Origin of the sequence: Kutzneria sp. 744 (assembly GCF_000568255.1) — a bacterium.
GTDB lineage: Bacteria > Actinomycetota > Actinomycetes > Mycobacteriales > Pseudonocardiaceae > Kutzneria.
The window spans coordinates 1,043,184-1,087,080 of sequence record NZ_KK037166.1 but is presented as its reverse complement, the minus strand read 5'-3'; the positions used below and the strand labels follow the sequence as shown (position 1 = coordinate 1,087,080).

At 69.4% G+C, this 43,897-nt stretch carries 43 protein-coding genes and 2 pseudogenes; 20 read left to right on the top strand and 25 right to left on the bottom strand.

Annotated features, from left to right (window positions below):
* Window positions 1-61: 61 nt before the first annotated feature.
* Both KUTG_RS04755 and KUTG_RS04750 read right to left on the bottom strand, forming a co-directional pair.
* Window positions 62-823, bottom strand: a complete 762-nt coding sequence (locus tag KUTG_RS04755; protein ID WP_043715172.1) for an ABC transporter permease — start codon at window positions 821-823, stop codon at window positions 62-64.
* Window positions 820-1,755, bottom strand: a complete 936-nt coding sequence (locus KUTG_RS04750) for a daunorubicin resistance protein DrrA family ABC transporter ATP-binding protein (RefSeq protein WP_043715170.1) — start codon at window positions 1,753-1,755, stop codon at window positions 820-822. Before KUTG_RS04750 ends, KUTG_RS04755 begins: the two co-directional genes overlap by 4 nt.
* 151 nt (window positions 1,756-1,906) lie before the next feature.
* On the opposite strand from KUTG_RS04750, the gene KUTG_RS04745 reads away from it, so the two are divergent.
* Window positions 1,907-2,890: a clavaminate synthase family protein gene (locus KUTG_RS04745; RefSeq protein ID WP_043715167.1), complete on the top strand. Its 984-nt coding sequence runs from the start codon at window positions 1,907-1,909 to the stop codon at window positions 2,888-2,890.
* Here the strand turns inward: KUTG_RS04745 and KUTG_RS04740 are convergent.
* From KUTG_RS04740 to KUTG_RS04715, 6 genes and pseudogenes are all read right to left on the bottom strand, one after another.
* Window positions 2,875-3,834 (bottom strand): hypothetical protein, encoded by a 960-nt coding sequence (locus KUTG_RS04740; protein WP_052393955.1) that lies wholly within the window; start codon window positions 3,832-3,834, stop codon window positions 2,875-2,877. The genes KUTG_RS04745 and KUTG_RS04740 overlap by 16 nt on opposite strands.
* Window positions 3,835-3,902: 68 nt before the next feature.
* Window positions 3,903-4,849 (bottom strand): annotated as a pseudogene (sbnA, locus tag KUTG_RS04735) (2,3-diaminopropionate biosynthesis protein SbnA).
* Window positions 4,850-4,866: 17 nt separating this feature from the next.
* On the bottom strand, window positions 4,867-5,904 hold the full coding sequence (gene sbnB / locus KUTG_RS04730) for a 2,3-diaminopropionate biosynthesis protein SbnB (RefSeq protein ID WP_043728313.1): 1,038 nt from the start codon (window positions 5,902-5,904) through the stop codon (window positions 4,867-4,869).
* A complete protein-coding gene (locus KUTG_RS04725) occupies window positions 5,901-6,881 on the bottom strand; it encodes a TauD/TfdA family dioxygenase (RefSeq protein WP_043715166.1) in 981 nt (326 codons plus the stop codon). The genes sbnB and KUTG_RS04725 overlap by 4 nt, the downstream gene beginning before the upstream one ends.
* Before the next feature lie 13 nt (window positions 6,882-6,894).
* A complete protein-coding gene (locus KUTG_RS04720; RefSeq protein ID WP_052393953.1) occupies window positions 6,895-8,934 on the bottom strand; it encodes a non-ribosomal peptide synthetase in 2,040 nt (679 codons plus the stop codon).
* Window positions 8,935-8,989: 55 nt separating this feature from the next.
* Window positions 8,990-9,925 (bottom strand): LysR family transcriptional regulator, encoded by a 936-nt coding sequence (locus KUTG_RS04715; protein ID WP_198047011.1) that lies wholly within the window; start codon window positions 9,923-9,925, stop codon window positions 8,990-8,992.
* 10 nt (window positions 9,926-9,935) lie between these two features.
* Between KUTG_RS04715 and KUTG_RS04710 the strand changes: the two genes are divergently transcribed.
* Window positions 9,936-10,640 carry an aspartate/glutamate racemase family protein gene (locus tag KUTG_RS04710; RefSeq protein ID WP_043728307.1) on the top strand — a complete coding sequence of 235 codons (705 nt, stop codon included), beginning with the start codon at window positions 9,936-9,938 and terminating at the stop codon, window positions 10,638-10,640.
* 96 nt (window positions 10,641-10,736) lie between these two features.
* Here KUTG_RS04710 and KUTG_RS04705 read toward each other — a convergent pair whose 3' ends face one another.
* Window positions 10,737-11,141, bottom strand: a complete 405-nt coding sequence (locus tag KUTG_RS04705; protein ID WP_157494328.1) for a winged helix-turn-helix transcriptional regulator — start codon at window positions 11,139-11,141, stop codon at window positions 10,737-10,739.
* Window positions 11,142-11,253: 112 nt separating this feature from the next.
* Here KUTG_RS04705 and KUTG_RS04700 point away from each other — a divergent pair, with 112 nt between their 5' ends.
* Window positions 11,254-12,153: an alpha/beta fold hydrolase gene (locus KUTG_RS04700; RefSeq protein ID WP_052393950.1), complete on the top strand. Its 900-nt coding sequence runs from the start codon at window positions 11,254-11,256 to the stop codon at window positions 12,151-12,153.
* A 191-nt stretch (window positions 12,154-12,344) separates the two neighbouring features.
* Here the strand turns inward: KUTG_RS04700 and KUTG_RS04695 are convergent, their stop codons facing one another.
* From KUTG_RS04695 to KUTG_RS04685, 3 genes are all read right to left on the bottom strand, one after another.
* A complete protein-coding gene (locus KUTG_RS04695) occupies window positions 12,345-13,136 on the bottom strand; it encodes an SDR family NAD(P)-dependent oxidoreductase (protein ID WP_232240663.1) in 792 nt (263 codons plus the stop codon).
* Between the two features lie 84 nt (window positions 13,137-13,220).
* Window positions 13,221-13,829, bottom strand: coding sequence for a TetR/AcrR family transcriptional regulator (locus tag KUTG_RS04690; RefSeq protein ID WP_232240662.1), 609 nt, complete (start codon window positions 13,827-13,829; stop codon window positions 13,221-13,223).
* Between the two features lie 191 nt (window positions 13,830-14,020).
* Window positions 14,021-14,821 (bottom strand): alpha/beta fold hydrolase, encoded by an 801-nt coding sequence (locus tag KUTG_RS04685; RefSeq protein ID WP_232240661.1) that lies wholly within the window; start codon window positions 14,819-14,821, stop codon window positions 14,021-14,023.
* 169 nt (window positions 14,822-14,990) lie between these two features.
* Between KUTG_RS04685 and KUTG_RS04680 the strand changes: the two genes are divergently transcribed.
* Both KUTG_RS04680 and KUTG_RS04675 read left to right on the top strand, forming a co-directional pair.
* A complete protein-coding gene (locus KUTG_RS04680) occupies window positions 14,991-15,446 on the top strand; it encodes a MarR family winged helix-turn-helix transcriptional regulator (protein ID WP_043715158.1) in 456 nt (151 codons plus the stop codon).
* 110 nt (window positions 15,447-15,556) lie between these two features.
* On the top strand, window positions 15,557-16,327 hold the full coding sequence (locus KUTG_RS04675) for an SDR family NAD(P)-dependent oxidoreductase (protein WP_232240660.1): 771 nt from the start codon (window positions 15,557-15,559) through the stop codon (window positions 16,325-16,327).
* A 325-nt stretch (window positions 16,328-16,652) separates the two neighbouring features.
* On the opposite strand, the gene KUTG_RS04670 is transcribed toward KUTG_RS04675, so the two are convergent.
* On the bottom strand, window positions 16,653-16,877 hold the full coding sequence (locus KUTG_RS04670) for a hypothetical protein (RefSeq protein WP_043715155.1): 225 nt from the start codon (window positions 16,875-16,877) through the stop codon (window positions 16,653-16,655).
* Between the two features lie 202 nt (window positions 16,878-17,079).
* On the opposite strand from KUTG_RS04670, the gene KUTG_RS04665 reads away from it, so the two are divergent.
* Window positions 17,080-17,625: a hypothetical protein gene (locus KUTG_RS04665; RefSeq protein WP_232240659.1), complete on the top strand. Its 546-nt coding sequence runs from the start codon at window positions 17,080-17,082 to the stop codon at window positions 17,623-17,625.
* A gap of 168 nt (window positions 17,626-17,793) precedes the next feature.
* Here KUTG_RS04665 and KUTG_RS65085 read toward each other — a convergent pair whose 3' ends face one another.
* On the bottom strand, window positions 17,794-18,804 hold the full coding sequence (locus KUTG_RS65085) for an AMP-binding protein (RefSeq protein ID WP_255360845.1): 1,011 nt from the start codon (window positions 18,802-18,804) through the stop codon (window positions 17,794-17,796).
* A 76-nt stretch (window positions 18,805-18,880) separates the two neighbouring features.
* Window positions 18,881-19,291 (bottom strand): annotated as a pseudogene (locus KUTG_RS65080) (AMP-binding protein); the annotation flags it as partial.
* Window positions 19,292-19,534: 243 nt separating this feature from the next.
* Here KUTG_RS65080 and KUTG_RS04655 point away from each other — a divergent pair.
* The 4 genes from KUTG_RS04655 to KUTG_RS04640 all read left to right on the top strand — a co-directional run bounded on the left by KUTG_RS04655 (window position 19,535) and on the right by KUTG_RS04640 (window position 22,860).
* Window positions 19,535-20,344, top strand: a complete 810-nt coding sequence (locus KUTG_RS04655) for a S8 family serine peptidase (protein ID WP_084578894.1) — start codon at window positions 19,535-19,537, stop codon at window positions 20,342-20,344.
* A 151-nt stretch (window positions 20,345-20,495) separates the two neighbouring features.
* Complete coding sequence (locus tag KUTG_RS04650; RefSeq protein ID WP_043715151.1) at window positions 20,496-21,164, top strand: Ig-like domain-containing protein; 669 nt, start codon at window positions 20,496-20,498, stop codon at window positions 21,162-21,164.
* Between the two features lie 100 nt (window positions 21,165-21,264).
* Window positions 21,265-22,452 carry an MFS transporter gene (locus tag KUTG_RS04645; RefSeq protein WP_198047009.1) on the top strand — a complete coding sequence of 396 codons (1,188 nt, stop codon included), beginning with the start codon at window positions 21,265-21,267 and terminating at the stop codon, window positions 22,450-22,452.
* 3 nt (window positions 22,453-22,455) lie between these two features.
* Complete coding sequence (locus tag KUTG_RS04640; RefSeq protein ID WP_043715149.1) at window positions 22,456-22,860, top strand: GFA family protein; 405 nt, start codon at window positions 22,456-22,458, stop codon at window positions 22,858-22,860.
* A gap of 200 nt (window positions 22,861-23,060) precedes the next feature.
* Here the strand turns inward: KUTG_RS04640 and KUTG_RS60740 are convergent, their stop codons facing one another.
* Window positions 23,061-23,717, bottom strand: a complete 657-nt coding sequence (locus KUTG_RS60740) for an aldehyde dehydrogenase family protein (protein WP_255361012.1) — start codon at window positions 23,715-23,717, stop codon at window positions 23,061-23,063.
* A gap of 224 nt (window positions 23,718-23,941) precedes the next feature.
* Here KUTG_RS60740 and KUTG_RS04630 point away from each other — a divergent pair, with 224 nt between their 5' ends.
* Window positions 23,942-24,796 (top strand): helix-turn-helix transcriptional regulator, encoded by an 855-nt coding sequence (locus KUTG_RS04630; RefSeq protein WP_043715147.1) that lies wholly within the window; start codon window positions 23,942-23,944, stop codon window positions 24,794-24,796.
* 5 nt (window positions 24,797-24,801) lie between these two features.
* Here KUTG_RS04630 and KUTG_RS04625 read toward each other — a convergent pair whose 3' ends face one another.
* Window positions 24,802-25,632, bottom strand: a complete 831-nt coding sequence (locus tag KUTG_RS04625; RefSeq protein WP_043715144.1) for an SDR family oxidoreductase — start codon at window positions 25,630-25,632, stop codon at window positions 24,802-24,804.
* Between the two features lie 102 nt (window positions 25,633-25,734).
* Between KUTG_RS04625 and KUTG_RS04620 the strand changes: the two genes are divergently transcribed.
* The 3 genes from KUTG_RS04620 (at window position 25,735) to KUTG_RS04610 (ending at window position 31,994) form a co-directional block, all read left to right on the top strand.
* Window positions 25,735-26,580, top strand: a complete 846-nt coding sequence (locus KUTG_RS04620) for a helix-turn-helix domain-containing protein (RefSeq protein ID WP_043715142.1) — start codon at window positions 25,735-25,737, stop codon at window positions 26,578-26,580.
* Between the two features lie 21 nt (window positions 26,581-26,601).
* Window positions 26,602-27,837, top strand: a complete 1,236-nt coding sequence (locus KUTG_RS04615; protein ID WP_043715141.1) for an FAD-binding protein — start codon at window positions 26,602-26,604, stop codon at window positions 27,835-27,837.
* A 149-nt stretch (window positions 27,838-27,986) separates the two neighbouring features.
* Window positions 27,987-31,994: a beta-galactosidase gene (locus KUTG_RS04610; RefSeq protein WP_043715139.1), complete on the top strand. Its 4,008-nt coding sequence runs from the start codon at window positions 27,987-27,989 to the stop codon at window positions 31,992-31,994.
* A gap of 2 nt (window positions 31,995-31,996) precedes the next feature.
* On the opposite strand, the gene KUTG_RS04605 is transcribed toward KUTG_RS04610, so the two are convergent.
* Entirely contained in the window at window positions 31,997-33,472 is a 1,476-nt protein-coding gene (locus tag KUTG_RS04605; RefSeq protein ID WP_052393946.1) for a carboxylesterase/lipase family protein, read from the bottom strand.
* A gap of 104 nt (window positions 33,473-33,576) precedes the next feature.
* Here KUTG_RS04605 and KUTG_RS04600 point away from each other — a divergent pair, with 104 nt between their 5' ends.
* Together KUTG_RS04600 and KUTG_RS04595 are read left to right on the top strand one after the other, a co-directional pair.
* Window positions 33,577-33,945, top strand: a complete 369-nt coding sequence (locus tag KUTG_RS04600) for a YciI family protein (RefSeq protein ID WP_043715137.1) — start codon at window positions 33,577-33,579, stop codon at window positions 33,943-33,945.
* Window positions 33,942-35,123 carry an RNA polymerase sigma factor gene (locus KUTG_RS04595; RefSeq protein ID WP_043715134.1) on the top strand — a complete coding sequence of 394 codons (1,182 nt, stop codon included), beginning with the start codon at window positions 33,942-33,944 and terminating at the stop codon, window positions 35,121-35,123. Before KUTG_RS04600 ends, KUTG_RS04595 begins: the two co-directional genes overlap by 4 nt.
* Here KUTG_RS04595 and KUTG_RS04590 read toward each other — a convergent pair.
* Window positions 35,120-35,692, bottom strand: coding sequence for a TIGR03086 family metal-binding protein (locus tag KUTG_RS04590; RefSeq protein WP_043715132.1), 573 nt, complete (start codon window positions 35,690-35,692; stop codon window positions 35,120-35,122). The genes KUTG_RS04595 and KUTG_RS04590 overlap by 4 nt on opposite strands.
* A gap of 121 nt (window positions 35,693-35,813) precedes the next feature.
* Between KUTG_RS04590 and KUTG_RS04585 the strand changes: the two genes are divergently transcribed.
* Window positions 35,814-36,527, top strand: coding sequence for a 2OG-Fe(II) oxygenase (locus KUTG_RS04585; protein ID WP_043715130.1), 714 nt, complete (start codon window positions 35,814-35,816; stop codon window positions 36,525-36,527).
* Here KUTG_RS04585 and KUTG_RS04580 read toward each other — a convergent pair.
* On the bottom strand, window positions 36,480-36,776 hold the full coding sequence (locus KUTG_RS04580; RefSeq protein WP_052393944.1) for a nuclear transport factor 2 family protein: 297 nt from the start codon (window positions 36,774-36,776) through the stop codon (window positions 36,480-36,482). The two genes, KUTG_RS04585 and KUTG_RS04580, sit on opposite strands and share 48 nt — an antisense overlap.
* A gap of 261 nt (window positions 36,777-37,037) precedes the next feature.
* Window positions 37,038-37,487, bottom strand: coding sequence for a nuclear transport factor 2 family protein (locus tag KUTG_RS04575; RefSeq protein ID WP_052393943.1), 450 nt, complete (start codon window positions 37,485-37,487; stop codon window positions 37,038-37,040).
* A gap of 86 nt (window positions 37,488-37,573) precedes the next feature.
* On the opposite strand from KUTG_RS04575, the gene KUTG_RS04570 reads away from it, so the two are divergent.
* A complete protein-coding gene (locus KUTG_RS04570) occupies window positions 37,574-38,113 on the top strand; it encodes a TetR/AcrR family transcriptional regulator (RefSeq protein WP_043715127.1) in 540 nt (179 codons plus the stop codon).
* 69 nt (window positions 38,114-38,182) lie between these two features.
* Complete coding sequence (locus KUTG_RS04565; RefSeq protein WP_043728289.1) at window positions 38,183-39,016, top strand: SDR family NAD(P)-dependent oxidoreductase; 834 nt, start codon at window positions 38,183-38,185, stop codon at window positions 39,014-39,016.
* Here KUTG_RS04565 and KUTG_RS04560 read toward each other — a convergent pair.
* The 3 genes from KUTG_RS04560 to KUTG_RS04550 all read right to left on the bottom strand — a co-directional run bounded on the left by KUTG_RS04560 (window position 39,013) and on the right by KUTG_RS04550 (window position 42,012).
* Window positions 39,013-39,918: a phosphotransferase gene (locus tag KUTG_RS04560; protein ID WP_043715125.1), complete on the bottom strand. Its 906-nt coding sequence runs from the start codon at window positions 39,916-39,918 to the stop codon at window positions 39,013-39,015. The genes KUTG_RS04565 and KUTG_RS04560 overlap by 4 nt on opposite strands.
* On the bottom strand, window positions 39,915-40,616 hold the full coding sequence (locus tag KUTG_RS04555) for a DUF2306 domain-containing protein (protein ID WP_052393942.1): 702 nt from the start codon (window positions 40,614-40,616) through the stop codon (window positions 39,915-39,917). The genes KUTG_RS04560 and KUTG_RS04555 overlap by 4 nt, the downstream gene beginning before the upstream one ends.
* Before the next feature lie 172 nt (window positions 40,617-40,788).
* Window positions 40,789-42,012 (bottom strand): branched-chain amino acid ABC transporter substrate-binding protein, encoded by a 1,224-nt coding sequence (locus KUTG_RS04550; RefSeq protein WP_052393940.1) that lies wholly within the window; start codon window positions 42,010-42,012, stop codon window positions 40,789-40,791.
* Between the two features lie 577 nt (window positions 42,013-42,589).
* Between KUTG_RS04550 and KUTG_RS04545 the strand changes: the two genes are divergently transcribed.
* Complete coding sequence (locus KUTG_RS04545; RefSeq protein ID WP_043715120.1) at window positions 42,590-43,492, top strand: endo-beta-N-acetylglucosaminidase H; 903 nt, start codon at window positions 42,590-42,592, stop codon at window positions 43,490-43,492.
* A 16-nt stretch (window positions 43,493-43,508) separates the two neighbouring features.
* On the opposite strand, the gene KUTG_RS04540 is transcribed toward KUTG_RS04545, so the two are convergent.
* A partial coding sequence (locus KUTG_RS04540; RefSeq protein ID WP_043715117.1) for a hypothetical protein occupies window positions 43,509-43,897 on the bottom strand: 389 nt, incomplete at its 5' end.

Genomic DNA, 43,897 nt, shown 5'->3' with positions numbered 1-43,897 from the left:
TGAAGAAGGGGGAGAGAATGTGTGCCGGGGAACGGTTTTCGGCGGGACTCGCGGGGTGAGGTCAGGTGCGGTTGCGGTAGCGCAGGACCGCGAGGGGGGCGAAGACAGCCATGAGGCCGAGGCTCCAGGCGATGGCGCCGGCGGCGGAGCCGATTACGGGGCCACCGACCAGGAGGCCGCGGCAGGCGTCGGTGACAAGTGTTGTCGGGTTCACCGCGACGAAGGCCTGGAGCCAGGAGGGCATGGTGTCGGGCGGGGCAAAGATGGAGCTGCCGAACTGGAGGGGGATCATCCACAGGAAGCCGACGGTGGAGACCACCTGGGCGTTCTTGACGCTGAGGCCGACGAAGGCGGAGACCCAGCAGAGGGCGGTGCCGTACAGGAGCAGCAGGGCGAAGGCGCCGAGGACCTCAAGGGGACCGGTGTGCACGCGGAAGCCGACGACGAAGGCGAAGGCGAGCATCACGAGCTGCCCCAACAACAGGCGGCAGACGTCGGAGCCGATGCGGCCGGCCAGGACGGCCGAGCGGGCGATGGGCAGGGACCGGAAGCGGTCCATGACGCCCTGGCCGAAGTCGGTGTTGAGGCCGATGCCGGTCACGGTGGAGGCGAACGAGGCGGTCTGGACCATGATGCCGGGCAACAGGTATTCCCGGTAGTCGAGGTGGTCGCCGCCGATGGCCCCGCCGAGCACGTACAGGAACACCAGGGTGAACACGATCGGCATGACCGTCGCGTCCAACAGCTGCTCGGGGTCGTTGCGGATGTGCACGAGGTTGCGCCGGCAGATGGCCAGCGAGTGCCGCAGGGTGGACGCCGTCATGCCGACCTCTTCGTGAACGTCAGGAAAACCTCGTCCAGGCTGGGCAGCCTGGTCTCGATCTCGGCGATGGTCAGGCCCAGTCCGCCGATGACCCGCAGCGCGGCGGTGAGCCACTGCTCGTCGGCCATGGGCAGGGAGAGCCGGCCGGCCTCCTCGTCGGTGACGGCGGAGCCCAATCCGGCGTCGGCCAAGGCCTTCGCGGCATCGGTGGCCTCGTCGGGACGTTCCATGCGCACATGCAGCACGCGGCCGCCGACGCGGGCCCGTAGCTGGTCGGGGGTGCCGCCGGTGACGACACGACCGTGGTCGATCACCACGACCCGGTCGGCCAGCGCCTCGGCCTCCTCCATGTACTGCGTGGTCAGCAGCACGGTCGAGCCACCGGCCACAAAGGACCGAACCACGTCCCACAACTCGTTGCGGCTGCGGGGATCCAGGCCGGTGGTCGGCTCGTCCAGGAACAACACCTTGGGGTTGCCGACCAGGCTGGCGGCGAGGTCGAGGCGGCGACGCATGCCGCCGGAGTAGCCGCGCGCGGGCCGGGTGGCGGCGGCGGTGAGGTCGAAGCGCTCCAACAGCTCGTCGGCACGGGCCTTGGCGGCCTTGCCGGACAGATCGAGCAGGCGCCCGATCAGGTAGAGGTTCTCGCGGCCGGAGATGTTCTCGTCCACCGACGCGTACTGCCCGGTCAGGCCGATCAGCCGGCGCACCTCGGTCGCCTGCGCCACCACGTCGTAGCCGCCGACGAAGGCGCGACCGCCGTCGGGGCGCACCAGCGTCGCCAACGTGCGGACCGTCGTTGTCTTGCCGGCGCCGTTCGGGCCGAGCAGGCCCAGCACGGTCCCGGCCTCGACCTCCAGGTCGACGCCGTCCAGCGCCTGGGTGTCGCCGAAGCGCTTGGCCAGGCCCTCGACGCGGATGGCTGCTGTCATAGCACGGGACGCTAGAGAACCCCCTTATCGGCCAGATATCGAGGCGACGATGTCCGTCCACAGGGGACCGGCCGGTGAAATGCCGGCGATAACGGAACAAAGCCGGGGCTGCCTACCGTCGCGGGCGTATCCGAGTGGAGGTAGGACAGCTATGACGGTGGTCACCGAAACCACAGCGGGTCCCTCGCCGGTCGCGTTGGCCACGGCCGACGCCGAGGCCGTCGAGGAGCTGGCCCGCGCCCTGAGCGCGGTGGACAACGACCTGGTGGACGTCCCGGAGTGGGTGGACGACGCGCGGCGGGCCTGGGACGAGGCCCCGGTCGGTCTACGCCGGCCGCTGCGGGAGTTCCGCCGCGACTCGGGCCCGCAGGGCGCGATGCTGCTGCGGAACCTGCCCGTGAACGAGCATGGTCTGCCAAACACTCCGACGGTGAACGGCTCGGTGCAGCGCACCGTCGCGGTGCCGGCGGCGGTGCTGATGATGATCGCGACCGGGCTCGGCGACCCGGCCGCGTTCCTGCCGGAGAAGACCGGCGCCCTGGTGCAGGACGTGGTTCCGGTGCCGGGCAAGGAGGAGTTCCAGGGCAACGCCGGCTCGGTGCTGCTGGAATGGCACACCGAGAACGCGTTTCACCCCAACCGTCCCGACTACGTCATGCTGCTGTGCCTGCGGCAGGACCACGAGGGCATCGCCGGTCTGCGCACCTCGTGCGCCCGCACGGTGCTGCCGATGCTGACCGACGAGGCGCGGGAAGCCTTGTTCAGCCGCGAGTTCGTCACGCAGGCGCCGCCGTCGTTCGGCCTCGGCAGCGACGGGGCGGTGGAGCACGCGGTGCTGTTCGGCGCCGAGGAGGACCCGAACCTCCGGGTCGACCTGGCCGCCACCACGCCGCAGACGCCCCGGGCCGCGGCGGCGCTGGAGGAGCTGCGGGAGCGGTTCAACGACGCGTCGCAGACGCTTCGGCTGCGGGCGGGCGACCTGGCCATTGTGGACAACCGCGTGACCGTGCACGGCCGCACCGGTTTCACGCCGCGTTATGACGGCAAGGACCGCTGGTTGCAGCGCACGTTCGTGATGAACGACCTGCGCCGCTCGCGGTTCCAGCGGCCCGGCGACGGCTACGTGCTGGTCTGAGCCTTGGTGAGGGGTCGGCGTGACCGCCGCTCGTGCAGCGCGATCACAGCGAGGGCGAACAGGCCGACCCCCACCCCGGTCAACCCGGCGAACTCCTGCTCGACCAGGTCGAAGACCTCGGTGAACAACACCGTGACCAGTGCGGCGTAACGACTCCAGCGCAGCACGGCGGCACGGTCGTCGGACCATTGCAGGATCAGCGCGACTATCGCCAGCACACCGGCCACGGTGGCGCTCGCGAGCTGCCCGACGCCGGCGATCCACTCGGCCCCGTGGGCGTCCTCCAGCAGCACGAGAAGCGAGCCGACGATGCCCGCCGCGGCCTGGCCGATCAGCAGGATGTTGGTCAGCCACACCAGAACCCAGCTCTGCGGCAGGACCGCCGCCAGCCGGTGACGGAAGGTGTCGAAGATGTGCGGGGCCGCACGGCCCGGCGGGCACAGATCGACCACAGTGGACAGCGCGGACGTCATTCCCGAGTCCGCGCCGCCCTTTGCCGCCCGCATGAGCAGGCGGTTGGCCACCGAACGCCGTGACTTCGTCAGCCCGGCCACCACACCCTCGGCGGCGATGGCCGCCGCGTTGGCCAGCTGTTCGGCCGGGCCGCGCGGGCGCCGGTCGTGCACCAGCCGGCCGGCCAGCACGATCGCGACGAAGACGACGTACATGATCGCGACGGCCGGTCGGTAGAAGTAGTTGTTGTCGGCCGTGACGAACTTGCCCACCTCGTCGATGAACAGCCCGAACCCGACGCCGCCGAGCACCGCCGCCAGCGGCTTGGTGACCGGCCCGAGGTAGGACAGCACCAGCAGCTGCGAGATCAGCAGCAACAGCCCGCCCCACAGCATGTGGGCGATGTGCAGGCCGCCGCTGCCGATCTTGGGATAGCCGGTGGCGCCGAGGAACGATCTCGTGATCAGGATGGTCGCGACCGCGCAGACCACGAACGCTCCAGGTGCTGCCAGGCGTTTCGGTCACGCACCAGCGCCGGTCCAACAGCCATCCGCCGAACTTACACCAGCAGCGGGCTGCCGTAGTTCTGCTCGACCCACTCGGGCCGGTACACCGAGTCGAGATAGCGTTCGCCCAGGTCGGGGGCGATGGCGACCGAGATGCCGGCGCCGTTGTCGGCCAGCCACCGCTCCGGCCGCTGACCACCGTCCCGGTGGACCCGCCGAACACGAAGCCGGCCGCGGCCAGCCGGTGGCACATCTTCACGGTGTCCTCCTCTCGCACGTGCACGACGTCGTCCACAAAGGACTCGTCGAGCAGCTGCGGGCGGACGCTGGTGCCGAGGCCGGGTATCAGCCGCGGCGAGGCCGGCGCGCCGAACGTGACCGAGCCGACGGCGTCGATGGCCACGATCCGCACCGACGGACGGTGCTCGCGGAAGTAGCGCGCGCAGCCCATCAGCGTGCCGGTGGTGCCGGCCCCGACGAACAGCACGTCCAGCTCGGGGAACGCCTTGGCGATCTCCGGCGCGGTGCTGCCGTGGTGGGCCAGCCAGTTGCCGCTGTTGGCGTACTGGTTCAGCCACACGTACCGCTCGTCGAGCAGGCACATCCGCCGCACGTACCCGATGCGCGCGCCGAGGAAGCCGCCGTCCGGATCGGGCTCGGTGATCATGTGCACCCGCGCCCCGAACGACTCGATCAGCCGCCGGGAAGCGGTGTTGCAGCGTGAGTCCGTGACGCACAGGAAGCCGTAGCCGCGGCTCGCGGCGATCATCGCCAGGGCGATGCCGAGATTGCCCGACGAGGACTCGATCAGCACTGAGCCCGGCGCCAGCCGCCCGTCCCGCTCGGCCGCGTCCACCATGGCCACGGCCGCCTTGAGCTTGACCGAGCCGGCGAAGTTGAAGGCCTCGCACTTGAGGAGCAGCGGAAGTCCCAGTGCCCGGCGCAGGTCCACGTAGAGGTCGTCGACATGGAACTCGTCCGGGCCGGAGATCACCTGCATGGCACAAACCGCCTTCGTCAGGACCGGCCGTAACGGGAGAGCTCGTGGAAGAAGTCGGGCACGGTCGCGAGCTCGCCGGCCGCGGCCAGCTCGTCGTGCACGTGCTTGCCGACGGCCAGGTCCAGCACGCCGAGGCCGAACGGGGAGAACACCAGCGGCTTGTCGTCGGGCAGCTCGACCCGGCCGGTGAGCACGTCGAACAGCGTGCCGTCCAGGAAGTCGCGGTTGCCGGTGCGCTGCTCGGCCAGGTGCGGCGAGGTGTCGGCCTTGAGGCAGTGGTCCACGTCGTCGACGATGTTGGTGGACGCCAGGATGATCTCCGGCGACAGGTCGCGCAGGGACACGTGCAGCACCAACGGGTTGTGCTCGAACCAGTCCACTTCGGACACATGTGGCCGGCCGGCCACGGTCGCGAACACCACGATGTCGCTGGTGCGGATCAGCTCCTCCGCGCTGTCCCGGATGGTGATCGTCGCCCCGGTCGCGCCGCGCTCCAGGTAGCCCTTGAAGCCCACGGCGTGCTCGGTCGACAGGTCGTGCACGCCGATCTCGTCGAAGTCCCAGCCGGTGCCGGCGAGATAGGTGTGGATGTAGCGGGCGATCAGGCCGACGCCGAAGAAACCGATGCGGCGCGGGCGGTTTCGGCCCCGGGTCAGCACGTCCGCGGCCAGCGCGGCCGAGGCGGCGGTGCGGGCGGCGCTGATGATCGACGCCTCCATGCAGGCCAGCGGGTAGCCGGTGTCGTGGTCGTTGAGGATCAGCACCGCCGACGCGCGGGGCACGCCGCGCTGCACGTTCTCCGGGAAGCTGGAGATCCACTTGAGGCCGTCGACCGCGACGTCGCCGCCGATCGAGGCCGGCAGCGCGATGATGCGCGAGGTGGGGCGGTCCGGGAAGCGCAGAAAGTACGACGGCGGGTTGACGGTGTCGCCGCCGCCGTGCACCCTGTAGGCCGCCTCCACGATCTCGACGACACGCTTCTCGTTGCCACTGAGCACACCGTGCACCTGGCTGCCGGGGATCACGGCGAACGGGGGCACCTGCGGGTCGGTCATGAACGGCTCCATCTGATGTCGGTGCGCCGCACGGGATCTCCCATCGCGACGACGATCTCGCGGTCGCCCTCGTAGGGCTGCCGGCTGTGCGCGGTGCGGAGGTTGTCCACCAGCATCAGATCGCCGCGCTGCCACGGAATGCTCGCGGTGTGCCGCTGGTAGACCTCGTTGATCACGTCGACGACCTCGGCCGGGATCGGCTCGCCGTCGCCGTGGCGGGTGGTGAACGGCAGGCCGTCCGGGCCCAGCACCATGGCCAGGTACTCGCGCACGTCAGGGTCCATGGTCAGTTCGTTGAGGAACGCGATCTGGTTGAACCACAGGCGTTGCCCAGTCACCGGGTGGTGGGCGACGGCGGTGCGGAGCTGCCGGGTGCGCAGGCCGGCCTCGGTCCACTCGAACTCGGTGTCGTTGGCCCGGCAGTAGGCCTCCACTTCGGACTGGTCATCGGTGCCGAACGCCTGCTGCCACGGCACGCCGATGGTCTTGCCGTAGTTGCGGATCAGCTGCCAGCCGTCCTTCTCGAAGCGGGACACGATGTCCGGCGGGAGGTCGGCCAGCACGGCGCCGGCGTCGGCGACCGCGGTCTCGCCGCCGGCCGCCGGCGCCTGCAGGCAGGCGAAGACCATGGTGCCAGGGAGTTCCTGGGCGTAGCTGAGCTCGTGGTGCATGCACATCGGCTGGTTGGCCGGCCACGCCGACGAGGAGTACACCGCCGGCGCGTAGGCCGTGCGGGGCGCGAACGACTCTCGCTCGGTGATCAACCGGCCGGTGATCAGCTTGGCCAGCCGACCGGCCTGCGCGGCATCCGCGACGTCGAGGCCTCGTACCACAACCGTGCCGTGGCCGAGGACCGCGGCGCGCAGCGTGTCCAGGTTGTCGGCGACCCAGCCTTCGGCGTCGCTGTTCGCGTACGCCCGCAGGACCGGCGGTCTGCCTTCCAGCAGTGGCGCGAACGCCTCCACCAAGGACGACATCGTTGTGTTCCTTTCAGCCGGCCTGTTCGACCAGCGCGGCTAACTTGCTCAGGGTCGGGGCGGCCGTGATGTCGGTCAGGGAGACCGCGGGCTTGAGCTTGATCGCCAACCGGACGGCGCTGAGCGAAGTGCCGCCCAGCTCGAAGAAGTCGGCGTCGGCGCCGATCCGCTCCACCGGCAGGCCGAGCACGTCCGCCCATGTCGCGGCGAGCTTCCGCTCCGCGTCGGTGGCCGGGGCGACGTAGTCCTGTTCGGACAGATCGTTGGCGGCGGCCTTGAGCGCCTTCTTGTCGATCTTTCCGTTGTCGGTGAGCGGCAGCTTGTCCAACCGGTGCGCGGCCGTCGGCACCATGTAGTCGGCCAACGCGACGGCCGCGTGCGCGAGGAGCTGCTCGCCGGTGAGATCACCAGTGGCGGAGAAGAAGGCCACCAGCTGCGGTCCGTCGGCGACGACCACGGCGGCATCCTTCACGCCGGGCGCGCCGAGCAGGCGGTTCTCCACCTCGCCGATCTCGATGCGGAAGCCCCGGATCTTCACCTGCGCGTCGCGGCGGCCGAGGAATTCCAGCCGGCCGTCGGGCAGCCACCGACCGAAGTCGCCGGATCGGTACATCCGCCGGCCGGGGCGCAGCGGGTCGTCCATGAAGGCCGCGGCCGTGCGCTCGGGGTCGTTGATGTAGCCGCGGCCGACGCAGATGCCGGAGAAGGCGATCTCGCCGACGGCGCCCAGCGGCATCGGGCGCAGGCGCTCGTCGAGCACGTACACGGTGGTGTTGGCGATGACCTTGCCCAGCGGCACCGATTCCGTGTCCGGGGTCGAGGTCATGACCTCGTGGTTGGTGTCGTCGGAGGTCTCGGTGAGGCCGTAGGCGTTCACCAGTGTCCCATGGGGACGGTGGGCGAACCAGCGCTGCACCAGTTCCTTCTTGATGGCCTCGCCCGTGACCGAGACGCAGCGCAGCGCCGGCAGGTCACGCGGGCGGACCTCCAGCTCGGAGAGCACGACCTCCAGGAAGGACGGAACCAGTTGCAGCACTTCGACCTCGCCGGTCTCGACGGTGTCGAGGAACCCGTTGATGTCGAGGATGTCCTGCTGCGGCACGATGACCGTGCGGCCGCCGACCAGCAGTGCCGACACCAGCTGCCACAGGGAGATGTCGAAGCACTGGGGCGCGGTCTGGGCCACCACGGCGCCTTCGCCGATGCCCAGGTCGTCGATCTTGGCGTACAGGTGGTTGATCATGCCGCCGTGCTCGCACATGGCGCCCTTGGGCTGGCCCGTGGAGCCGGACGTGAAGTAGATGTACGCCAGTTGGTTCTGGTGTACGGGGATGTTCGGGTCGGTCGTCGGGCCGTCGACGATGCCGGTGAGCACCTGCTCGGTCAGCTGCACGGCGGCGTTGCTTCGGGTGAGCATCGCCTCGATGCGCTCGGCCGGGAAGTTCGGCTCGATCGGCAGATAGCACGCGCCGGCCTTGAACACGCCGAGAACGGCGGCCATCCAGTCGAGGTTGCGCTCGGAGATGACCGCGACCACGTCTTCGGCCTGAACACCTTGGCCGAGCACGAAATGCGCGATGCGGTTGGCCCGCTCGTTGAGCTCGCGGTACGTCCACTGCGTGTCCCGGCACTGTGCCGCGACGGCGTCCGGGTGGCGCTGGGCCCGCTCCTCGAACAGCCGGTGCATGCGGCGGTCCGGAAGTTCACGGTGGGGGCCGGCCATGCCGTGGACCTGGAGGTGCAGTTCCTCGGCGCTCAGCAGGGTTTCCGCGTCGTGATCGGCGTCGGGGTCGGCGATCAGCAGGCTGAGTGCTTTGGCGTGATACCCCGCCGTGCGCTCGTCCATGGCCGGGCACGTGCCGTTCCCCGCTCGCGCTGCCTCGACCAGGTCACGCCAGGATCCGTCGCGGACCACGACACGGCCGTGACCGTACTGGACCGCGCCCTCGCCGGTGAGCACGCTCAGCACCTTGGCGTGCGCGGCGAGCTGCAGGATTTCCTCGGTCACGCCGAGCTTTCCCGCCGCCTGCGCGAGACCGTGGGCGCTGTCCATACGACCCCCTCGAACGGTTCGGTTCGCTACCGAGCCGCCACGCTATCCAGGGGCCTTATTGGCGCATTATTGCGTCAACTACCGAGAGTGCGTCGAGCAGTCGCCGGGCCTCGGGCGGGGTGGCGCGGTCGGACGGCAGCCAGACGGCGATTTCCCGATGCAAGGGCGGGTTCAACTCTCGGGTCACGATGTCGACGCGGCGGTGTGCGGCCAGTGCGAGTCCCGGTAGGACGGCGATGCCTTGGCCGGCGGCGACCATCGCCTGCATCAGCACGTAGTCGTCGGTCACCTGGTGGTGCAGCGTCGGGCGGAACGACTGGCAATGGTTGACGAACCTGGCCTGGCACAGCGGGCAGCCGGCGATGATCGTTGCCGCGCGGAGATCGTCGAGGGCGATGGTTTCCTTGGTGGCCAACGGATGTTCGGCCGGCAGCGCGGCGAGTAGGGGGTCGCGGCCGAGGACCGTGACTCCTTTGCCTTGTGGTGGCTCGTCGTGGAAGGTCACGGCGACGTCCACCACGCCGTCGTTCAGGGCGGCCAACGCTTCCGGCGGTTCCGCCTGGCGGACGTCGACGCGGAGATCCTCCAGAGAGGTCACAGCATCGACCACGAGCGTCGCGCAGGCCGTGGGGAATGCCGCCACCCTGAGCCGCGGGACGTGACCGGATGCCAGATCCGGCAGGCATTCCTGGGCGGCCGTCAGCGACGCGGCGATCTGCGCCGCGTGCCGGGCCAGCGTTGTTCCGGCGTCGGTCAGCTGAACGCCACGTCCGTGTCGCTCGACGAGGTCGCAGCCGGCCGCGCGTTCCAGCCGCTTGATGTGTTGGCTGATCGCCGGGTGCGTCCAGCCCAGTTCGCGGGCCGCCGCCGACATTGAGCCCGTGCGGTCGACGAGGTGGAGCACCACCAGGCTCCTGGGATCCAGCATGTAACCGATACTGCCAGGTGGTGTCATCGATGCGTTCTTTTGCTTACATGTGTCGTCCGGCATCCTGGGGTGCATGGAACTGATCGGGATCATCGGCGGCCTGAGCTGGGAGTCCACCGCCGAGTACCTTCGGCTGCTCAACGAGGGCGTTCGGGCCCGGCTCGGTGGTCTGCATTCCGCCCGGCTCCGTGTCGCCACCGTCGACTTCGCACCCGTCGCCGACATGATGGCGGCGGGGGAGTGGTCCCGTATCGCCGCTGTGCTCATCTCCGAGGCCCGAGCCCTGGAGGCCGGTGGCGCTTCGTTCTTGCTGCTGGCCACCAACACCATGCACAAGCTCTATGACGAGGTGGCGGCCGCCGTTTCCGTTCCGGTGCTGCACATCTGCGACGTCACCGCCTCCGCCGCCCTGGCCGCCGGCGTCAGCCGCGTCGGCCTGCTGGGGACCCGGTACACCATGGAGCAGTCCTTCTACCGTGACCGCCTTGCCCTGCGCGGCGTGACCGCCGACGTGCCAGGCGCGGCGGAGCAGGCGGTCGTACAGCAGATCATCTTCGACGAGCTCTGCGTCGGCCGGGTCGAGGCCGCTTCCCGTGACCGGCTGTTGGACGTCTGCCGGTCCTTGGTCGCCGGCGGCGCCGAGGGCATCGTGCTGGGGTGCACGGAGCTGGAGCTGAGTGTTCGCCCCTCGGACCTGGACGTGCCGGTGTTCGCCACCACCGCGCTGCACTGCGATGCCGCCCTCGACCTGGCGCTCGGGGTTGCTGTTGACGTCTGACAACGACGCCCTGAGATCCGGCCTCGATTGAATGGTCGACCGTCCTGACCGGCGGAGTTCTGCTGCGGCATGTGCGCGTGTCCTGTGGATGACGCGTCATTGGCCGCCGAGAGGGTCGGCCTGCGTGTCGTCGTTGCCGGCGTTGGCGCGGTCGATCTCGGCCATGTGCTGCTCGGCCCAGTCCCGCAACGCCGCCAGCGGGACCTCCAGCGACAGGCCCAGCTCCGTGAGCCGGTAGTGCACCCGCGGCGGCACAGTCGGCTCGACCCGGCGGGCGACCAACCCGTCCCGGACCAGGCTGTGCAGGGTCACCGACAACATTTTCTGCGAGACACCGGGCATCCGCCGCCTCAACTCGGCGAACCGCACCTCACCCGGAACGGCTTCCGCGAGCACCTTGACCGCCATCGACGTCCATTTCGTGCCGATCCGGTCCAGGAGTTGACGTGTCGGGCACTGGGGATCGAACAGATCACCGTGACCTGCACGCTGTGCACCCACGGGCCGAGTGGTCACCTTGACCTCACCACCTGTCGACGAAGTGCCTCCTGGTTACCTCAAACGCAGTTACCTATGGTTTTGAGGTAACCAATGGTAACCGCAAGGAGACTTCGTGTCCGGAACCGCGCCACCCCGCCCGCCGCAGGTCCAGCTGCGTCGGATCGCCACCAATGGCATCCATCTCAACGTGGCCACGGCCGGCACCGGCCCGGCGATCGTGCTGCTGCACGGCTTCCCGCACACCTGGCAGCTCTGGAGCGAGATCATCGGCCCGCTGTCCACGCACCACCGGGTCATCGCCCCGGACCTACGCGGCTGCGGCGCCAGCACCCACGCGTCGGACGGCTACGACGCCGGCACCCTGGCCGACGACATCACCGGAATCCTCGACGCCCTCGCCGAATCCACCGCCGCCGTGGTCGCCATCGACGCCGGCACCCCGGTCGCTGTCCTGCTCGCCCTGCGGCATCCCGAACGGATACGACGGCTGATCGTCATGGAGGCGCTGCTCGGCTCGCTGCCCGGCGCCGAGGACTTCCTCGCCGCCGGGCCACCCTGGTGGTTCGGATTCCACGCCGTCCCCGGCCTCGGCGAAAAGGTCCTGATCGGACACGAGGCACAGTACATCGACTGGTTCCTCATGGCCGGCAGTCGCGGCAAGGGCGTGCGACCGGACGTCCGCGCGGCGTTCATCGATGCCTACACCGGATCGGACGCGCTGCGCTGCGCCTTCTCCTACTACCGCGCACTGCCCACCACCGACCGTCAGCTCGACGACGCCGTGGCCGACGGCCGGATCAGCATGCCCACCCTGGCGATCGGCGCCCACCCGGCTGGCACCACGCTCGAACGGCAACTACGCCCCATCGCCGACGACCTCACCGGGCACGTCATTGCGGACTGCGGCCACATCATCCCGCTGGACCGGCCCCGGGAACTGCTCCGTCTAATGACGCCCTTCCTCGACGCCGACCAACCCACCGGATCACGCGATCACCCACCCTCACCGTGACCGCTCCCTCATCGGCAGTAGCGGACGCCCGGTGCGCGACCTGCGGCATCAGCGGACGTTCGGCTGGTCTCGAACCGGTGGTATCCGCAGTTGTGCCTTGTGGTGGGCGAAGTGCTGAGCACCCAAGGGGACGAGGGCCTGTACGGGCTCCGAACCGTGAAACCCGTACAGGCCTGGCAGCGCCTCGGTGGTTACTGGTTTCGGCCTGCCGTGACGCCGCCGTCGACGTCCCAGATCGCGCCGGTGACCCAACCGGCCTGGTCGGAGAGGAGGAAGGTGACCACGGCGGAGACGTCCTCGGTGGTGCCGATCCGGCCGACCGGGTGGAAGGCGTTGAACCCCGCCAGCACGGAGTCGACCTCAGCCGGTGGGATGAAGCCCTCGTAGATGGGGGTGGCCACCACGGCCGGGGAGATGGCGTTGACCCGGATCTTGTGGTTGGCCAGCTCCAGGGCGAGGTGCTGGGTCAGGGCGTGCAGACCGGCCTTGGCCATCGAGTACGCCGATGACGGTGTCGCGGCGATGGCCTGCTTCGCCCACATGCTGCCGATGTTGACGATGGCGCCACCGTGGCCGCTGTTCACCATGTTCTGCGCCACGGTCTGGGTGATCAGGAAGGTGGCCTTGTTCAGGTCGAGGTAGGCGTCGTAGTCGGCGGGGGTGTGGTCGAGGAACGGCAGCGGCCTGAACACGCCAGCTGCGTTGACCAGCAACGTCGTGTCAGCGTGCTGGCCGGCCAGTTCCTCGCGCACCCGCGTCACCTCAGCGGGGTCGCGCAGGTCGGCGGTGATGCCCCACGCCTGTCCGCGGGTGGCCAGGTCGGCCACGGTCTTCTCGACCCGCTCGAGGTGGGAGCCGATGACGACCGCGCTGCCGCTGCGGCTGACGATGTCCTCGGCGATCTGACGGCCCATGCCGCTGCTACCGCCGACTACGACGAGCTTGCGGCCGGTGAAGTCCTGTTCCATGGTGGTTCCCCTCATCTGACTACCTACTAGTTGGTAGGTTGATTGGTCATGCAAAAGGTCGCCGCGGCGCCACGCGCGGCGGCCTTGGGTGGTGCGTTTTCAGAGCAGAGCGTCGACCAAGGTCGCCGCCACCGACCGGACCACATCCCGATCCTGTCCAGCGGCGCCGTCCGGCTGCCCGTGAGCGCGGGCCAGGAGCAGCGCCCCCTCCAGGGACGCCAGGTAAGCCTCGGCCGCCGCACCGGTCCGGGTGGCGGGCATGCCCGCCTCGGCCAACACGCCGGCCACCCATTGCCGCTGATCGGCGAAGAACGCGTCCGTCGCCTGCCGTACCTGAACGGGCAGGCTCTCCGCATCCACGGCGAAGACGCCGCAGAGGCAGATGCGGCCGCCGTGGGCAAAGGTCTCGGCGTACAGCCCGGCATAACCCACCAGGCGCTGCCGTGCGCCCGCCGCGTCGTCGTCGACTTCCTTTCGCGCTACGGCGAACCGTTCCCGATAGCGCGCGATCAGCGCCTCGGCCAGTACGGCTTTGGTGGGGAAGTGGTGATGGATGCTCGGCTTCGTGATGGACAGCTCGGCACTGATGTCGGCGTAAGAGAAGCCGTTGTACCCCCGAACCTGCACCAGCGTCTGAGCGCTGTCCAGGATCCGATCCGCTGTCGTGGTCACGCGACAATTTTTACCTTCTAGTTGGTAGGCGGTCAAGGGGTGTCCTCGATGAACATCCGAGCCACGGCTACCGCCGTGGGAAGCGCCACGAGGTGACCAGTCCGTTACGGAACCGGCCGACGGTGGCGCCGACGTCCGCTCATCGGCACGAGCGAGCGTTCCCGCGCACGACCAACGGCAGAAGAGGATGTTCGGCGAGGTCCGCGGCCGCGCGGTCGATCGAGGCGTCACTTCGGATCGATGTCCGCATAGAAGGAGCGGAGGGCGGTGGCGAGTTGTTCGGGTGCTTCCATCGCCACGTAATGGCCGATCTTTTCGATGTGTGCCGCGGTCACCTTGGTGGCGACCTGCCGCAACGTCGCGGGTGTGAAGTCCGCCGAGCGGCCCGCGACTGCAAGCACGGGCATGTCCAGTTTCCGAGCCGCGAGCGTGCGAAGTTCGTCACCCTCCGAGAGCAGGGACCGGTACAGGCCGGCTGCGCCGGCGAACGCGTCGGCTCGCGCGTAGGAGCGGACGAGTTCGTCGATGTCCGCGTCGGTGAACGCGTCAGGGCTCGCGGTGAGTGACGGGATCGCGTAGTCGGCGAGGAACTCCCGCTCGCGTCCGGTCAGGAGCATCGCCGGAATGCCGGGGGCGGCCAGAACGCCAATGTGCCAGGCGCCGCCGTGGGCGACGTCGGCGAGCTTCTCGGCGCCGAACCCCGGGAGTCCGGTTTCGATCCCGGTGTAGCTGCAGACGAGTTCGGGACGGGTGGCGGCGACACGAAACGTTGTGGAGCCGCTGATGTCCTGCCCGGTGAGGTGGACGGGTCCGACGTCCAGGTGCGCGATCAGGTCGCCGAGGTCCTTCGCTGCCGTCTCGCTGTTGTGCTCCGCAGCGGCGGTGGCGGAGTCGCCGAATCCGCGCAGGTCGACAGCGAACACTCGATGGTGCTCGCTCAGAAGGGGGATCAGTTTGTGGAAGGCCCACCAGGTTTCCGGGAAGCCGTGGACCAGCAGGACGGGGGACCCGGCAGTGCCGGCGGCCACGTAGTGCAGCTCGGTGCCGTTGAGGCTGACATGGTGGTGGTCGACGTTGGGGATGGTGGCGGCGAGACGATTCACGAGGTTCCTTCGGGTTGATAGACAAGTTACTTGTCGAACACTACGGGTTAGACAAGTGACTTGTCTACCTGGGCGGGCCTCGTATGATCGACCCATGGCACAGTCCAGCGGGGCAGAGCTCGCGCTTCTGCTGCTCGGCGGGTTTCACTCAATGGTCGACGAGGTGAACGTGGAGCTTGCGAAGCGCGGCCACGAAGGTGTCCGGCCTGTGCACGAGTTCGCCCTGCGTGCGGTGGACGCTGGTGCGGACACCGCCTCCGAGCTCGGTCGCCGACTCGCGGTCACCAAGCAGGCCGCCGCGCAGACCATCGCCGCACTGGAAGGGTTCGGCTATGTCGACCGCGCGCCCGACCCAAGCGACGGCCGCCGCAAGCGCGTGCGTGTTACCCCTCGCGGCCGCGAGCTGATGACCGTTGGCGGCGCGTTGTTCGACGACGTACGCAACCGCTGGGCAGCCCGAATAGGCCCTGAGCAGCTCGAGACCCTGGAGACCCAGCTGGCCCGGCTCACTGCGCGCCGCGCATTCACCGCCGAAGATCTGCAGGACTGATCTCGGGAAGCCCGCTCGTCTTTCATGTCCGCTCATCGGCAGAGCCCGAAGTTCACGAACAAACTGGCTGCTTTGACACGAACGCGATGTCCGATGACCGCCAGACAGTTGTGCCGGTGGCGGCCAAGCTTACGGTTGTGAGCAAAGAACTTGACGGGAAGGTCGCACTGGTCACGGGTGGCGGCCGAGGCATTGGGGCCGCGGTGGCCCTGCGCCTGGCCGGTTCAGGCGCCGATGTGGCCCTGACCTTCCAACAGAACCAGCAACGCGCCCACGACGTGGTCGAGCAGATCAAGGCGATGGGACAGCGGGCGCTTGCCGTTCGGGCGGACAGCGCGGATCCAGTGGCACTGGTCCGCGCCGTGGAGCGGACCGCCGGTGAGTTCGGCCGGCTGGACATCGTGGTGAACAATGCCGGCGCGTTCCTGCTCGGTCCACTGGAACAGTTGACCCTGCAGGAGTTCGAGCAGACCATCGCGGTCAACGTCCGGGCGCCGTTCGTGACATCGCAGGCCGCGGTCAACCATATGTCCGACGGCGGCCGAATCATCAGCATCGGCAGCAACGTGGCCGAGCGCGCGGTGTTCCCCGGATTCTCCTTGTACTCGATGAGCAAGACCGCGCTCATCGGCCTGACCAAGGCGCTCGGTCGCGAGCTGGGCCCCAGGGCGATCACGGTGAACCTGGTCAACCCCGGCCCGACCGACACCGAACTCAACCCGGCCGACGACGCGGGCGCCGAGGGGATCGCCGGTTTGACGGCATTGGGGCACTACGCGGCTCCGGCTGACATCGCCGGAGCGGTGGCGTTCCTGGCCGGTCCGGATGGCCGGTACATCACGGGCGCGACGATCAACGTCGACGGCGGTTTCAGCATCTGACTGTCGCCGTCCTGACGAGCGGCGCAGGACGGTGCTGGTCTGCCGACCATGGTCGGCAGACCAGAACTGCTGAGACCGAAGTCGCTGGTTTCTCACAGGAGTCGGCACTTCTTGGAGGCTCAGGCCGTGCCATCGAGCGGCTATGGCTCACTGAACGTCCTCCGCACCGGGAGACTTCTGGAACGGCGTGAACTCGGGGCGGCGCTGCCCGGTGTCATCTGTGGCGGGGTTCGTCGAGAGTAACGATCCCGCTGATGTCCTCCAGGTCCCAGGAAGTCGGACGAGCGGCCGGATCGAGGTGTGATCGGCGGGCTGAGGCCGCCGGTCATGCCGCCGCCAGCAGCCTCTGACCGGCGGTCGTCAGTCGCGCGGGCCCTGATGTCGCCATGATCAGACCGGCATCGGCCAGTCGCCGGCCGGCGAACTGATCGCAGCAGTTCAGGCCGTCGACGACCAGACAGACGCCGGTGAGCTCGCAGCGCCCGGCGGCCACGGCACGCAGCACCGCCCGGTCTCGACAGCTGACAGAAAGCGGTGGTGTGGTGTTCATGGCGGTGCTCCTTCCGGCTGGGGTCGGCTACACCTACACGTCGAAAGGGACGGCCCTGGTTCGACACATGTCGGCGAGAATCTCGAAGCCCCAGCGGCCAGGTCCACCCGGCTTCGAGGACGCCCGCATGCTCCGAAGCCTCCGCTCCCGGCCGTGAACCAGGCTGGTTCGATCGTTGATGGCCGTGGCAGGCTTGGAATCCGTGAACCCAGTCGTCACACAGATCCTGACCATCGCGGGTGTCCTGCTCGGCTCCGCCGCGACGTTCGTCGTCACCACCACGTCCGAGCGATTACGGTGGCGGCGCACACAGTCCGCGCGATGGGACGACAAGCGCCTGGCCGCCTACACCGAGTACTCGAACGCCGTGAAGCGCATGGTTCGCCTGTGCCGGCGGGTCGCCGAGACCAGGAACCTGCTCGCCACCGGCCGTCCCGTCGACCTCGACGCCGCGTTCGCCGAGCTGGCCGAAGCCGAGACGGAACGCGCCCTGAACTGGGAAACCGTTCTCCTGCTTGGCGATCCCGCCGCGATCTCCGCCGCCCGCGCCTGGCACGAGCAGGTGTGGCAGCTCGAACGCATCCTGCGCGAGGACCGCCCCGACGAGGCGGTTTTCGTCGATGCCTACAAGAACACCATGCTCCTGCGCAACGACTTCTACGCCCGCGCCCGGACCGACCTCGGCGTCGCCAGCGGCCCGCTGCCCGAACTCACCTGGACCTCGCTCCAACCGCCGACCGACCAGTGACGTGCCGCGGCGCGCGTCCGGACGGGCTTGACCCTGACCGCACGTCAGGGTTGAGCCTTGTCCATGACGAACAACATCACTTCGGCGGCTCGGTCCGGCCGAGGGGACGGTTGGGCGGAGCCGCCAGGACAACCGGTGGTAACGGGCGCGGCCCCTCGCCGGCCCTTCCTAGCCGGCGAACTCCTCCCGTAGCTGCCGACGGAGCAGCTTGCCGGTGGCAGTGCGGGGGAAGTCGGTGCGGAACTCGATGCGGCGGGGGCGTTTGAAGGAGGCGAGGCCGGCGGCGCAGTGGTCGAGGAGTTGGCGGGCGAGGTCGGGGGAAGGGGCCGAGGCGGGCTGGACGATGGCGATGACGCTCTGGCCCCACTCGGCGTCGGGCACGCCGATGACGGCGGCGTCGGCGACGGCGGGTTGGGTGAGCAGGTGCTGCTCGACCTCGGCGGGATAGACGTTGACGCCGCCGGTGAGGATGAGGTCGGTGCGGCGGTCCAGGAGGTAGAGGTAGCCGTCGGAGTCGAAGCGGCCGAGGTCGCCGACGGTGTGCAGGTCGCCGATGCGGTTGGCCCGGGTCTTGGCGGGGTCGTTGTGGTACTCGAACGGGTCGCCGGGGGCGTCGTAGTAGATGGTGCCGGCCTCGCCGGGCGTCACCTCGCGGCCGTCGTCGTCGAGCAGCTTGACGGTGAGGCCGGGCAGCGGCCGCCCGACGGTGCCGGGGCGGCGCAGCCAGCCCTGCGGGTCGATCATGCTGACCAGGCCCTCGGTGGCGCCGAGGTACTCCCACACGATGGGGCCGAGCCAGTCCATCATGTGCTGCTTGACCTCCACCGGGCACGGCGCGCCGGCGTGGATGAGGGTGCGCAGGCTGGACAGGTCGTAGCGGCCGCGGACCTCGGCCGGCAGCCGCAGCAGGCGGACGAAGTGAATGGGCACGAAGTGGCTGTCGGTGACGCGGTGCTGCTCGATGGCCCGCAGCGTGGCCTCGGCGTCGAACTTGCGTCGCCAGACAATGGTGTGCCCGAGGTGCAGCGCCGAAAGGGAGAAGTAACTGGGCGCGGCGTGGTACAGGGGCGCGACGACGAGGTGCACGCCGTCGTCGGGCTGGAAACCGAACGGGGCCACGGAGTCGGCCATCGCCTGGGCGATCACGCCGGGCGGCCGGCCGGTCAGCCGGCGCTGCACGCCCTTGGGGCGGCCGGGTGGTGCCGGAGGTGTACATCATGACCCGGCCCTCTAGAATATCCGAGGGATCCTCGGAAGGGCCGTCCAGGGCCGCGTAGTCCTGCCAGCCCGGCACGGCGCCGTCGACGGCGAACCGGTGCGGCACGGCCAGGTCGAGGTCGGTGGCCAGGTCGGCGTGCGCGACGACGACCTTGGCCCCGGAGTCGGTGACGATGAACTCGACCTCGGGCGGCGTGAGGTGGGTGTTGACCGGCACCAGGTACAGCCCGAGCTGCCCGGTGGCCAACACCAGCTCGTAGTAGGCGGACGAGTTGTGCACCATCGCGGCGACGACGTCGCCGGGGGCGAGCCCGAGGGACCGCAGCGCATGGCTGAGGCCGTTCACACGGGCCCGAAGCTCCCCGAAGGTCGTGACCTGGCCGTCGGGGTCGATCAGCGCCGGCCTCGACGGATCCGCGACCGCTACTCCATAGAACCCGTTCGGCATCCCCAGATCCCTTCGCGAAGGAACGTCGCCTCCGACGGTACGACCGTTGTCGAATGAGGGGTGGGATTCGGTGCCCGGCCGACGACTTTCGATGCCCGAGCGACCATCGGTCAGAAGTGGTCATGGGTGACTTGTTCTGGTTGTTCTGTTTAGGTTATCGCGCACCGATGTCCCGATTTTTCGTGATCTTGCGCGTAAAATTCCGTGCTGCGCCGCCGACTGGAACAACCCTGAGGAGCCCAGTTGAGGTGCAGAGTGCTCGCCGCCGGCCTCGCCACGGCCGTTATCGCGGCGTTAGCCCCCGGTCTGGCGCAGGCGGTCCCGCTACCAGCACCCGAGCCGCCCTCGACGATCACGCTGATCACCGGGGACAAGATCACCGTCAACGGCCAGGACGTGTCGCCGCTGCCCGTACCCGGCCGTGAGGGAACCGCTTTCCACGTATACCAGGCACTGGGCCACACCTACGTGGTGCCGCTCGACGCGGCGGCCGCGGTGGCGTCGGGACGGCTGGACCGGCGGCCGTTCGACCTCACCGACCTCCAGCGGTTCAGCTACGGCAACTCCGCCGACATCCCGCTCATCGTCGCCGGCAGCTGGTCCGGGGCCACGACCCAGGCGCTGCCCAGCCTCAAGGCCGAGGCGGTGCAGGCCAAGAAGGGCCAGGCGTGGGCGCAGCTCAAGGACAGCGGCGCCAAGGTGTGGCTGGACGGGAAGCGCCAGGTCAGCCTGGACGAGAGCGTGCCCCAGATCGGCGCGCCGACGGTGTGGCAGGCCGGTTTCACCGGCAAGGGCGTGACGGTCGCGGTCCTGGACACCGGCATCGACGCCACGCACCCGGACTTCGCCGGCCGGATCGCCGACGCCAAGGACTTCACCAGCGACAACTCCACCGATGGCACCATCGGGCACGGCACCCACGTGGCGTCGACGATCGCCGGCAGCGGCGCGGCCTCCAACGGCAAGTACCGAGGCGTGGCCCCGGACGCCACCCAGGTGTCGCCGCGCGAGCTCGCGGCCGTGAACCAGCACTACCATGCCCAGTCCACTTAGCTGCAGTACGGCCACACCTGGTCGTTCGGATCCACAATGGACGTTCCACATCGGACGGACGCGCCGCTGACGGTGACCCTGCCGTTCGGCCGCACCGAGTACTACCTGGCTGACGGCCGGCCGCGACTACGACCGGACCTGGAACCAGGGCGTGTACGAGGCGGCGTTCGCCCCGGCCGGCTCGCCGCCGCAGTACAGCTCCGTCCGCAAGGACGACATGATCAACATTCACACCCCGGGCTACGCCGACGGTGTCGCCGGCGGGTGGGGCTACGGCGCGACCACCAAGTCCTCGCACATCACCCTTTACCGCGACGGCCAGCTGGTGTCTGAGCGCAGCAACCTGTTCGACTGCCTGTTCTCCGACCAGCCGGCGCAGGAGGCGACCTATGAGGCCGTGGTCGACCTCCAGCAGGACGACACGATCATGCCGCTGTCCAGCCGGACCAGCATCGCCTGGACGTTCAGGTCGCCCCATGTGGACGGTATCCACCCGCTGCCGCTGATGATCGTGAAGATCAACCCCGAGCTGGACAGCATGGACACGGCCAAGGCCAACCGGCCGCTGGTGCTGCCCGTCCGGATCGAACGCAACCCCGACAGCGGGCCATCGGAGGCGACCCGGGTCACCCTGGATTCGTCGTATGATGACGGCGCGACCTGGCACCGGATGCCAGTGCTCAAGGTCGGCGACACCTGGTACGCCGTGACGACGAATGCCACGTCGGACGGCTTCGCGTCGCTGCGGGCCACGGCCAAGGACCGGGCCGGCAACCAGGTCGAACAGACCTTCATCCACGCCTACCGGGTCAAGGCGTAGGTGCCGATCCCGGTTTCCTACCACTGCCGGTGGTAGGAAACCGGGACGTACGTCAAGCCGAGGTCTGGGTAACCCTTGGCTGCCGAGGCACGCTCACTTCGTGACCGAAACACTGAGCACACCACAGCGGACCGCCACCCGCCTGCCGGGCAAGGCCTTGTTCGGGCTGTTCTTCGCCGGCTTCATCGCCATCCTCACCGAGTGCCTGCCGGCCGGCCTGCTGCCGGAGATGAGCGTCACGCTGCACGCCAACGCGGCGCTGACCGGCCAGGTCGTCACGATCTACGCGCTGGCCACCGCGCTTGGCGCGATCCCGCTGTCGCGGCTGACCGCCCGCTGGCCGCGCCGGAACGTGCTGATGGTGGCGCTGGCTGTGGTCCTCGTGACGAACGCGCTGACGGCGCTGTCCACCGACTACACCTTGACCATGGTCATCCGCTTCGTCGCCGGCCTCGGCACCGCGATGGTCTGGCCCCACCTCGGCAGCTACGCCGCCCGCCTGGCCCCCGCGCACCTGCAGGGCCGCGCGGTCGCCGTCGCCTCCGCCGGCACGCCGATCGCGCTGGCGCTGGGCGTCCCGCTGGGCACGCTGGTCGGCAGCGTCGGCGGCTGGCAGATCGCCTTCTACGCCTCGGCCGTGCTGGCCGGCCTGAACATGCTGTGGATGCTGGCCACGCTGCCCAACATGCCGGGCCTGCCCACGGACGACCGGTTCAGGTTGACCAAGGTCCTGATGATCCCGGGCCTGCGCACGGTTCTGTTCGCGCTGACCGCGTACATGGTGGCGCACAACATCCTCTACACCTACGTCACCGATTTCCTGGGCTACGCCGGCATGTCCAGCCAGGCCGGCTGGGTGCTGTTCGCCTTCGGCGTCACGTCGGTGCTGAGCGTGCTGGTCGTCGGCACGCACATCGACCACCACCTGCGCCGGCTCACCGTCGGCAGCACCCTGGTGTTCGCCGTCAGCGCGCTGGTGCTGGCCGTGCTGTCGGGCGTGCCGGTGCTCGTCTACGTGGCCGTGGCGGCCTGGGGCCTGGCCTTCGGCAGCTCCGCCAGCCTGTTCATCGTCGCCGGCATGAAGGCGACCGGGGAGGCCGCGCACGTGGCTCAGTCCATCACCATCACGGTGTTCTCCGGCTCCATCGCGATCGGCGGCTTCCTCGGCGGCCTGCTGATCGACGACCTGGGCACCGGCTCGATCACCTGGGCCACGCTGGTCCTCCTGGTCGCCGCCGCTGTCGCAGTCATCGGCGGCCATAAGCACGCCTTCCCGAAGGGTGCCTGAGCCATGCGTACCGGACACTGCCTATGCGGCGCGATCAGCTACAGCTACGACGCCGAGCCCGTGATCGAGGTGCTGTGCCACTGCGACGACTGCCAGCGGCACACCGGCTCCGCCTTCTCGGAGAACATCCTGGTGCCCCAGGATTCGGTGCGGATCAACGGCATTCCCAAGGCGTACAACACTGTCGGCGCCGAGAACGGACACGTCAGGGACCGGATGTTCTGCGGCGACTGCGGGACCCCGATCTTCACGGTCATGCGCGAGCGGCCGGAGATCATCATCGTCAAGGCCGGCACGCTCGACGACCGGACCGGCCTCAAGCCCACCGCCGAAGTGTGGGGGCGTCGCGCCCAGGAATGGTTCGGGCCGGATCCCAGCCGGCTTCGGTTCGAGGGCGACGCCAAGTAGGAAAAGTGGCGGTCACCGTGCCCTCCGCCGGGAAACTGACAGAGGGCACGCCCTCACGTCGAGGCGCCGGGGACCGCCGTGGCATGGGCCGCCAGAGTAAGGCCCAACGTTGGCGTGGAACAAAGAGAAAAGAGCGGCAGCCCGTGGGCCGCCGCTCTTTTTTTCTCGGTAGGGGAACACCTTCTGCTGCCCGGCGACGGTCACCCAACGGGTCTCGGTGAAGGCGCCCACGCCCACCGGCCGCCGAACTTGCCGTAGCCGCTGTCCTTCACGTCGCCGAACGGGACCTGCGGCTGGTCGTCGACGGTCTGGTCGTTGACGTGCACGATGCCGGTCTGCAGCCGGCGGGCCAGGGCCAGGCCGCGGCGGGAGTCCTCGGTGATCACGCCGGCGGTCAGCCCGTAGGGGGTGTCGTTGGCGATGGCCACGGCCTGCTCGTCGTCGTTCACGGTGATCACGGTGACCGCCGACCCGAAGATCTCCTCGTCGAAGATCCGCATGTCCGGGGTGGCATCGGCCAGCACCGTGGCCGGGAAGCGGGCCCCGTCGGCCTCGCCGCCGCCGGTCAGCACCCGCGCCCCGGCCGCCACCGCCGAGGCCACCAGCTCCGACACCTGCCGGGCGGCGCCGGCGTTGACCAGCGGGCCGATCACCGTGGCGGGGTCGGACGGGTCGGTCAGGGTCCCCAGACCTCCGCTCCACCTACGAAACGGGTGCCTACCACCGGCAGGGACAGGCAGCGCGGGCTGTCCGGCCCTGATACTGGGGCCATGGACCCACGCACTGAGCTGAGCGAGTTCCTGCGCACCCGCAGGCCCGGCTGACCCCGGCCGACGTGGGGCTGCCCGAGGTGGCACTGAGTTCACCAAGCGATACAGACGCACCCGCGCCCCGGCCGCCACCGCCGAGGCCACCAGCTCCGACACCTGCCGGGCGGCGCCGGCGTTGACCAGCGGGCCGATCACCGTGGCGGGGTCGGACGGGTCGGTCAGGGTCCCCAGACCTCCGCTCCACCTACGAAACGGGTGCCTACCACCGGCAGGGACAGGCAGCGCGGGCTGTCCGGCCTGATACTGGGGCCATGGACCCACGCACTGAGCTGAGCGAGTTCCTGCGCACCCGCAGGGCCCGGCTGACCCCGGGCGACGTGGGGCTGCCCGAGTTCGGCCGTCGTCGCCGGGTGCCGGGGCTGCGCCGCGAGGAACTGGCTCAGCTGGCCGGCGTCTCCGTGGCGTACTACACGCGCCTGGAGCAGGGCAACGGCCGCAACGTCTCGGTCGAGGTCCTGGACGCGATCTCCGCCGCCCTCAAGCTTTCCGATGCCGAGCACGCCCATCTCCTGCACCTGGCCAAGCCCAAGCAGCACAAGCGCCGTCCCACGCCGCAGCGCCAGCAGGTGCGGCCCGCGCTGCTGGAGTTGTTGAGCGCCATGGATTCCGTGCCGGCCTACATCTGGGGTCGGCGCACGGATGTGCTGGCCTGGAACCGTTCCGCGTCGGCGCTGTTCGGCGACTGGGCGGCCCGCGCGCCACAGGACCGGAACTGGGCCCGGATCGTGTTCCTCGACCCGGAGGCCCGGAACCTGTTCGCCGACTGGGAGGCCAAGGCGTCCGATGTGGTCGGCCAGCTGCGGATGGACGCCGGGCAGCACGCGGGAGACCCCGTGCTCAACGAGCTCATCGGCGAGCTTTCCGTGCGCAGTGAAGAGTTCCGCACCATGTGGGCCACCCACAACGTCAAGCGCAAGACGTACGCCGGCATGACCCTCGCGCATCCGCTCGTCGGCGGGATCACCCTGCACTACGAGACCTTCACCCTGCCGGGCGACCAGGAGCAGTTCCTGTCCACCTACCATGCCGAGCCAGCCTCACCTTCGGCCGAGGCCCTGCGCATGCTGGTCAGCTGGGGCGCGGACGCGGCGGTGTCGCGGACCTGATCGGCTCAGGATCCGGCGGCGAAGTCGGTCAGCCCGGCCGTGTGCCACTGGGCCTCGACGTCGGCGAGACGCTCCGTCAGGGCGGCGTGCAGGAAGCGGTAGGAGTCGCTGCCCAGGACGAGGCGCTTCGGGGCCGGTGATCGGTCGGCGCTGGCGATGATGCAGGCGGCCATCTTCGCGGGGTCGCCGAGGGAGGGGCGGTCGCGGTCGCCGGCGGCGCGGGTCATGGCGGCGGGGGAGTGGTCGTAGGCGGGCATGGGCGTGGCGGTGCGGAGGCTGTCGAAGCGGAACTCGGTGCGGGCGCCGCCCGGCTGGACGATCGTGACCTCGATGCCGAACGGGGCCACCTCCTTGGCCACCGACTCCATGAAGCCCTCGATGCCCCACTTGCTGGCGTGGTAGAGCGAAGCGCCGGGGTTGGTGGCCTGGCCGCCGTAGGTGGAGAGCTGGATGAGCCGCCCGCCGCCCTGGGCGCGCAGATGCGGCAGCGCGGCCCGGACGACCTGGATCGAGCCGACGAGGTTGGTGGCCAGGATGTGGGTGATCTGCTCGTCGGTGACCTCCTCGGCCGCGCCGAACAGGCCGTAGCCGGCGTTGTTCACCACCACGTCGATCCGGCCCAGCTCCTTGAACGCCCGGTCGACGGTGTCCCGGATGGCGGGCGTGTCCGTGACGTCCAGCCGCGCCACCCGGAGCTGGTCGCCGTACTTGTCCTCCAGGTCAGCCACCGTGCCCGGCCGGCGGACGGTGCCGGCGACCCGGTCGCCTCGTTGAAGCAGCTGCTCGGTCAGCTGTCGGCCGAAGCCGCTGTTGATGCCCGTGATGAACCATGTCATTCCCCGAGCGTGCCGCCGGCACGAGCCCTGCGGGAGTGTCGAGGAGTTCCTGGGAGTAGCAGGACCACCCACCGCCGGCCCCGGCGCATTACCGTCGGTGATATGAGCACAGGCAACGCGCTGGGGGAGTTCCTGCGGGCGCGGCGGGAGCTGGTGCGTCCCGAGGACGTCGGCCTGCGAGCGGCCGGGATCCGTCGGGTGCCCGGGCTGCGCCGTGAGGAAGTGGCCATGCTGGCCGGTATCAGCGCCGACTACTACCTGCGATTGGAGCAGGGCCGGGACCGCACCCCGTCGGCGCAGGTCCTCGATTCCCTGGCCGACGTGCTGCACCTGGACGAGGACGCCGCCGCCCACCTCCGTGAGCTCGCGCGCCCCCGGTCCCGCCGTCGTCCCCGTCCACGGGCCGAGCGGGTGCCGGCCAGCATCCTTCAGCTGGTGCAGACCCTCACGCTGCCGGCTTTCGTGCAGAACAAGTACATGGACGTGCTCGCCGCGAACCCTCTCGCCGTAGCGCTGTCCCCGCATCTGGCGCCCGGCACCAACCGGCTCCGCTCCCTGTTCACCGACCCCGAGGCCCAGCGGCTCCATCCCGACTGGGAGCAGGGCACGGCCGAGGTGGTGGCCCAGCTCCGGGCCGTGATCGGCGTCGACACCGACGACCCGCGCCTGGCCGAGCTCATCGGCGAGCTCTCGCTACGCAGCGAGCGCTTCCGACGCCTCTGGGGCCGCCACGACATCGGCCGCCGGCGCAGCGCCACCACCCGCTTGATCCACGCGCAGGTCGGTGAGTTGACGTTGCACCGCGACAAGCTGGCCGTCACCGGCACCGACAACCTGGTCGTGGTCATCTACCACGCCGCGCCCGGCTCGTCGTCGGCCGAGGGGCTGGCCCTGCTGGGTTCGTTGATCACGCCCGAACTGCCCGCCGTCGACCCGATCCGTCACTAGCGCGGGTGTTAGCGTCACGGCGTGGATGAGCTGAACTGGGCCGGCAATCTCGCCTACGCGGCGGAGAAGATCCTCCGCCCGGGCACCGTGGACGAGGTACGCGAGATGGTGGCGGCCGCGCCACGGATCAAGGCGCTGGGCACCCGGCACTGCTTCAACGACATCGCCGACTTCGACGGTGGCGTGCAGATCGACATCAGCGGCGTGGAGTCGCCGATCGAGATCGATGCTGCGGCGGCGAAGGTCACCGTGAGCGGCGCGACCCGCTACGGCGAACTCGCCCCTGTGTTGCACGCCCAGGGATTCGCGCTGCCCAACCTCGCTTCGCTGCCGCACTGCACGATCGCCGGCAGCGTCGCGACCGGCACGCACGGATCCGGCCGCCGCAACCAGGGCCTGGCCTCGGCAGTGTCCGCGCTGGACCTGGTCACGGCCGATGGTGAGCTGCTCAGCTTCGCCAAGGGGGACAAAGACTTCGATGGCGTCGTGGTGAACGTCGGCGCGCTCGGTGTCGTCACGCGCATGACGCTCGATCTGGTGCCGGCTTTCGAGGTGCGGCAGAACGTGTTCGACGCGCTGCCGTGGGACGCGTTGTTCGATCGTTTCGACGAGATCGAGGATTCGGCGTACAGCGTCAGCATGTTCACCAACTGGGCCAACGACTCCGTCGACCTGGCGTGGCTGAAGAGCGTCGGTCCGGGGCGCACGGAGCTGTTCGGCGCGCGGCCGGCCGACGGTCCGAGGCATCCCGCGCACGCGGCCGGCCTGCCGGCCGACAACTGCACCGAGCAGCTGGGTTTGCCCGGCCCGTGGCACGAACGCCTGCCGCACTTCAAGCTGGGCTTCACCCCGAGCGCCGGCAACGAACTCCAGTCCGAGTACTTCGTGCCGTACCAGCACGCCACCGCGGCCTTCGAGGCCCTGCGAGGGCTGGGCGACCGCATCGCGCCGCTGGTCCTGTGCTCCGAGATCCGGGCGATCGCCGCCGACGACCACTGGCTGAGCCCGGCCCAGGGCGGTGACCGCGTCGCGCTGCATTTCACGTGGCACCAACGGCAGTCCGAAGTCGAGGCGTTGCTGCCCGTGATCGAGGAGCGGCTGGCCCCCTTCGGCGTTCGGACGCACTGGGGCAAGCTTTTCCACATCAGCCCTTCGGCCGAGTCGTGGCCGATGCTGCCGGCGTTCCGTGATCTTCGACAGCGGCTGGACCCGGACGGTGTGTTCCGGAGTCCTTACGTGGCAAGGAATATCGGCTGATCTGGCACCTCGTCCGCGGCGCTGCCCGCCCTCGTCGTTCGACGGGCGGAGTGCTTGCGGTGTTCATGAGCGTGAAAATGTTGAATCTTGACGGACTCTGATCGGTTCCTTAGCTTTCTGGGCAGGTGGCACTCCCAGGAGGCAGAAACATGCGCTTACCCCGATCGCTGCTGGCCCTTCTCGGCTGTGTCGCCCTGGCCCTGACCGGGGTGACGCCGGCCGCGACGGCCGCGCCGCCGCCCCAGGCCAAGGCGAGCCACACGATCGGCTACGACGGTTACTCGTTCCTGATCGACGGCCAGCGGACCTACCTGTGGTCGGGGGAGTTCCACTACTACCGGCTGCCCAGCCCCGACCTGTGGCTGGACGTCTTCCAGAAGATGAAGGCGGCCGGCTTCAACGCCACCTCGCTGTACTTCGACTGGGGCTACCAGTCCTCGGCGCAGGGCGTCTACGACTACAGCGGCGTGCGGGACATCGACAAGGTCCTGGACATGGCCGAGCGGGCCGGCCTGTACGTGATCGCCCGGCCCGGGCCGTACATCAACGCCGAGGTCGACGGCGGCGGCTTCCCGACCTGGCTGTCGACCACGCCCGGGCACACCCGCTCCGCCGATCCGACCTATCTGGCCTACTCCGACGAGTGGCAGTCGCAGATCGACGGCATCCTCAAGCGCCACCAGCTCACCGACGGCGGCGGCAGCGTCATCGCCTACCAGGTGGAGAACGAGTACTACAACGGCAACGACGCCGGGCGCGCCTACATGAAGCACCTTGAGGACAAGGCCCGCGCCGACGGCATCAAGGTTCCGTTGACCGGCAACAACAACGGCACCTTCAACGCCGGCGCGGCGGCGCTGGACGTGGACGGCCCCGACTCCTACCCGCAGGGCTTCGACTGCTCGAACCCGACCGCCTGGAACGGCGTCCCCGACATCAGCTACGACCACCCTGCCGGGAAGCCGTTGTACACGCCGGAGTTCCAGGGCGGGGCCTTCGACCCGTGGGGCGGTCCGGGCTACGCCAAGTGCGGGCAGCTGATCAACGACCAGTTCGCGAACGTGTTCTACAAGCAGAACATCGCCGCCGGGGCCACCGCGCAGAGCTTCTACATGCTCTACGGCGGCACGTCGTGGGGCTGGAGCGCGATCCCGCAGAACTACACCTCCTACGACTACGGCGCGGCGATCACCGAGAGCCGGCAGCTGGACCCGAAGTACTACGAGGACAAGCTGATCGGCGAGTTCACGCAGTCGGTGGCGCCGCTGACCAAGACCGACGGCCTCGGCTCCGCCCCGCTCACCTCGGCGACGTTGAGCGACACCGCCCGCATCAACCCCGACACGCACACCCAGTTCCACACCTTGCGGCACAGCGATTCCACGTCGGCGGCCACCGACACCACGCACGTCGCCCTGGACCTGGCCGCGCATTCCGGCTACACATATGACGATCCGGCCGCGACCTACGCCGGCACGTGGAGCCACGTGGGGCCGGAGCAGAACTACACCGGCGGCGACTACCTGCACACCGAGTCGTTCTCCAACACGGCCGGCGACAGCATGAGCATTCCCTTCACCGGCGGTGGGATCCGCTGGATCACCTCCAAGGACGGCAACCACGGCATCGCCGACGTATACCTGGACGGCGCCAAGGTCAGCACCGTCGACCTGTACGCGGCGACCAAGCAGAACCAGCTGACCGGCTACGAGGTCCGGGGGCTGGCCGACGGCCCGCACACGCTGAAGATCGTCGTCACGGGGCAGCGCAACCCGGCGGCCTCCGGGGCCTTCGTGGTGGTGGACGCCGTCGACCTGTTGTCGGCGGCCACCAAGGACTACTACCCGTCGGTCCCGCAGCAGCCGGACACCGGCATCACGCTGAACGGCCGCCAGTCGAAGATCCTGGTCGCCGGCTACGACCTCGGGCAGTCCCGGATGCAGTACTCGACGTCCGAGATCATGACCAACGCGACCATCGGCAACCGGGACATCGCCGTGCTGTACGGGGATTCCGGCCAGCCGGGCGAAACAGTGCTGCGTTATGCCCAGCAGCCCACCGTGACCGTGCTCGGCGGCTCGGCGACCAGCACCTGGGACGCCGCCAGGGGCGACCTCCGGCTCAACTACGTCCACAACGGACTGACACGGGTTTTGGTCAGCGAGCCGGGTGCCAGGCCGCTCCTGCTTCTGGTGGGGGACAAGGCGACCGCTGAGACGTTCTGGCGACAGGACACCGCCGCCGGCCCGGTGCTGGTCCGCGGCACGCACCTGCTCCGCACCGCCGCCACCGCGGGCCACACCCTGGCCCTGACCGGCGACACCGACACCGACGGTTCGGTGGAGGTCTTCGCCGCCGCCGACAAGATCACGTGGAACGGCCGCGACGTGCGGACCCGGACCACCAGCAGCGGCAGCCGCACCGGCACGCTCCCGGTGGCGAAACCGGTCACCCTGCCGGCGTTGACGAACTGGAAGCACCAGCAGGAGTCGCCGGAGAGCCAGCCCGGCTTCGACGACTCGCGGTGGCCCGTCGCCGACAAGATGACCAGCAACAGCACCACGGTCGCCGGCACGCTGCCCGTGCTGTTCGCCGACGACTACGGCTTCCACACCGGAAACACCTGGTATCGCGGCAAGTTCGCCGGCGACGGCACCCAGACCGGCATCACCCTGTCGTCGCAGAGCGGCGGCTCGGCCGGCGCGACCTCGGTGTGGCTCAACGGAACCTTCCTCGGCAGTTCCACCACCACCCAGCACACCTTCGCCTTCCCGGCGAACGCGCTGCGCAAGGGCGACAACGAGCTGTCCGTGCTGACGGTCAACATGGGCCACGACGAGGACTACGGCAGCTCCAACGGGAACAAGGCCGCCCGCGGCCTCATCGGCGCCCGGATCACCGGCTCGCCGCTGACCTCCGTCACCTGGCGGCTCCAGGGCGCGAACGGCCTGGACCAGACCCGCGGCCCGCTGAACACCGGCGGCCTCTACGGAGAACGCACCGGCGTGTCGCTGGCCGGCTACCCGGACCGGTCCTGGCCGACCACCACGCTGCCGGCCAAGGACACCACGCCCGGAGTTTCCTGGTACCGCACCAATGTCTGCCTCGATCTCCCGCGCGGGCAGGACACCTCCGTCGGTATCACGATCGCCGACGACCCGTCGCGGCAGTACCGGGCGCTGATCTTCGTCAACGGCTGGCAGATGGGGCAGTACGTCAACTACCTCGGGCCGCAGCACAGCTTCCCCATCCCCAACGGTGTGCTCAACCCCAACGGGGACAACACGATCGCCATCGCGGTGTGGAACCTCGACGGCAGCACCGGTGGCCTCGGCCAGGTGTCGCTGACCAACTACGGCAGCCACGCCTCGCCGCTGACCGTGCGGCAGAACTACTCGCCGGGCTACGACCCTGGGAAGTACGCCGTGCCGCCGGCGCCCCGCAGTTCGGTGACCCTGCAGGCCCCCAACACCGCCGCCGGTGGACAGCAGTTCACCGCCACCGCGACCGTCCAGACCCGGGAACACAACGTGTCGGCGTCGTTGACCGCGCCCGCCGGCTGGACCGTCGGACCGGTCACTCGTAACGGGAACACGTTCTCGTGGCCGGTGACCGTCGGGGTCGCAGCCCCGGCAGCGTTGAAGGTGACGGCCAAGGCCGGCCGCGAGACCGTGACCGACGAGCGAATCGTCGGCACCGTGCCGGCCCCGCCGCCCAGCGGGCAGGTCGCGGTGAGCAGCCTGCCGTTCCTGGCCGCCACCAACGGCTGGGGCCCGGTGGAACGGGACACCAGTAACGGCGAGGCCGACCCCGGCGACGGCAAGCCGATCACCATCGCCGGGGTCCAGTACCCGAAGGGCCTGGGCACCAACGCCGCCAGTGACGTGCAGTTCTATCTGGCCGGGAAGTGCAGTCGCTTCACGGCTTCCGTCGGCGTCGACGCCGAGGCCGGCAGCTCCGGCACGGTCACCTTCGCCGTGCGCATGGACGGCACGACATTGGCGACCACGCCGGTCATGCACGGCAACCAGGCCGCCGCCACCATCGACGTCCCGGTCACCGGCGGGCAGGTGCTCGATCTGGAGGTCGGCGACGGCGGCGACGGCAACGGCCTCGACCACGCCGACTGGGCCGTGCCCACGCTGACCTGCGGCTGAGGTCAGACCAGGCTGGCCCAGAAGGCGCACTGGTGCTCGGCCGCCAGGTCGACCTGCTGCGGCCGGCCCGGGGCGAACGCCGTCACGTCGTGATCGCCCGGCTGGAAACGGGGCCAGGCCGGCAATCCCGGGCCGTTGGGATTGCCGGTCCAGGCGAAGTGTGACCAGTAGCCGATCATGCGGTCGGCCAGGGCCTGCTGCGCGGCGGTCGGCAGATGGCCGAACAGGTACTGCAACTCGGAGCCGTGGTAGGCGCCGAGCGGGAACAACGGGGAGGGCCAGCCGGGGGCGTTCTCGTCGGCGAATTCGTCGGCGTAGGTGGGCATGAGGCCGGAGGTGAACTGGTCGGTGGCCAACGAGGTGCAGGAGAACACCCAGTCGGTGGTCGAGCGGGCGAAGGTGAGCGTGGGGTTGTCGCCGGCGGGGTAGTGGGCGAGGACCTGAGGGGCGTCGGCCTTGAAGATCTCGGTCTGCAGCTGCTCGTACTGCGACGCGGTGATGCCGTTCGGGTACTGCGAGGCGATCAGGATCGTGCCCTCGTCACGGTTGCTGCTCACCAGCAGCGGCACCCGGTTGAACTGTCCACTATAGATGGCTGTGGCCGGTTTGAGCGGGATGACGGAACCGCCCCAGACCGGATGCCAGCTGTAGGTCGGACTGTACGGAATCGCCGCGGCGGCGGCCAACAGCTCGGCGGGTGTCTTGCCACGCAGGCAAACCAGGTCGGTGCAGCCGAGCTGGGCGGCGAGGGTGACGCCGTTGCGCTCGGCGATGGTCTTGTCCGGCTCCGGCGCGACGCAGCCGCCGCTCTCGGTGATGGCCCGCTGGAACAGCCCGGCCGCACCCGGCGAGACCAGGTTCATGCAGACGCTGGCGCCGCCGGCCGACTGCCCGAACAGCGTGACGTTGCCGGGATCGCCGCCGAACGCGGCCGCGTTGGCCTTGACCCACTTCAGCGCCGCCTGCTGGTCCTGGATGCCGTAGTCGCCGGACTGGTCGCCGGCTTCGGCGTCCAGGGCGGGATGGGCGAGGAAGCCCAGCACCCCGAGCCGGTAGTTGATCGTCACGACGATCACGTGCGCCTTCTCGGCGAAGCTGCGGGCGTCGGTGTCGGCCCCCGAGCCGGCGATGAAGCTGCCGCCGTGCAGCCACACCATCACCGGCAGCCGGTGGGCCTCCCGTGGCGCGGTGACGTTGAGGTACAGGCAGTCCTCGTCCGTGCGCGGCTCGCCGGGGGCCTGCGGGCAGGCGTTGCCGGGGGCGGTGGCGTCCAGCGGCTGCGTCCACGGCTGGACCGGTTGCGGCGGTCGCCACCGTAACGGGCCGACCGGCGGCGCGGCGTAGGGAATCCCTTGGTAGGAAGCGTAGTCCGAGGTGACGGTGCCGTGGACCGGGCCGTCGGTGGTGGTGACCGCCGCGGCCGGCGGGCAGGGAGTGAGCAGGCCGGCCAGGAGGGAGAGCACGAGAAGCTTCGGCATGGTTAGTACGCTATGGCGTACTAATGGGAGGTCGCCACCGAATTTCCGCGGCGCGGTCGAGATACGGTCGGCTCGTTCGTCATCAGTGAGACGAAGGAGGACCCGTGCAGTACATGCTGCTGATCTACGACTGCGACCGGCCCGAACCCGGGGATCCGGGCTTCGAGGAGGCCCTGGCCAGGGTGAACGCGTTCGCGGAGGAGTGCCGCCGGCGCGGCGCGTTCGTCTACGGACATCCGTTGCAGCCCGAGAGCACGGCGACGACGGTCAGCGTCCGCGACGGCAAGACCCTGATCACCGACGGGCCCTTCGCCGAGACGCATGAGCACCTGGGCGGCGTGTACGTGTTCGACTGCCGCGACCTGGACGAGGCGCTGGAGCTGGCAGCGCTGTGCCCGATGGCGGAACAGGGCTCGATCGAGGTGCGACCGGTCGCCCCGGTGGCCGGCCTCGACCACCGTCCGTCGGCATGACCGACCTGCTGCACCGGGTCTATCGCGAGCATCGGGCCCGCATGCTGGCGGCCCTGATCCGCGTCCTCGGCGACTTCGAGCTGGCCGAGGACGCATTGCAGGACGCCTGCGCGGCGGCGCTGACGACCTGGGGCTCGGCAGCGCCGGACGACCCGATGGCGTGGCTGCTGACCACGGCCCGCAACAGCGCGATCGACCGGCTGCGGCGGGCCCGGGTCGGCCGAGAAAAGCTCGCCCAGCTGGGAGAACGTCCCGAGGCGGTGGACATGGGCACGGAGCGGCTGGTTGCCGTGGGGGACGAGCGGCTGAGCCTGATCTTCACGTGCTGCCACCCGGCGCTGGCCGAAGACGCCCGGGTCGCCCTCACCCTGCAAGCCGTGGCCGGGCTGACGGCCGGCCAGATCGCGCAGATGTTCCTGGTCGGCGAGTCGACGCTGGCGCAACGCCTCGTGCGAGCCAAGCGCAAGATCCGCGACGCCGGCATCAGCCTGCGGGTGCCGGCCGATCACCTGCTGCCCGAGCGGCTGTCCGGGGTGCTGGCGGTGGTGTACCTGATCTTCACCCAGGGCTACACCACGGCCGAGGAAGATCCGCGCCGGGAGGCGATCCGGCTCGGCAAGCTGATCGCGGCGCTGATGCCGGACGAGCCGGAGGCGCTCGGGCTCGTGGCGTTGATGCTGCTGCACGATTCCCGCAGCGCCGCGCGGTTCGGCCCGGACGGCGACGTTGTGCTGCTTGAGGATCAGGATCGGTCCCGGTGGGACGGCGTCGAGATCGTCGAGGCCGTCGGGGTGTTGGATCGGGCGCTGGCCCTGGGCCGGCCGGGTCCGTATCAGTTGCAGGCTGCGATCGCCGCGCTGCACACCCGGCCCGAGACGGACTGGGCGGCGATTTCCGCCCTGTACGGCCAACTGCTGATGGTGTCCCCCTCCCCGGTCGTGGCGTTGAACCATGCCGTGGCGGTGGCCATGGCGACGACGCCCGATGAGGGGCTGGCGTTGATCGACCGGATCACCGGCCTCGACCGCTACCACCTGTGGCATGCCGCCCGAGCGGATCTCCTGCGCCGGCTCGGCCGCAAAAACGAGGCCGCACAGGCGTATCGGCGGGCCCACGAGCTCGCCGCGAGCGCAGCCGACCGGCGATTTCTCGCCGGCCGGCTGCGTGACCTCGACTAGGCCTTCCGCCCGAGGAACGCCAGCATCCGGGTCTGCACGTCGGCGTCGTCGGGCGGCGTCAGCTCCGGCCCGAAGAAACCCGGCCGCCGCATCACGTTCGCCCGCGACCACTCGAACGCCGCCGACACCGCGGCCGGGTCCAGCGTGACCGGCTGGCCCAGTGCGTGGGCGATGTCCCAGGTGTGCGTGATGGTGTCGCTGAGCAGCAGCGTCACCACGCCCACCACCGGCATCTCGCCGACACCGGGCAGAGACACCGGTTTGGCCAGTGCTTCCTCGGTCAGCGTGGCCGACGCCGCGGCGCGGGCCTCCCGCCACAACGACAGCGGCTCACCCTCGGCCAGCACAGCGGCCGGATGCGCCGAACCCGGGGCGCCCCCGTACTCGGCGTACTCCTCGCCGGTCGCCCACGCCCGCAGCTGCCGCTGCGCCCAGATCACGTGCCCGGCGACGTCCCGCACCGACCACTCGGGGCAGGTCGACGGCGTCTCCCACTGGTCGGCGCCGACGCCGGCCAGCACCGCCTCGAACCCGTCCTGGGCCCGCCCGTACAGCTCCATCACGTTCATCGTTGATCCCTTTCTGACCGTACTCACCACCCGTAGGACGAACGGCGGGACCCGAAAACGACAGAACGCGGCGACCGATTTCCGCCAGCTCGGATCGGTGGCCGCTGGGCAGACTCGGGGCATGACGAAGTACGACAAACGGGTGGCCGCGGCGGACTGGGCGGCGGTGACGGCCGAACTCGACGACTACGGCTGCGCGCTGCTGCCGCCGCTGCTCACCCCGGCCGAGTGCGCGAAGATCATCGCGCTGTGGCGGTCCCCGGAGCGGTTCCGGGCCGAGGTGAACCTCCGGCGGCACCGGTTCGGCGACAACGGCGACTACCGGTACTTCGCCGAGCCGTTCCCCGACGCCGTGCAGGAGCTGCGGCAGGCGCTGTACCAGCGGCTGCTGCCCATCACGCGGGACTGGCACGCGCGCCTGGGCCGCGAGGCCGAATGGCCCGACACCCTGGACGAGTGGCTGCGGATCTGCCACGACGCCGGGCAGACCCGGCCGACCCCGATCCTGCTGCGCTACGAGCCCGGCGGGTGGAACGCCCTGCACCGGGATCTCTACGGGGACAAGGTGTTCCCGCTCCAGGTCGTGATCAACCTCAACGCGCCGGGCGAGGACCACACCGGCGGCGAGTTCCTGCTGGTCGAGCAGCGGCCCCGGGCCCAGTCGCGTGGCACCTCGACGCTCATTCCCCAGGGCCACGGCCTGGTCTTCACCACCCGTGACCGCCCGGTGCAGGGCTCACGCGGCTGGTCCGCCTCGCCCGTGCGGCACGGCGTCTCGGCCGTTCGCTCAGGCCTTCGGCACACCCTCGGGCTCGTCTTCCACGACGCCACCTGAACGCCCCAGCACGTCCATGGCGGCCAGGATGTTCACGTAGTCGCGGAAACGGGTGATCCGGCCGTCGTGCGCGGTGAGCACGACGATGTTGGGCAGCGCGAACTCGCCAGCCGCCGGGCTGGTGCCGAGGGCTTCCTGTTCGACGATGATCGTGGCCGGGTCGCCGGTGTCGTGGATGGCGATGGTGCGGTAGGCCCGGTACTGGAAGGCCTTGGCCTGCCAGACTTCCGCCGCTGCACGAAGCAGCAAAGGCGCCGTCAGAAGTTATTCTTTTTAGACCGTCTTCTCAAATCAGTTGTTCATGAGGACCTGATTCCGCATTCCATATAGTGTCATAAAGCAGGCATATCGCGCAAGCTCTGGTATGCGATGGCGACCCCTAACTTAACCTTCGATAGCACCTCAAGTGAACCCAGCTACTATCCCCAATAACGGAGCTATGCGTACTTTGCTCTACGTTCGCATAACGAGAGAAACCACAACGTCCCAACAGCTCCAGCCGAGGGTTCTTCAAAGAATTGAAATTGAGAAGTCGGATATGGAGTAGCCAAAGCGCTCCAGAACCTCTCGCGGGCCCGGCTTCCGGCGGCCGATCACCTTGCGGTGGATGATCCGCCAGCCGTCGGGGCCGTGCGTGACGGTGTCCTGGTAGGTGACGCTGCCGGCGGTGCCGTCGGCGTTGACGCCGATGCCCTTGGAACGCACAGCGGCCGAGGCGCCGTCGACCTCCGTGATCACGATGTTGGTGACGTGATGGCCGACCGGGCCGGCGGCGCCCTCGACGGCCGCTCGCAGGGCAGCGATGCCGACCAGCTCGCCGCGGCCGAAGTCGTGCAGGTCGTAGGTGACGTCCGGGGTGAACAGCTCGTCCAGCCGGTCCAGCTCGCCGCCGTCGACGAGGTGGCCGTGCCCGTTGACCAGGTCGGTGATGTCGATCCGGTCCTGGTGGGTCAGCGCCATGGGTCGCCTTCCGGCTAAGATGAGACACGGTCCGGTTGTCGGGCACGGTAACGGACTATGTCCCCGGTTAGCAAGGCGGTAGCGCGATGCGAGCGGATGCCCGGCGCAACTACGAGCGGCTGCTCGATGCGGCGCGCAGCGCGTTCGCCGAGCACGGTGTGGACGCCTCGCTGGACAAGATCGCTCAGCGGGCCGGCGTGGCCAGCGGGACCCTGTACCGGCACTTTCCGACCCGGCTCGATCTGGTCGAGGCCGTGCTGGCCGGGCAGATCACCGAGCTGGGCGACCTCGGGCGTGGTCTGCTCGATGCCGCGGACCCGTTCGACGCGCTGCGGACCTGGTTGCGGGCCACGATCATCCACGGCGTGACCTACCGGGGCCTGGCCGCCGCGATGATGAACTCGGCCATCCGCAGCGACCTGGTGTCCGGGCTGCACGCCCAGCTGTTCGAGGTCGGGGCCGCGCTGCTGGACCGGGCCTGGCAGGCCGGCGCGATCGTCGCCGTCGACGAGGCCGACGTGCTGAAGATGGCCGGCGGCATCGCCTGGGCCGCCCAGGACGATCCCGCCCAGGCCGACCGGCTGCTGGCGTTGCTGATGAACGGCCTGGCGGCGCCGAGGCCATGACGAACACGCATGGCTGCCCTGCCACATTCTCGCTTTTGGCATGGCCGGCGCCCGCTTAGCGTGGTGGGCATGACACCGAAAGTCGCCCTGGTCACCGGGGCAACCCAGGGGCTGGGCCTGGCGTTGGTCGAGGGGCTCGCGCAGCGCCTGACCCCGGCCGACACCGTCTACCTCACCGGCCGCGACCTGGACCGCGTCACCACCGCGGCCGAGGGCGTGCCCGGCGGCGGTGCCGAGGTGCGTGCCGCGCTGCTCGACGTCGCCGACCCCACGGCCGCCGCCCGCTTCGCCGACCAACTACGAGAACGCCATGGCGGCGTGGACATCGTCTTCGGCAACGCTGTCATGCGCGTAGGCCCCGACGACGATCCGCCGACGTTCATCGACCAGTACGTCGAGGTCAACAACCTTGGCACCACGCGAATCCTTCGCGCCTTCGCGCCTTTGCTGCGCGACAACGGCCGCCTGATCATCGTGGCCAGCTCACTGGGAACCCTCCGCTACCTGGCCCCGGTGCTCCACAGCCGCTTCGACGATCTGCCTTCACTGGACGAGGTCGACCGCCAGGTCTCGGCCTGGCGCGACGCCGTCCGCAACGGCACCGTCCGCGCCAGCGCCTGGCCCGGCTTTGTCAACATCCCCTCCAAGATCGGCCAGGTCGCCGCCGTGCGAACGCTGGCCCGCTCCAGGCGCGACGCCGACCTCGCCCGCGGCATCCTGCTCGCCTCCGTGTGCCCGGGCATGATGAACACACCCACCTCCGGCGTGTGGTGGGATGTCGCCACCGCGCCGACCCCGGCCCAGGCCGCCGTCGCCCTGCTGGACCTCGCCCTCGACCCCGTCAAACCCGAGCACTACGGCGAACTCCTGCTCGACGGCGCCGTCCTGCCCTGGAAGCCCTAGGCCTTTCCCCGGATCAGGCGTTCGGCCGCCTGCACGCGGAGCGCCGTGACGGCCAGTGGAGGGTCGCCGTGCAGTGCCTCCCACCGGGCGTTGTGGGCCGGCGGCCACAGACTGGCCGTCCAGGCGACTTCCAGCTCCTCGGGCGTGAACGGGCGGCGGCGGAAGTGCTGGTAGGCGGCCAGGAACGCCTCGGAGGCGTCGATCGGGGCCAAGGTCGGCTGCCCGGAGGAGGCGAAGGATCCGCTGGCCGCGCCGACCAGGGCGGCCTCGGGTTGCCAGGTCAGGCTGTCCCAGTCGTGCACGAGCCAGATGTCCGTGCCGTGCCAACGGAGGTTCTGCGCCTCGAAGTCGCCGTGGCCCAGCACGCACGGCAGATCCGTGGCCAGTAGCCGGTTGCGGACCCGCTCGGCGGTCTCGACGACGTGAGAGGGAACGCTGCTCTGATCCCGGTCATCGAGGAAGTCGATAGCCGGCCAGAGGCCGGGATCCCCGTGGTCCCAACGGATCCAGCGTGGATTGGGGAGCGGTGGAGGGACGGCGACGTCGGTGAGCGCGGCCATGAGGCGGGCGAACACCTCGGCGTAGCGCACGGCCACGGCCGGGCCGTCGCCGTGCAGGACTTCGCCGCCGGGGCGGTATTCCTCGGCGTGCACGGCCAGCTCTCCGACGTCGATCACCTCGGTCAGCGTTCGGGCGCAAGGGAATCCGCTCGCGGCCAGCTGGGACTGGGCGTCCACACAGGACGCAGCACGGCCGTCGTCGGGGCGTGCCTTGACCACGACCTCGGCGCCGTCGGCCAGGCGCAGGCCGAACACCGTGGAAATGGACGTCACCTGGAACAGCGTGTCCGTCGGCACGCTGCCCAGGTGCTTCCGGCACCAGGCCGGCAACCAGTCGTTCACGGTCGCGACTTTGCCACCTGGCGGCGTTGCAGGTAACCCTCGGCGATCACCATGGTCACCACCAGGCTCAGCCAGGCGCTGCCGCTGGCGATGTCGTGGCCGATGACGACCTCGCTGCTCTGGTACACGGGGCCGGTGGCCTGGGGAATGATGATCAGCGCCATGATCGGCGTGAAGAACCGCGAGGCCAACGAGGACAACGTCAGGGCGTAGTTGCGGATCATCCAGCGGCGGTGGTCGGCGAACCGCCGCGCGCGGGCTGCCCGGTAGCCGGCGACGGCGGTGATGATCCACAGCACATCCAGCACCGCCACCGCGGCCTGGTTCGCCGCGCCGTACGGGGCCAGCACCATGACCGGGATGGCCAGCACCGAGGACGGGAACACACCGAGGAAGAAGTACGCACGCCCGGTCCATCGGTGAGCCTTCGGATACCGCGCCCGCAGCGTCGGCCAGAACTGGACCAGTCCGGTCAGCGTGGCCACCGTCGCCGTGAAGATGTGCGCCACCAGCAACACGAAATGCCCGGTGCCCTGAACGGGGATCCGACTGTTGCTCATCACCGGCGGCACGTACGCCGACAGCATGTAGACGAGGGTCGCCACCGTGACCACCGCCAGCGTCACCAGCGGCCACCGCCGCCGCTTCCGCCGCTCTACGCGGCCGGTGGTGGGTTCGCTCTGCACGATCGTCGCCATGTGCCCTGCTCCTCGACTGGTTGTGTCCCAATCGATCCTGGTACGTGGTGGCGATCCGGGCACTGGTCGTGCCACCCGTGGCACGGTGGTGCTAGCCCCACCGGTCACCGCGAAGCTGAGCCCACCCGCCTCAGGATCCGCGCGCCGGCCGGCACGCGGATCCGTCGAGGGCTCAGCTGGTTGCGGTGCCGGTCTGCACGGCCTTCCAGTCGCCGCCCGAGACCTGATACACCGTCAGCACCTTGTTGGTGCTGTCGCCGTAATGGTCGAAGCCGACGGGGCCGGTCGCGCCGCTGGCGGTGTAGGAGCCGATGTTCTTGACCAACGCGTCCCGCATCGAGGCGGCCCAGGTGCCGTTGTCACCGAGGGTCTTGGCGGTGCTGGCGATGATCGCGTTGGCGGCGTCGTAGGCGAAGGCGCCGTAGGCGGCGTAGGGATCCTTGTACGCCTTGGCGGTGTAGGCCTTGACGAAGTCCTGGGCGCTCTGCAACTGGTCGGTGGGCGCGCCGACCGAGGTGGCCAGGTCGCCCTCCTTGCCGCCGAGGTCGACGAACTTCTTGTCGAAGATGCCGTCGCCGCCCATCAGGGCGACGGCGAGGCCGAGGTCCTGTGCCTGCTTGGACAGCGGGCCGGCGACGGGGTATTCGCCGCCGTAGTAGATCGCGTCCGGCTTGGCCCGCTTGACCTTGGCCAGCACGCCGGAGAAGTCGGAGTCCTTCTCGCCGACCTGCTCGGTGTCGACGATGGTGGCGCCGTCCTTGGTGGCCCGCTTGGTGAACTCCTCGGCCAGGCCCTTGCCGTAGGTCTTGCCGTCGGTGACGATGGCGATCTTCTTCTTGCCGGCCTTGGTGACCAGGTAGTCCGCCGCGTACGGGCCCTGGAAGTTGTCCGTGGCGCAGACCCGGAAGTACGAGTCGAACTGGCGCTTGGGCGCGGCCGTGTTGTCGCCGACGGTCAGCGACGGGTTGGTGTTGGCCGGGGAGACCTGGGGGATCTTCCTGGCCGCCAGGATGGGCTGCACGGCCTGGGCGACCGAGGAGTTGTAGGTCCCGACCACGCCGATCACGGTGTCGTCGGCGGCCAGCTTGCTCGCGGCCTGGGCGCCGACCTGCGGCGTGGCCTGGTCGTCCTCGCCGACCATGACCAGCTTGTAGCCCTTGACGGCGCACTTGGCGTTGGCCTCGTCGACGGCGAGCGCGGTGGCGTTCTGGATGCCCAGGCCCACTGCGGACACGCTGCCGGTCAACGGCGCGACCACCCCGACGACCAGGTTTCCCTTGCTGGTGTCGCAGGAGGCGGCGTTGCTGCCACCGGCCTCGGTCTTGTTGGTGCCGCATGCGGCCAGCAACAGCAGCACCGCCGGCGCCACCGCGAGCCTCGCAACGCGAGATGACATCACAGAAACCTTTCACATACAGGAAAAGAAGAGGCATGTATCCGGACGGCCGCCAGTCATGCTGGTTATCGGTCCGGCGGGCTTGTCGCAGCGGACGATCTTGTGCCCACCGCGACGCGAGCATACGTCGGGATGCGGGCGGTGAGCGTTGGTCGCCTTCGGCCCGCCACGTTTGTCTGCACGATCGGTCGAACGGGTGAAACCGCAGGTCAGAACCGGAATCGGGTGACCGAAAATCCCGGCCGTCCGCCCGCTGGGGCGCGGATGTCCCTGGCCCGTTCGGGCAGCCCGGCCCGCCGGCGTGTCCACAGAGGACGTGATTCGGTCGGAACAAATGGGGTCGACGGCGCCTGTCGACGGCCGTTCGACAGGACAGGACATGTCAATTCAGTAATCGGCGGCCGCTGCGAGTTCCCCCGGCTGGAGCACGGCGGCCGGGTGCCCGCGGACGTACCGTTCGGGGATGAATGTCCAGGTGAGGGCGGGGTTGCCGCGCAGATGTGCCGCCTTCGCGCAATGGTTGACATTTGACGTCGGAATTGACGTCTCCACTCGTTCGATGGGAGTTCGGTCAACGATGTTCACATTGGGGCGGGTCGCGGCCGCGCTGGCCGTTGTCACCGCGGCGGCGCTGCTCGGCACCACGGGAACCGCGACGGCGGCGCCGGCGGTGAAGGCCAAGACCGGGCCGATCTCGGTGGCCTACGTCGAGGTCAACAACAACAGCATGGTCAACGTGGGCAAGTACACGCTGGCCAACGGCGGGGCCAACGTGTTCGACGTGGCGGTCATCTTCGCGGCCAACATCAACTACGACACGACGACGAAGTCGGCGTACCTCTACAACAATCCGAACGTGCAGCGGACCCTGGACAACGCGGCGACCGAGATCCGGCCGTTGCAGGCCAAGGGCATCAAGGTGATGCTGTCGATCCTGGGCAACCACCAGGGCGCCGGCTTCGCCAACTTCCCGTCGCAGGCGGCCGCCAACGCCTTCGCCAAGCAGCTGTCCGACACCGTCGCCAAGTACAACCTCGACGGCATCGACTTCGACGACGAGTACGCCGAGTACGGCAACAACGGCACCGGCCAGCCCAACGCCAGCTCGTTCGTCTACCTGGTCACGGCGCTGCGCAACTACCTGCCGAACAAGCTCATCTCGCTGTACAACATCGGCCCGGCCGCCTCCCGGCTGACCTACAACGGCGTGAGCGTGGACTCGAAGTTCAACTACGCCTGGAACCCGTACTACGGCACGTGGGGCGTGCCGAGCATCAAGCTGCCCAAGTCCGGCCTGTCGCCGGCGGCCATCGAGATAGGCGGGACGGCCACCAGCACGGCGACCAGCCTCGCCCAGCGCACCAAGTCCGAGGGATACGGCGTGTACCTGACGTACAACCTCGACGGAACCGACCGGCACACCTACATCTCGAGTTTCACCAACGTGCTCTACGGCAGCGCGGCGGTGTACAAGAAGTAGTCGATCCGGCTACCGCTCACACGTGCGGTGGGCGGTAGCCGTCGACCTGGAGTCCGCGGAAGTCGAGCTTGTTCGGGGTCTTGCCGACGAAGACCAGGCCTCGGGCCTCGGTCAGGGCCGCGGCGAAGGAGTAGCGCGGCTGGCCGAGCTCCGGCAGCCAGGTCCACTGGTCGGGCGCGAAGCTGAAGAACGTGCGCACGATCTTCCCGTGCGTGGACGGGATCTTCGTCAGCCACTTGTCGCCGCCGCTCCAGTGCGAGGCCGGCCGCAGCTGGACGTAGACGTCGTCGGTGGCGCTGTAGGTGAGCGTGAAGCCCTTGGAGCGGGAGAGGTCGGCCTGGGCCTCGAACTGGTTGCCCAGCCACAACACCGCCACATGCCACTCGGCGTTGAGGAACGCCACCT

Coding starts and splice junctions, on each gene's coding strand:
- KUTG_RS04670 (WP_043715155.1), bottom strand. CDS start 16,877: ATGAACACCACACCACCGCTTTCTGTCAGCTGTCGAGACCGGGCGGTG.
- KUTG_RS04575 (WP_052393943.1), bottom strand. CDS start 37,487: ATGGCGCTGACCCACCAGGACCGGATCGACATCACCGACCTGGTCAAC.
- KUTG_RS04555 (WP_052393942.1), bottom strand. CDS start 40,616: ATGGCGACGATCGTGCAGAGCGAACCCACCACCGGCCGCGTAGAGCGG.
- KUTG_RS04715 (WP_198047011.1), bottom strand. CDS start 9,925: ATGCCGGACGACACATGTAAGCAAAAGAACGCATCGATGACACCACCT.
- KUTG_RS04550 (WP_052393940.1), bottom strand. CDS start 42,012: ATGTCATCTCGCGTTGCGAGGCTCGCGGTGGCGCCGGCGGTGCTGCTG.
- KUTG_RS04640 (WP_043715149.1), top strand. CDS start 22,456: ATGCGTACCGGACACTGCCTATGCGGCGCGATCAGCTACAGCTACGAC.
- sbnB (WP_043728313.1), bottom strand. CDS start 5,904: ATGACCGACCCGCAGGTGCCCCCGTTCGCCGTGATCCCCGGCAGCCAG.
- KUTG_RS04710 (WP_043728307.1), top strand. CDS start 9,936: ATGGAACTGATCGGGATCATCGGCGGCCTGAGCTGGGAGTCCACCGCC.
- KUTG_RS04590 (WP_043715132.1), bottom strand. CDS start 35,692: ATGAACGTGATGGAGCTGTACGGGCGGGCCCAGGACGGGTTCGAGGCG.
- KUTG_RS04745 (WP_043715167.1), top strand. CDS start 1,907: ATGACGGTGGTCACCGAAACCACAGCGGGTCCCTCGCCGGTCGCGTTG.
- KUTG_RS04725 (WP_043715166.1), bottom strand. CDS start 6,881: ATGTCGTCCTTGGTGGAGGCGTTCGCGCCACTGCTGGAAGGCAGACCG.
- KUTG_RS04720 (WP_052393953.1), bottom strand. CDS start 8,934: ATGGACAGCGCCCACGGTCTCGCGCAGGCGGCGGGAAAGCTCGGCGTG.
- KUTG_RS04755 (WP_043715172.1), bottom strand. CDS start 823: ATGACGGCGTCCACCCTGCGGCACTCGCTGGCCATCTGCCGGCGCAAC.
- KUTG_RS04625 (WP_043715144.1), bottom strand. CDS start 25,632: ATGACATGGTTCATCACGGGCATCAACAGCGGCTTCGGCCGACAGCTG.
- KUTG_RS04630 (WP_043715147.1), top strand. CDS start 23,942: ATGGACCCACGCACTGAGCTGAGCGAGTTCCTGCGCACCCGCAGGGCC.
- KUTG_RS04610 (WP_043715139.1), top strand. CDS start 27,987: ATGCGCTTACCCCGATCGCTGCTGGCCCTTCTCGGCTGTGTCGCCCTG.
- KUTG_RS04585 (WP_043715130.1), top strand. CDS start 35,814: ATGACGAAGTACGACAAACGGGTGGCCGCGGCGGACTGGGCGGCGGTG.
- KUTG_RS04545 (WP_043715120.1), top strand. CDS start 42,590: ATGTTCACATTGGGGCGGGTCGCGGCCGCGCTGGCCGTTGTCACCGCG.
- KUTG_RS04695 (WP_232240663.1), bottom strand. CDS start 13,136: ATGAGGGGAACCACCATGGAACAGGACTTCACCGGCCGCAAGCTCGTC.
- KUTG_RS04570 (WP_043715127.1), top strand. CDS start 37,574: ATGCGAGCGGATGCCCGGCGCAACTACGAGCGGCTGCTCGATGCGGCG.
- KUTG_RS04565 (WP_043728289.1), top strand. CDS start 38,183: ATGACACCGAAAGTCGCCCTGGTCACCGGGGCAACCCAGGGGCTGGGC.
- KUTG_RS04750 (WP_043715170.1), bottom strand. CDS start 1,755: ATGACAGCAGCCATCCGCGTCGAGGGCCTGGCCAAGCGCTTCGGCGAC.
- KUTG_RS04620 (WP_043715142.1), top strand. CDS start 25,735: ATGAGCACAGGCAACGCGCTGGGGGAGTTCCTGCGGGCGCGGCGGGAG.
- KUTG_RS04605 (WP_052393946.1), bottom strand. CDS start 33,472: ATGCCGAAGCTTCTCGTGCTCTCCCTCCTGGCCGGCCTGCTCACTCCC.
- KUTG_RS04680 (WP_043715158.1), top strand. CDS start 14,991: ATGGCACAGTCCAGCGGGGCAGAGCTCGCGCTTCTGCTGCTCGGCGGG.
- KUTG_RS04595 (WP_043715134.1), top strand. CDS start 33,942: ATGACCGACCTGCTGCACCGGGTCTATCGCGAGCATCGGGCCCGCATG.